The organism is Streptomyces sp. AV19, from assembly GCF_015999245.1.
Lineage (GTDB): Bacteria > Actinomycetota > Actinomycetes > Streptomycetales > Streptomycetaceae > Streptomyces.
Genome location: NZ_JAEAMR010000022.1, coordinates 225,024 through 281,828, shown reverse-complemented (window position 1 = coordinate 281,828; position 56,805 = coordinate 225,024). Strand labels below are relative to the sequence as shown.

Sequence of the window (56,805 nt, the reverse complement as noted above, 5' to 3'; positions counted from 1 at the left end):
GGCGTGGACTCCGTCGACCGCGGCCAGCGGGAGGCGGCGTACGCGCTGGGCCTGCACAAGTCGCAGGTCATGGTGCACGTGCTGGTGCCGCAGGCGGTGCGGGCGATGCTGCCGACGATCATCAGTCAGCTGGTCGTGGCGCTCAAGGACACGTCGCTGGGGTTCCTGATCACCTATGAGGAGTTCCTGCACGCGGGGAAGCTGATCGCGGGGAATCTGGACTACGGGTTGCCGTTCATTCCCGTCGTCATGATCATTTCTCCGGTGTACATCGGGATGTGCATGTTGCTGTCGTGGTTCGCGACGTGGGTGGCGAAGAGGGAGCGGCGGAGCCTGAAGACGCGGGCGGTGGAGGTGGCTCCGGCGGAGCCGGGGACGCTGTTGCCCGGGCCGGCGGGGCATCGGTAGGAGTTCTGCCCCGCCCCGCCCTTTCACCGTTTCTTCCGGAGCCCCGCAACCACCGCGCGGAGCCCCGCAACCACCGCGCTCCGCGCGGTGGTTGCGGGGCTCCGCCCCGGACCCCGTATCGCGGCTTCGCCGCTCGTCCTTGGGCGCCGGACGGGCTGAAGTGCGCGCCCGCGCCAGTTGTACAGCCCGGGTCGTACTCGGCCCGTCCGGCGCTCGAGGACCCTGCCGCCCCCTACTCCTCCGCCCCCAGCCACAGGTCCGGGCCGAACACCTCGTAGTGGATGTCCGCCGCCGCGACCCCCGCCGTCAGCAGCTGCTGTCGTGCCATCCGCATGAACGGCAACGGCCCGCACAGATACGCCACCGTCCCCGCGGGGACGTCCAGCGTGGACAGGTCCGCGTACCCGGTCCGTTCGGCCGGCCACGGGCCCGTCGGCCGCTCGTACCACACGTGCGCCTCCGCCCGTGCCAACTTCCCCACCAGCAACGGCAGATCGTCGCGGAACGCGTGGTCCGTCTCGCTGCGGTCGGCGTGCACGGCGATGACCCGCCGCTCGGACGCCGTCGCCACCAGGTGCGCGAGCATGCCCTGCATCGGCGTGCAGCCGATCCCGGCCGAGGCGAGGAGCAGCGGCGCGTCGCCGTCGTCCAGGACGACATCGCCGAACGGGACGCCGACCGTCAGCACGTCGTCCTGGCCGACGTGGTCGTGCAGGTGGCGGGAGACCTCCCCGTCGCGCTTGACGGAGAACTGGAGGGCGCCCTCGGGGTGGCCGGAGAGGCTGTACTGGCGGATCTGCCGGGTGCCGTCGGGGAGCGCGACCTGGACGGAGACGTACTGGCCCGGCCGGGCCTCCGGCGCCGGGCCGCCGTCGAGCGGACGGACGACGAACGTGGTGACGTCGGCGGTCTCCGCCCGGCGGGCGACGACGCGGCAGGGGGTGAAGACGTCCCCGGCCGGGACGCCGGCCCGTGCGTAGAGCCGGGTCTCCAGCTCGATCAGGGCGTTGGCCATCAGCCAGTAGACCTCGTCCCAGGCGGCCGCCACCTCGGGGGTGACCGCCTCGCCCAGCACCTCGGCTATCGCGGCGAAGAGGTGCCGGTGCACCAGTGGGTACTGGTCGGCGGTGATGCCGAGCGAGGCGTGCTTGTGCGCGATGCGCGAGAGCATCGTGACCGGATGGGCGTCCGGGTGCTCGACCAGGGACACCGCGAAGGCGGCGATCGCGCCCGCGAGCGCCCGCTGCTGGCTGCCGACGGCCTGGTTGCCGCGGTTGAACAGATCGCGCAGCAGCTCCGGCCGGTCGGCGAAGAGCTTCTCGTAGAAGAGCGGGGTGATCTCCCCGACGGCTCCGCCCACGGCGGGCAGCGTGGCACGGACGATCTCGGTCGACTTCGGGGACAGCATCGGCGGCTCCTTGCGGTCGTTCGCGGTTCACATCCCGGATGCCAAAATGCGCATCTGAGATTCGTATTTTCTGGTGTGCGTATGCCGCCCTCGCGGGCGGCGGTTCACAGTGGCCCGGTCAGCCCTCCGGGCGGCCGGTCAGGCTCAGCAGGACCGGTCCGGTCGGACGTCCGACCAGGTCCTGCACGGTCAGCGGATCGAGATGGGCGAAGAACGCCTCCTGCGCCTCGCGCAGCGCGCCGCGCAGCCGGCAGGCCGCCCGCAGCGGGCACGGCGGGTCGTCCTCGCAGCCGACGACGTCACCGGATCCCTCCAGCTCCCGCACCAGCCGGCCGAGCGAGCCTGTGAGTCCGGCGGTGGTGAGCGCGAGCCCGCCGCCCCGGCCCCGGCGGGCCTCGACGACGCCCAGGTGCGTCAGGCGGCTGACCACCTTGGCCGCGTGCGTGTACGGCACGCCCATCGCGGCCGCCACCTCGCGGGTGGTCGGCGCGGCCTCGGTGTCGTCCGCCACCGCCAGGCGCATGGCGATGCGCAGGGCGATGTCGGTGCTCTTGGTCAGTCGCACGGCACCAGCCTAACCAATTGGTATCTGAGACTCCAATTAACCCGGAGGGGTCTCGGGGCGCCGCCGAGATTGACAGGAGATAACCCGGTGGTCAGTCTGTCGGCAATCATCGGACGATCAAACGGAGGATCAGGTGGCGGCAGAGGCACGCGCGCACGGCGGGCGATACGGAAAGGCACTGGCCGCGGTCGGCGCGGCCACGGCCCTGGCGGCCGGTGCCGCCGCCCCCGCGACCGCGTCCGCCGGTCAGGGCGTCGGCGAGCGCTACGTCGCCCTCGGCGACTCGTACACCTCCGCGCCGGGCGTCCCGCGGCAGAGCGGCGGCGACTGCGCCCGCTCCAGCGTCAACTACCCGTCGCTGACGGCGAAGGCCCTGCACCAGAAGTCCTTCAAGGACGTCAGCTGCAGCGGTGCGAAGACCGACGACTTCTGGCGCGCGCAGGGTGCCAACCCGCCCCAGCTCGACGCCCTCGGCACGAACACCAAGCTGGTCACCATCGGCATCGGCGGCAACGACATCGGCTTCGGCGAGATCATCGGCGCCTGCGCCCAGCTCTCCGTCTCCGACCCGGCCGGCGCCCCCTGCCGCAAGCAGTACACCGGCGCCGACGGCGGCGACCTGCTCAACAAGCGCATCGCCGACACCGCACCCAAGATCGCCAAGGTGCTGAAGGCCGTGCACCGGAAGGCCCCGCACGCCCGCGTCGTGCTCGCCGGCTACCCGGCGATCATGCCGGACGACGGCGTGGGCTGCTTCCCCTCCGTGCCGATCGCCGCCGGGGACGTCCCCTACCTGCGCGACACCGAGAAGAAGCTCAACACGATGCTCCGGCAGCAGGCGCGCAAGGCCCACGTCCGGTACGCCGACACCTACCGCGCCACCGTCGGCCACGACGTCTGCAAGCCGGAGGCGGACCGCTGGATCGAGGGCGCGCAGCCCACGCGTCCGGCCGTGCCCTTCCACCCGAACGCCGACGGCGAGCGGGCCATGGCCCAGCCGGTCATCACCCAGGCGCGCGGTCGCTGAACCGGAGCCGTGTCGCGCCCTGTCGTATGAGCTGCCCGGCGAGTAGGGTCACGGGCCTCTTCGACGACAGGGAGGCACCATGGCAAGACCGCCAGGACCCCGCCGGCTGACCGTCCTCTGCGCGTCCGCCGCGCTGATGGCCGGGCTGGGGACCGTGCCGGCCGCCGCCCAGGGCGCGTCGGGCGCACCCGCGAAGTCACCGCTCGCCACCGGCCGCGGCGGCGCCGTGGCGAGCGTCGATGCCGATGCGTCGGCGGCCGGCATCGAGGTGCTCAGGGGCGGGGGCAACGCCGTGGACGCGGCGGTGGCCACCGCCGCCGCGCTCGGCGTCACCGAGCCGTACTCGGGCGGCATCGGCGGGGGCGGCTACCTCGTCCACTACCGCGCGAAGGACCACAAGGTCCTCACGATAGGCGGCCGCGAGCGCGCCCCCCTCAGCGCCGGCCGGAACCTCTTCGTCGAGAAGGGGCGGCCCATCCCCTTCGACGAGGCCGTCACCAGCGGCCGGAGCGTCGGCGTCCCCGGCGCGCCCGCCACCTGGGACGCGGCCCTGCGCTCCTGGGGCAGCAGACCGCTCGCCCAGGTGCTCCGGCCCGCCGAGCGGCTGGCCCGCAAGGGCTTCACCGTCGACGCCACCTTCCGGCAGATGACCGCCGACAACGAGAAGCGCTTCCGCGACTTCCCGGACTCCGCCCGGCTGTTCCTGCCCGGCGGCAGGCTCCCGGCCGTCGGCTCGACGCTCAGGAACCCCGACCTCGCCCGCACCTACGAACTCCTGGGCAGGAAGGGCGTCGGCGCGGTCTACCGGGGCGAGCTGGGGCGCGACATCGTCTCGACCGTCCGCAAACCCCCCGTCGCGCACGGCACTTCGCGCGTGGTGCGCTCCGGCGACCTGACCGGACGGGACCTGCGCGCGTACACGCTCGAACGGCCCGCGCCGACGCACACCACCTACCGCGGCCTCGACGTCTACGGGCCGGGCCCCTCGTCCTCCGGCGGCACGACCGTCGCCGAGGCGCTCAACGTCCTGGAGAAGAAGGGCGACCTGCGCCGGGTGGACAAGGCCACCTACCTGCACCGGTACCTGGAGGCCAGCCGCATCGCCTTCGCCGACCGCAACCGCTGGGTCGGCGACCCGGCCTTCGAGAAGGTGCCCACCGCCGCCCTGACGTCCAAGCGGTACGCCGCCTCGCGCGCCTGTCTCCTCAAGGACGACCGGGCGCTCACCAGCCCCCTCGCCCCCGGCGACCCCCGGCACCCCGCGCCCTGCGCGACGACGGGCCGGGCCGCGCCCACGCCGTACGAGGGGCAGCAGACCACCCACCTGACGACCGCGGACCGGTGGGGCAACGTCGTCGCCTACACCTTCACCCTCGAACAGTGGGGCGGCAGCGGCATCACCGTGCCCGGCCGCGGGTTCCTGCTCAACAACGAGCTGACCGACTTCTCCTTCACCCCGGTCACCCCCGGCGTCCACGACCCCAACCTGCCGGGGCCGGGCAAGCGGCCGCGCTCGTCCATCGCGCCGACGATCGTCCTCGACCACGGCCGGTTCGCCTTCGCGGTCGGCTCGCCCGGCGGCTCGACGATCATCACCACCGCCCTGCAGACCCTGCTCAACCACGTGGACCGCGGCATGCCGCTGGCCGACGCGATCGCCGCGCCGCGTGCCAGCCAGCGCAACGGCGCGACGACCGACCTGGAACAGGCCCTGTGGGACGGCACGGTGCGCCGGCAACTGGAGGCCAAGGGCCACGTCTTCAAGCTCAGCCCGGAGATCGGCGCGGCCACCGGCGTGCAGCGGCTGCCGGACGGGCGCTGGCTGGCCGCGGCCGAGAAGACGCGGCGCGGCGGCGGTTCGGCGATGGTGGTGCGGCCGGGGTAGCGGCCCTGGGGGTCAACGGTCCAGCAGCGCCAGGATGTTGGCCGTGGTGTCGGTCTCGCCCAGTACCGGGAAGACCTTCTCCACGGCCACGCGGTGCAGCTCCGCGTCCATGTCGGTGACCGCGTCGGTCGCCACCGTCACGTGGTAGCCGTGCTCGTGCGCGGCGCGGGCCGTGGACTCCACGCCGAAGGCGGTGGCGATCCCGCCGATCACGACCTGGGTGACGCCCCGGCGGCGCAGCCGCTCGTCCAGGTCCGTGCCGTGGAAGGCGCCCCAGGTGCGTTTGGTGACGAGGATGTCGTCCTCCCGGCGGCCGAGCTCGGGGCGCAGCTCGGCGAAGTCGGGCGGGTACTCCCCGCCGGGGCCGAGCGGTGCCTCGGTGCGGCCGGGCGCGCCGCCGGCGACGTTGACGAGGGCGACCGGCAGCCCCTTGGCGCGGAAGGCGGCGGCCAGCTCGGCCCCGCGGGCGACGATCCCGTCGGCCGGGTGGAGGGTGGGCAGGGCGGTGATGCCCTTCTGGAGATCGATGAGGATGAGCGCGGTGTTCGCGTCGAGTGTGGTGGCAGGCATGGCCCCACCCTAAGGAAGCGCAGGGAAACTTGCAAGGCTGCCTGTGTTTCTCTGTTCGGGGTGCCGGTCTTGCCCCGGCGGAGGGCGGGGCTTACGGTCGCATCCACACGCGGATCTTCACGTGCCGGCCCGCCCGAATCCCTCGCGGAGGAGCAGCTCATGGCCAACGTTGTGCGCGCCGCCCTGGTCCAGGCCTCCTGGACCGGTGACACCGAATCGATGATCGCCAAGCACGAGGAGCACGCCCGCGCCGCCGCCGCGCAGGGCGCCAAGGTCATCGGCTTCCAGGAAGTCTTCAACGCCCCCTACTTCTGCCAGGTCCAGGAGGACGAGCACTACCGCTGGGCCGAGCCCGTCCCCGATGGTCCGACGGTGACCCGGATGCGGCGGCTCGCGAGGGAGACGGGCCTCGTGATCGTCGTCCCCGTCTTCGAGGTCGAACAGCCCGGCCACTACTACAACACCGCCGCCGTCGTCGACGCCGACGGCAGCTACCTGGGCAAGTACCGCAAGCACCACATCCCCCAGGTCAAGGGTTTCTGGGAGAAGTACTACTTCAAACCCGGCAACCTCGGCTGGCCCGTCTTCGACACCGCCGCCGGCCGCGTCGGCGTCTACATCTGCTACGACCGGCACTTCCCCGAGGGCTGGCGCCAACTCGGCCTGGCCGGCGCCCAGCTGGTCTACAACCCCTCCGCCACCTCGCGCAGCCTCTCGTCCCACCTGTGGAAGCTGGAGCAGCCCGCGGCCGCGGTCGCCAACGAGTACTTCGTCGCCGCCATCAACCGCGTCGGCCGCGAGGAGTACGGGGACGACGACTTCTACGGCACGTCGTACTTCGTCGACCCGCGCGGCGAGTTCGTCGGCGACGTCGCCAGCGACAGCAAGGAGGAACTGGTCGTCCGGGACCTGGACTTCGGCCTCATCGACGAGGTCCGCCGGCAGTGGGCGTTCTACCGGGACCGGCGGCCCGACGCGTACGACGGGCTGGTCCGGCCGTGAGCGGCGCACGCGCGGCCGCCGGGCCGCGGACTGCGGCGATGCCCGCACCTCTGCGCCGCGCGGGCGGCGACGGGGGTACCGCCCAGGCCGTTCAGGCACTGGGGGAGAACGCCGTTCAGGCGCCGGGGGAGAACAAGGAGGCACAGTGAACGCGTCGTCCCTGCACGCCCGGCACCGGGCGGTCATGCCCTCCTGGCTCGCCCTCTACTACGACGAGCCCCTGGAGATCGTCCGCGGCGAGGGCCGCCACGTGTGGGACGCCGACGGCCGCCGCTACCTCGACTTCTTCGGCGGCATCCTCACCACCATGACCGCCCACGCCCTGCCCGAGGTCACCAAGGCCGTCGCCGAGCAGGCCGGGCGCGTCCTGCACACCTCCACGCTCTACCTCGACCGGCACGCGGTCGAACTCGCCGAGCGCGTCGCGGCCTTGAGCGGCATCCCCGACGCCCGCGTCTTCTTCACCAGCTCCGGCACCGAGGCCAACGACACCGCCCTGCTGCTGGCCACCGCGTACCGCCGCTCCAACCAGGTGCTGGCCATGCGCAACAGTTACCACGGCCGCTCCTTCTCCACCGTCGGCATCACCGGCAACTCCGCCTGGTCGCCCACCAGTCTCTCCCCGCTGCAGACCCTCTACGTGCACGGCGCCGTCCGCACGAGCGGCCCGTACGCCCACCTCGACGACGACGGCTTCATCGCCGCGAGCGTGCGCGATCTGGAGGACATGCTCGGCCAGGCGCACGGCACCGTCGCCGCGCTGATCGCCGAACCGGTGCAGGGCGTGGGCGGGTTCACCGCGCCGCCCGACGGCCTCCTCGCCGCCTTCCGCGAGGTCCTCGACCGGCACGGCATCCTCTGGATCAGCGACGAGGTGCAGACCGGCTGGGGCCGGACCGGCGACCACTTCTGGGGCTGGCAGGCCCACGCGGGCAGCGGGCCGCCGGACGTCCTCACCTTCGCCAAGGGCATCGGCAACGGCATGTCGCTCGGCGGCGTCGTCGCCCGCGCCGAGGTCATGAACTGCCTGGACGCCAACTCCATCTCGACCTTCGGCGGCAGCCCCGTCACCACGGCGGCCGGCCTCGCCAACCTGGAGTACCTCCTCGACCACGACCTCCAGGGCAACGCCCGCCGCGTCGGCGGCCTGCTGACCGAACGGCTGCGCGCCGTCGCCGCCGGACTCCCGGCCGTCCGCGAGGTGCGCGGCCGCGGCCTGATGATCGGCGTCGAGCTCGCCTCGCCGCGGACCGCCGCCCGGGCCCTCGAAGCCGCCCGGGAACAGGGCCTGTTGATCGGCCGCGGCGGCCGCGCGGGCGACGTGCTGCGCGTCGCCCCGCCGCTCTCGCTCACCGTCGCCGAGGCCGAGGAGGGCGCGGCGATGCTGGAAGAGGCGCTGCGGACCGCGGACTCGGGGGAGAGGTCATGAGCAGGACGCTGATCCGCGGCGGGCTGGTGATCACCGCCGCGGAGGAGACGTACGCCGACGTCCTGATCGAGGACGGCAAGGTGGCCGCCCTGGCCGCGCCCTCCTTCGCGCAGGGCTGGACGGCGGAGCGGGTCATCGACGCGACCGGGAAGTACGTCGTCCCGGGCGGCGTCGACGCCCACACCCACTTCGACTTCCCGTTCGGCGGGACGGCCTCCTCCGACGACTTCGAAACCGGGACGCGGGCCGCCGCCTGGGGCGGCACCACCACCGTCGTCGACTTCGCGGTGCAGCCGCGCGGGGGCGCCCTGCGCGAGGGTCTGGACACCTGGCACGCGAAGGCCGAGGGCAGATGCGCGATCGACTACGCCTTCCACATGATCGTCTCCGACGTGCACGAGGGCACGCTCAAGGAGATGGACCGGGTCGTCGGGGAGGGCGTGACCTCGTTCAAGCTGTTCATGGCCTACCCCGGGGTGTTCTACAGTGACGACGGCCAGATCCTGCGGGCCATGCAACGGGCCGCCGGCAACGGCGGGTTGATCATGATGCACGCCGAGAACGGCCCCGCCATCGACGTCCTCGTCGAGCAGGCGCTCGCCGCCGGCCGCACCGGCCCCCGCCACCACGGCGAGGTGCGCCGGGCGCTGCTGGAGGCCGAGGCCACCCACCGGGCGATCCGGCTGGCCCAGGTCGCCGGCAGCCCGCTCTACGTCGTGCACGTCTCGGCGCGGGAGGCCGTCGCCGAGCTGGCCCGGGCCCGGGACGAGGGGCTGCCGGTCTTCGGCGAGACCTGCCCGCAGTACCTCTACCTGTCCACCGACGACCTCGCCGGACCCGGCTTCGAGGGCGCCAAGTACGTCTGCTCCACGCCGCTGCGGCCCCGCGAGCACCAGGCGGCGCTGTGGCGCGCGCTGCGCACCGACGACCTCCAGGTCGTCTCCACCGACCACTGCCCGTTCTGCTTCGCCGGACAGAAGGAGCTCGGCCGGGGCGACTTCTCGAAGATCCCCAACGGGCTGCCCGGCGTGGAGAACCGGATGGACCTCCTCCACCAGGCGGTGGTGGACGGCCACCTCTCCCGCCGCCGCTGGATCGAGATCGCCTGCGCCGCCCCGGCGCGGATGTTCGGCCTCGCCCCGCGCAAGGGCACTCTCGCGCCGGGCGCCGACGCCGACGTCGTCGTCTACGACCCGCACGCCGAGCAGGTCATCTCGGCCGCGACCCACCACATGAACGTCGACTACTCGGCCTACGAGGGCAGGCGCGTCACCGGACAGGTGGAGACCGTCCTCTCGCGCGGCGAAGTGGTCATCGACCGGCGGCGGTTCACCGGACGCGCCGGGCACGGCCGCTTCGTCCCCCGTACCGCCTTCTCCCACGGTGCCTTCCCGGGGGACGACCCCTGGGCCCCCGGCCGGAACCACAGGCCCACGGGATGAGCCGGACCGGCGGCGCAAGGCAGCCTCGACACCTCGACACCTCGACAAGGAGCCATCCCTCTTGGACTTCGGCCTCGTCCTGCAGACCGACCCGCCCGCCTCCGCCGTCGTGGAGCTGATGCGCCGCGCCGAGCGGCGCGGCTTCCGCTACGGCTGGACCTTCGACTCCGCCGTGCTGTGGCAGGAGCCCTTCGTCATCCACAGCCGGATCCTGGAGCACACCGAGCGGCTCGTGGTCGGGCCCATGGTCACCAACCCCACCACCCGCACCCCGGAGGTCACCGCCTCCACCTTCGCCACGCTCAACGACATGTACGGCAACCGCACCGTGTGCGGCATCGGCCGCGGCGACTCCGCGATGCGCGTCGCCGGGCGCCGGCCCAACACCCTGGCCGCGCTGCGGGAGTCGGTGCGCGTCATCCGCGACCTCGCCGAGGGCCGGGAGGCGGACGTGGGCGGCAAGGCGCTGCGGATCCCCTGGGTGCGCGACGGCCGGCTGCCGGTCTGGGTGGCGGCGTACGGGCCGAAGGCGCTGGCCCTGGCCGGGCAGGAGGCGGACGGCTTCATCCTCCAGCTCGCGGACCCGTTCCTCACCGAGTGGATGGTCCGGGCCGTGCGGACGGCCGCCGCCGAGGCGGGCCGCGACCCGGCGTCGGTGACGATCTGCGTCGCCGCGCCGGCCTACGTCGGCGACGACCTGGCGCACGCGCGCGAGCAGTGCCGCTGGTTCGGCGGCATGGTCGGCAACCACGTCGCCGACCTGGTCGCCCGCTACGGCGAGCACTCCGCCGCCGTCCCCGGGGAGCTCACCGCGTACATCGAGAAGCGCCGCGGCTACGACTACAGCCACCACGGGCGGGCCGGGAACCCGTCCACGGACTTCGTCCCCGACGAGATCGTGGACCGCTTCTGCCTGTTGGGGCCGGTGGAGGCGCATGTCGAGAAGCTGGAGCGGTTGCGGGCGCTGGGGGTTGACCAGTTCGCGCTGTATGCGATGCATGATGCGAGGGAGGCGGTGATCGACGCGTATGGGGAGCGGGTGATTCCGGTGCTGGGGTGAGGGGTTTTCTCCCCGCCCCGCCCTTTCACCGTTTCTTCCGGGGCTGCGCCCCGGGGCCCGTAACGCGGCTTCGCCGCTGGATCGGTGCCCCGGGCTGGATCTCCGGCTCGGGCGAATAAACCGGCTTGGGCGAATAAACCGGCCCGGGCGCGCTGATCAGCCTGTCCGGCGCTTGAGGACGAGCGGCGGAGCCGCGAACTCAGCCCGTCCGGCGCTTGAGGACGAACGCGGCGCAGCCGCGTCGCGGGGTCCGGGGCAGAGCCCCGAAAGGGGGGGGTGCAGGGGGCGAAGCCCCCGCTCACCGCGCGCAGCGCGGAGCCGGGCCGAGGGGCGCAGCCCCGGGGGAAACGGTGAAAGGGCGGGGCGGGGAGCAGAACGCCCCACCCCCCCGTCACGCCGCCGCCCCCAGATCCGCGAGAATCCCCTCCCGCAAATCCCGCGGCGTCGTACCGCAACGCCGCAGCAGACCGACCGTCGGCGGATCGTCCAGCGTCGTGATGCCGAGCAGCACATGCTCGGTCAGGTGATCCCGAGCCGGGCCAGGGTGCCGGCGCCCGGCGCGTCCCCGCGCGTCGCGACGGCGAGGAGGAGGTGCTCGGCGCCGATCCGGGGGTGGTTCAGCAGGCGCGCCTCCTCCTGGGCGACGACCACGACGACGCGCGCCTCCTTGGTGAACCTCTCGAACATGCCTGTTACCTCCTGGCGTGCTTCTTGTGGACGGCCTGCCTGCTGACCCCGAGGGAGTTCCCGATGTCCTCCCAGGACCAGCCCTGGCGCCGGGCGTTGTCGACCTGGAGCGCCTCCAGGCGTTCGACCAGCCGCCGCAGCGCGGCGACGGCGCGCAGACCCACGCGGGGGTCGGTGTGCATGGCGGCCTCGGTGGTGCCGAGGGCGTCCTTCGCTTCGGTTCCGGCCATGGCGTCAACTTTGGATGACAGATGGAGAGGGTGTCAACCATCATTGACAGAGGCGGCCGCGACGTCGATGTCGGATTTCCGCGAGCCAAGGCCGCCGCCACGGCGGATCCTTGAGGACATGCACACCGACGTCGACCGCTGCGTACGGGCCGTGCGGTCCAAGGACTCCCGCTTCGACGGCTGGTTCTTCACCGCCGTCCGCACCACCCGCATCTACTGCCGCCCCAGTTGCCCGGCCGTTCCGCCCAAGGACCGGAACATGGCCTTCTACCCGAGCGCGGCCGCCGCCCAACAGGCCGGCTACCGGGCCTGCAAGCGCTGCCGGCCCGACGCGAGCCCGGGCTCGCCGCGCTGGAACGAGCGCGCCGACCTCGTCGCCCGCGCCATGCGCCTGATCGCCGACGGCATCGTGGACCGCGAGGGCGTCCCCGGCCTCGCCGCCCGGCTCGGCTACAGCGCCCGGCAGGTCGAGCGCCGGCTCCTGGCCGAACTCGGCGCCGGGCCGCTGGCCCTGGCCCGCGCCCAGCGCGCGCAGACTGCCCGGATCCTCATCGAGACCAGCGACCTGCCCATGGCGGACGTCGCCTTCGCCGCCGGTTTCTCCTCGGTCCGCGCCTTCAACGAGACCGTCCGCGAGGTCTTCGGCCTCGCCCCCACCGAGCTGCGCGTCCGCGCCGGGAACGGCCGCCCGCCCGCCACCCCCGGCACCCTGGCCCTGCGCCTGCCCTTCCGCGCGCCCTTCCAGCCCGGCAACCTCTTCGGCCACCTCGCCGCCACCGCCGTACCCGGCGTCGAGGAGTGGCGCGACGGCGCGTACCACCGCACCCTGCGCCTGCCCCACGGACACGGCACCGTCTCCCTCGCGCCCCGCCCCGGCCACATCGACTGCCGCCTCTCCCTCACCGACCAGCGCGACCTCGCCGGGGCCATCAGCCGGTGCCGCCGGCTCCTCGACCTGGACGCCGACCCCGAGGCGGTGGACGCGCTGCTGCGCACCGACGCGCACCTGGCGCCGCTGGTGGACCGCGCCCCGGGCCGCCGGGTCCCGCGCACCGTGGACGCCGGGGAGTTCGCCCTGCGGGCCGTCCTGGGCCAGCAGGTCTCGACGGCCGCCGCCCGTACCCTCGCCGCCCGCCTGGTGACCGCCCACGGCACCCCCGTCACCGCACCCGGCGGGCTCACCCACCTCTTCCCCACGGCCGAGGCCCTGGCCGCCCTCGACCCCGGCGACCTGGCCATGCCCGCCGTCCGCCGCGGCGCCCTGCTGCGCCTGGCCGAGGCCCTGGCCTCCGGCGAACTCGACCTCGGCACCGGGTGCGACTGGACGCGCGCCCGCGCCGTCCTCGACGGACTGCCCGGCACAGGCCCCTGGACGTCCGGGATCATCGCCATGCGCGCCCTCGGCGACCCGGACGCCTTCATCCCCACCGACCTGGGCGTGCGCCGCGCCGCCGCCCGCGCCGGACTGCCCGCCACCCCCGGCGCCCTGACCCGGCACGCCGTGGCCTGGCGGCCCTGGCGCGCCTACGCCGTCCAGTACCTTTGGGCCGCGGACGACCACCCGGCCGCCCGGATGCCCACCGACCCCTCCCCGCACCGGAGTTGACCGGAGAACGCCATGTCTGTACTTGACGCCGCCATAGTCCACGTCGTCCTGGAGAGCCCCTACGGCCCGCTCACGCTCGTCGCCACCGACGGCACGCTCTCCCACCTGTACATGACCGACCAGCGACACCGCCCGCCCGAGGAGGACTTCGGTGTGCCCGGGGACGTCCGGGACGCCCCCTTCGCCGAGGCGGCGCGGCAGCTGGCGGCCTACTTCGCGGGCGAGTCGACCCGTTTCGACCTGCGGCTCGACCTGCACGGCACGCCCTTCCAGCGGCGCGTGTGGGCCGGCCTGACCGAGATCCCGTACGGCACCACCGTCTCCTACGGGGAGCTCGCCGAGCACATCGGGGCACCGGGCGCCTCCCGGGCCGTCGGGCTCGCCAACGGCAGGAACCCGGTCGGGATCATCGTCCCCTGCCACCGGGTCGTCGGGGCCGACGGCAGCCTCACCGGCTACGGGGGCGGGCTCGACCGCAAGCGGCGGCTGCTGGCCTTCGAGCGCGGGGTGGCCGGGGCGGGGGAGCAGGAAGGGCTCTTCTGAAAGGACACGTCGACTCGGCTGTGAATCCCGGGAATTCACCGGACTCGGCCCGTCCTGCGCGGTGAGCGTGATGATCCGGGCCGCGCCCCGGGCCGCCGGCGAGCGGCGGCTCGCTCAAGCGGTGGCCGGCCCGGGCCGGTTCGGCCGGCGGCCGGTCCCGGTGGAGTCCGCCGCCGGCCGCGCGCAGGGCGGCGCGGAGCCCGGCATCCGCGGCCTCCTCCGAAAGGTGTTCGGCGAAGATGTGACGGTGAAGATGTGACGAGGGGGAATTCCGCTTTCGCGGCAAAGGCGCTCTTGCATGCACTGATGCGTATTCTTATAATTTCACGTGTTCGTCCGGGAATCCGGCCCGTCGCGGCGGCGACCCCTCCCACGGTGCGGGAATGATCCCCTTTCTCTTTCCGGCGACTTCCCGACTTCTCGCTTTGTTGACATGCTGTTCTGCTGACGTGCCGGCTCGGAGGAGATCGCCGGGAAGGGAAACCGGGCAGCGATGTGGGAACACCGCAACGGAGGAAAACCGCGCCTCGCCGGAATTCCGGCGCCCGCTCCGCCGCGCGAGACGGGCGGAAGTCTCCTGGACCATGTCCTGCGCGGCCGTCCGCGGGGGATTTCCTTCGACGACCCGTTGCACTGCCGGCTCACCAGGGGCCACCCCGTGGTGCCGCTCACCGAGCACGGGGCGGACGCCGGCACCCTGCGCGTCAACCTGACCTGGCAGGTACCCTCGGGCGAACCGCCGCCCGCCCGGCCGTCGTTGCTCCCGCTGCGGCCGCGCATCCCGGCGCTGTGGGAACAACCCCAGGGCCCGGTCATGGTGACCGTCGATCTCGACCTGGCCTGCCTGTACGAACTCGCCGACGGGAGCAGGGGCGTCGTACAGCCCCTCGGCGGCCTCGCGGGAGACCTGCACGGCCCGCCGTACGTGGCCCTCGGCGACGACAACCGCTTCGGCTCCGCGTCGGGCGAGACGCTCTTCGTCAACCTGGACCGGACCCGGGAGTTCCGGCGCCTGCTGGTCTTCGTCTACATCTACAGCGGGGCCCCCGCCTTCAGCCGGGTGCACGCGGCGGTCGGCTTCCACCCGCCCACCGGCCGAGGCTTCGTCGTCGAGCTCCACGAACGGGACCCGCACGCCCGCTCCTGCGCGGTCGCGCTCATCGAGAACCGGGACGGCCGCCTCGTCCTGCGCCGCGAGGCCCGCTACGTCTACGGCTACCAGGCCGACCTCGACCGGCTCTACGGGTGGGGCCTGCAATGGGTACGGGGGCGCAAGGCCACGGACTGAACCACGGCCCGGTGGAACGGCGTTCGCGCCCCCGGACGCTCAGTCCTCCGCGCCCTGCATGCCCTCGGGCAGGCTGTCCATGAACGAACTCACCGAGAACACCGCGCGCCCCGCCCCGGACGGCCCGTAACCGGGCGGCGACGTCAGCCCGAACTCCTCCATCGTGCCGCGGTAGGTCTCCAGCAGCCGGATGTGGTACTCCAGGGGCGCGCCCGCCGGGTTCTGCTTGCCCAGCGGGGTCGTCGGCTCCGGGCACCAGGTGGTGAACCGCGGGGTGATGCCGCGGGACATGAAGAACCGCAGCCCCTCCTCCGTCGAGGCGATGGCCTCGTCGACCGTGGTGAAGCCCGCCGGCGCCGCCATCTCCACGCCCGCGACGAAGTTGGGGATCACGTTGCGCGGCCCGAAGATCTCCGCCGAGTCCAGGATCCGGCGGTGCCACTCGTCGCGGCCGACGTAGCGCTCCTTGCCGGGGCAGTAGAGCTCGAAGAGACGGCGGTCCCACACCTCGTAGTTGGGGTGGTAGATGCGGATCCCGTAGTCGTGGAAGCGCTGGACGTCCTCCTTGGGCAGGGCCTGCGCGACCACCTTGCCGATCCAGCGGCCCGGGAAGCGCTCCTCGATCGCCTGCGCGTAACGCCCGTAGAAGTCCGCCTCGCCCAGCCCCTGGACCCGCGAGGTGATCGAACCGCCGGTCAGGGTGTAGGCGCGGGAGGCGCCCGCCGTGTCGTGCTTGTCGATGATCTCCAGCGCCTCCAGCACCTCCTCGACCGACTTCACCCCGGTGTAGGGGCGGCCGGCCGCCTTGTGCTGGCGCCAGTTGTGGTTGATGTCGCAGTACTGGCACTCCTCCTTCGCGCCGAAGTACTGGCAGACCCGGAAGACCGTCAGGTAGATGAGGTAGCCCCACTGGATCGTCGGGGCGACCTCCATCACCGACTTCCCGTTGGGGAGGGTGTGCCGGTAGTAGTCCGGCATCGGCGGCAGGCCCACGTCCGCGATGAGCCGCCCGTCGAGCATGAGGCCCAGCGAGCCGTCGGACGTGACGCCCACGCGGTAGGGCGAGTTCGGGTTGACCCGCACCGAGACGACGGTGCGCCGCAGCTCGTACGGGCCGCCGGTGAGGACGATCTCCTCCGGCGGGCGGCGCAGGGCGGCGGCGCCGAGCTCGGGGAGGGTCCCGTGGTCGAAGGAGAAGATGAAGTAGGACTTCGGTTTGACGTCGCCGCCCTCGTCGCCGGTCAGAGCCTCGTCGTCGAAGGCGATGCCGCCGCGCAGCAGGTCCTCCTTGATGACGGCTTCCCGCGGCACCCCGGGGAAGCGTGCCATCAGATCCTCGACCTCGTCCGTCCGGCTGCGTCCCATGACCGCTCCCTCGTGCGTGCGCGTGGTGTTCGCCCGGCCCGTGCCGGGCCAGGTGCCGCCCCGGCGCGGGCAACGACGCACAACGATGTGCGCCGGGACGGCACTTGCGTCCGCCGGGGAACGGAGGACGCGTTGCCGATGCTAACGTGCGGGGTTTCGCCGCAGGCGACCTAGGTCCACAGGCCGATGCGCCGCGGCCTCGTCACCACCGGGCGTGGAGCGCCCGCGCGGGCGGGCCGGGTGTGCGGTCGCCGGAGGGGGCGGGCGGCCGGAAGCCTGCCGCATGCCGATTTGTCGACTTAGTGCGGAGTCGATCCCGCCCGGCTGTCCTTTTGTATGCCCGGCGCGTCCCCCGGGCGAGTGGCGTCCCGGCTGCATTCGGGCGCACCGCCAGGTCCGTCTCACGGATGTCCCGTCTTCCCCGTGTTCCTGTGCCACTCCGAGGCCCGTGAAGGGTGAAAGGAGTGATATGTCGATTCTTAGGAAGAGTTTCGATGTCGTCGCGACGAGACGGCGGGCCGTCGCCGTGGGGCTGTTGTCGCTGTTCTGCGCCTCGTCGGGGACGGCGCTCGGCGCGATCGCGGGAGCGATGGGCGCGGATGACGGGGCGAGCCGGGTCGGCGGCGGTCCGGTGCCGGGCAAGGTGGTCGCCGGCGCCGGCCAGAACGTCCGCGGTGCTCCCAGCACCGGCGCACCGGTCATCGGTGTGTACGAACCGGGGGCCCGCGTTCTCATCGACTGCAAGGCCAACGGCGAGCGGGTGCAAGGGAACGCGCTCTGGTACCGGCTCGCGGACCGGCGGGGCTGGCTGAGCGCGCGCTACGTCCGGCCGTCGGGTGCCGTGCCCTTCTGCGGGCCGGAGGGGGGCGGGGATCCGGGGGTTCCGGGTCCTGCGGGGCCGCCCGGTCCGGTGGGACGACCCGGTCCGGGAGGGCCACCCGGACCGGCCGGGCCTCCAGGGCCTCCGGGGCCGGCCGGACCGAAGGGTGATCCGGTCGCCGGTCCGGCCGGGCCTCCCGGCCCGAAGGGGAATCCGGGGGTTCCCGGCCCGGCGGGGCCTCCCGGTCTTGTGGGTCCGAAGGGGGACAGGGGGGACCCCGGCCGTGGCGGACCTGCCGGGCCGCCTGGTCCGCCTGGTCCGCCTGGGCTGGTCGGGCCGGGTGGGCCTGCCGGGCCGGGTGGGAGGCCGGGGCCGGTGGGTCCGGCAGGGCCCACCGGTCCGATGGGCCCCATGGGCCCTGCGGGGCCCAAGGGCGAGAAGGGGGACAGGGGAGACAGGGGCGAGCAGGGTCTCGTCGGATCTGCCGGGGCTGCCGGGCCCGTTGGTCCTGCGGGTCCTGCGGGTCCGAAGGGCGACACGGTCACCGGTCCTGCCGGTCCTGTGGGGCCGAAAGGGGACAGGGGCGACCCCGGTCGTGTGGGACCTGCCGGACCGTCCGGCCCCGTGGGTCCGTCCGGACCGGCAGGACCGAAGGGCGGCCAGGGTCCTGTCGGGCCGATGGGACCGGGCGGGATGCCGGGCCCGGTGGGTCCGGCAGGTCCCGGCGGACCCGCGGGACCCATGGGGCCCGCCGGTCCAAAGGGCGATCAGGGTGATCCGGGTGGCCCCCCAGGACCTGTCGGTCCCATGGGACCCCCCGGACCCAAGGGGGATCCGGGCAATCCCGGTGGACCTCCGGGACCGACGGGGCCCATGGGTCCCATGGGGCCCAAGGGCGACCCGGGTCCAAGGGGTCCCATCGGCCCGGCCGGACCGATGGGACCGGCCGGGCCCAGTGGAGGGATCGGACCCACGGGCCCCAGTGGTCCCACCGGGCCCACAGGCCCGTCCGGACCGGCCGGAGCGACCGGCCCCGCGGGCCCTGCCGGGCCACCCGGCCCCATGGGCCCGCCCGGACCGGCGAGCAACCCCGGCCCCCTGGATCTGCGCACGGTCGAACGGGACTACACCGTCCCCGCCCTGGCGCGGTCGCAGTTGCTCAGCAGTCCCTCCTGCCCCGCCGGCACCCGGATCATCGGCGGCGGATACGCGCAGCCGGGCAACCGGGACCAGGGCGGAATCGAGAAGCTCGACGCCTACCCCAGCGGGCGCGACAACTTCTACCTCGTGTCGGTCAACAACACGAGCCCGACGGCCGTCGAGATGAAGGTTTTCGGCGTCTGCCTGACGGGCTGAGCCGGCCCGCCGTCCCACCCGGGCCCACCACCCAATCCGGGCCGGCCACCCCGCCCGGGCCGATCACCCCACCCGGCCTGACCCCTTCCCGGTCCCGAGGGTCAGGCCGGGTGCGCGCGCAGCCACTCCAGGACCTGCCCCGCGTGCTCGTTGGGCGGGAACACGGGGTAGAAGACGTGCTCGACGAGCCCGTCCCGCAGGACGAGCGTCAACCGCTTGAACAGCCGCTGCCCGCCCGCCTCGAAGGTCGGCAGCTTCAGCTCGTCGGCCAGCCGCAGGCCCGGGTCGGAGAGGATCGCGAACGGCAGGCGCAGCCGGTCGACCACCTCGCGCTGGTACGTGGTGTCCTGGCCGGAGAGCCCGAACACCCGCCCGGCACCGGCCTCGACGAGCTCCTCGTGGTGGTCGCGGAAGCCGCAGGACTCGGGGGTGCAGCCGCGGGCCCCGGGGATCGCGTCCCAGCCCTCCGGCAGGTCCCGGTCGGGCCGCCCGGTCAGCGGGTACAGGTAGACCACGGTACGCCCGGGCCCCGGCGCGTCGAGGCGTACCGTCCGGCCGTCCGTGGCCGCGAGTTCGAGGCGGGGGACGGCCAGGCCGGGCAGGTGGTCGCAGGCGCCGTCGTCCTCGGGGACGGGCAGTCCGGCGGGCAGGCTGGTGAAGTCGTGCATCGGTTCTCCTGGGGGGACGGTGCTGTTGCGGTGGGCGGCCTCGTGCAGCTGCCGGACCAACGCGGCCCGGCGGGCGGACAGTTCGCCGATCCGCCGGGTCAGGTCGTCGATCGCGTCCTGGTAGCCGGCCAGCGAGGCCGGACAGTCGTCGGCGTGCGGCCGGCCGGACTCGATGCAGTCGAGGAAGGGACGGGTGAGCTCGACGGGGATCCCCAGCCGGTTGAGCGTCCGGATCTCCCGGATGACCCGCACGTCGTGCTCGCCGTAGTCGCGGTAGCCGTTCCCCAGCCGGACGGGCGTGACCAGCCCCAGTGCCTCGTAGTAGCGCACCGCCTTGACCGTCGCGCCCGCCCGCCGGGCGGCATCGCCGATTCTCATCCCGCTCGCCTCCGCTGCCGTTCCCGCAGAAGCTAAACCCTGCCCCCGGGGGCAGGGTCAACAGGCCGTCGGCTCAGGACGGCCCGGGCCCGTCCTCCCCGTCGCCCCGCTCGCGCGCGCTCTCCGCGACGCGGCGCAGGCGGGGGTGGCGCACCGGGCCGTGTTCGGTGATCGCCTCGCCGATCATCGTGCGCATGGCGTCGCGCAGGCCGTGGAGCGCGTGGTGGCGGGCCGGGCCCGCGCCGGGGTCGGTGCGGAGCTCGGTCAGGAGCGACCAGCACAGGGCGAGCATGACCAGGACGAACGGGAGGGCGACGAGGATCGTCGCCGACTGCAGCGACTGCAGGCCGCCCGCCACCAGCAGGACGGCCGCCACCGCGGCCATGAGCACGCCCCAGGTGACGACCAGCCAGTCCTTCGGGTGCAGCGCCCCGCGGCTGGTGAGGGAGCCCATGACGAGGGACGCGGAGTCCGCGCTGGTGATGAAGTAGGTCATCACCAGGACCATCGCGATCCAGGAGACCAGGGTGGACAGCGGCAGGGTGTCGAGCAGGGCGAACAGCGAGGACTCCGCGCCCTGGGCGACGGTGCCGGCCATGTCGGCGGCGCCGGTCAGGTCCAGGCGCAGGGCACTGCCGCCCATGACGCAGAACCACAGGACCGTCGCCCCGCTGGGCACGAGCAGGACGCCGACGAGGAACTCGCGGATGGTGCGGCCGTGCGAGATGCGGGCGATGAACGTGCCGACGAACGGCGCCCAGGACAGCCACCAGGCCCAGTAGAAGACCGTCCAGGCGCCCAGCCACTTGGAGTCGGTGAAGGCGCCGGTGCGGGTCGCCAGGGTGAGCAGGTCCTGCAGGTACCCGCCGGCCGAGGCGGGCACGGCGTTGAGGATGAAGACCGTCGGCCCCAGCAGGAAGACGAAGAGCATCAGGCAGGCGGCCAGCGCGATGTTGAGCGTGCTGAGCCATTTGACGCCCTTGTGCAGGCCGGAGAAGGCGGAGAGCACGAACGCGGCCGACAGGGAACCGATGATGATCAGTTCCAGCGAGGTGGTGTCCTTGACGCCGGTGGTGATGTTCAGCCCCTTGGACACCTGGAGGGCGCCCAGCCCCAGGCTCGTCGCGGTGCCGAAGACCGTCGCGAAGACCGCGAGCAGGTCGATGATCCGGCCCGGCCAGCCGTCGGCGCGCTCCTCGCCCAGCAGCGGGACGAACGCCGAACTCAGCCGGTTTCCGCGGCCCTTGCGGAAGCCCGCGTAGGCGAGGGCGAGTCCGGACATGCCGTAGATCGCCCAAGGGTGCAGCGTCCAGTGGAAGAACGAGTACTCCAGCGCGGTGCGGGCGGCGGCCGGGGTGTTCGCCTCGACGCCGCTGCCCGGGGGCGGGACCACGAAGTGCTGGAGGGGTTCCCCCACGCCGTAGAACATCAGGCCGATGCCCATGCCGGCGCTGAACATCATGGCGATCCAGGCCAGGTTGCTGAACTCCGGCCGGGAGTCGTCCGCACCGAGCCGGATCCGTCCGTAGCGGCTGACGGCGATGACCGCGCACAGCACGAGGAACACGTCGGCCGCGATGACGAACAGCCAGGCGAAGTTGGACAGCACCCAGCCGAGGGCGTCCGTGACGACGCGGTGGAAGGACTTCTTGCCGATCGCCGCCCAGGCGACCACCGCCAGGACGGAGACGGCGCCGATGGCGACGAGGGGCATGTCCGGGCGTTCGTCCCGCGGCGGGGCGTACTCATCGGTCGTCTCGGTGCTCATGACGCCCCACTATGGCCGGGTTGGGGCGCAATGGGCGGCCTGGCACGCCGCGTCGGCGCCGGGCTACGGTCGGCGGATGGCGGACGCACGGGTGCTCATCGCGGCGGACAAGTTCAAGGGCTCGCTGACGGCCGTCGAGGTCGCGGCACATCTGGGCGCGGGACTGCGCCGGGCTTCGCGGGGCGTGCGCGTCACGGCGCTGCCCGTCGCGGACGGGGGAGACGGGACGGTGGACGCGGCGGTGGCCGTCGGCTTCGAGCGCCGCACCGCGCGGGTGACCGGGCCGCTCGGCGGGCCCGTCACCGCGGCGTGGGCCCTGCGGGGCGGCACGGCCGTGGTGGAGATGGCCGAGGCGTCTGGCCTGCGGCGGCTGCCGCCGGGCCGCTTCGCGCCGCTGACCGCCACCAGCTTCGGTACGGGGGAACTGCTGCGGGCCGCGCTGGACGCGGGGGTGCGGACGGTCGTCCTCGGCGTGGGCGGCAGCGCCTCGACGGACGCCGGGGCGGGCATGCTCGCCGCGCTCGGCGCGCGCTTCCTGGACGCGGAGGGACGGCCCGTCGGGCCGGGGGGCGCCGCCCTGGCCGCGCTGGCCCGCGCGGACCTGTCCGGGCTGGACGCGCGGCTGGCGGCGACGGACGTCGTCCTGGCGAGCGACGTCGACAACCCGCTGACCGGGGCGGCGGGGGCGGCCGCGGTCTACGGCCCGCAGAAGGGCGCCTCCCCCGAGGACGTCGCCGTCCTCGACGCCGCCCTCGCGCACGCGGCCCGGGTACTGGACCCGGCGTCGGCGTCCGCGCCCGGCGCGGGGGCCGCCGGGGGCGTGGGCTACGGGGCCCTGGTCGGGCTGGGCGCGGTCTTCCGCCCCGGGATCGAGGTGCTGCTGGAGTCGCTGGGCTTCGCGGCGGCGCTGGAGCGGACGGATCTGGTGATCACGGGGGAGGGGTCGCTGGACGGGCAGACGCTGCGGGGGAAGGCGGTGGCCGGGGTCGCCCGGGCGGCGCGGGAACGGGGCGTACGAGTGGTGGCCGTGTGCGGGCTCCTCGCACTGTCGCGCGGAGAGCTGGACGTGCTGGGCGTGGAGCGGGCGTACGCGCTCACGGAGCTGGAGCCGGACGCCTCGCGGTGCATCGCGGATGCGGGGCCGCTGCTGGAGCGGCTGGGGGAGCGGGTGGGGCGGGATCTCCTCGCCTGACGGCGGGGTCCCGCCCGGTGGGCGGATGCGTCGGCGGGCGGACGCACTGGCCGCGGCCGGGCGCCGTCGGCGTCCGCCCGCCGGCCGGTGGCGCACGCGCCTGCGGCGCGGTCCTGCCCCCACCCGCGCACCACCCGGCACCGCCCCCGCAGAGGCGGTCCGCAGCGCCGGGAAAGCTCGCCGAGCCGTACCGGCACCCGCTGCCGCCGACGGCGTCCGGCCACCCACCGGTGAGCCCCGCCCCTGCGGGCAAGGGCAACGGGCGGTGCGCGGGTGGGGCAAGGACCGCGCCGCAGGCGCGGAAAACACCGGGCAGCCCGCACCCGCCGATGGCGGCACCGGCCCCGCGCCGCAGGCGCGAAAAAGGCCCCGGGCGGAGCCCGGGGCCTTGGAGGAAGAGCCGCTACGGCAGCTGAGCCGCCCGCGCCTCACGACGGTTGTCGCGGAACGTGTTCACCCGCCGCGCCGTCGCGAAGAGCGGAATCACCGCCCCCAGCACGAGCTGGAGCGCACAGCCGGTCTGGAGCAGCAGCTCACCGCCCGGCGCGTCGAACGCCCACGCCGCCAGCAGACCCATGCTGAGCACGATCCAGCTGAGCATCGCCACCGCGAGGCGCCCCCGCGGCTTGGGGTACTCGACGCGGCTCACCATCAGCCACGCCACGCCCAAGATCGCCAGCAGCGTCGGGATGAACGGCAGCTCCAGCAGCACCACGGAGACGACCGTCAGGGCGCCGAAGGGGCTGGGCATCCCCTGGAAGATCCCGTCCCGCATCGGCACGCACGAGAAGCGCGCCAGCCGCAGGATCACCGCGAGCAGCACCACCACGGCGGCGACCGCCGAGACCTTCTGGTGCGCGCCCTGGGCGACGACGCCCCACACCACCACGAAGTACGCGGGGGCGAGGCCGAAGCTGATCAGGTCGGAGAGGTTGTCCAGCTCGGCACCCATCGCCGAGCTGCGCAGCTTGCGCGCCACCAGGCCGTCGAAGAGGTCGAAGACCGAGGCGAGCAGCATCAGCATCACCGCCGTGGCCGCGCTGTTGCGCGCCATGCCGCCGTCCTCACTGTCGGTGAGGTGGGGCATGAGGATGCCGGTGGTGGTGAAGTACACCGCCATGAAGCCGCAGATGGCGTTGCCCAGGGTGAGGGTGTCCGCTATCGACAGCCGCGTGGACAGCGGCATGTCGTCGACGTCGTCCTCGGGCTCCGCCTCCGGGACCCAGTCGACCTGTGTGTCGGGATCAATCACGGTCAAGGCGCGTCACTCCTGCCGTGGTGGCCTGGCCGACCTCGACGGCCGCCTCGACGCCCTCGGGGAGGTAGACGTCGACGCGCGAGCCGAAGCGGATCAGGCCGATGCGTTCGCCCTGCTCCACCTTGGTGCCCTGCGGAACGTAGGGGACGATGCGCCGGGCGACCGCGCCGGCGATCTGCACCATCTCGATGTCGCCGAGCTCGGTGTCGAAGTGCCAGACGACCCGCTCGTTGTTCTCGCTCTCCTTGTTGAAGGCCGGCACGAACCCACCGGGGACGTGCTCGACCGACGTCACGGTGCCGGCCATGGGGGCCCGGTTGACGTGGACGTTGAGCGGGCTCATGAAGATCGCGACGCGGGTGCGTCCGTCCTTCCACGGCATGATGCTCTGCACCACGCCGTCGGCGGGGGAGATGACCCGGCCCTGGGCGATCTCCCGCTCCGGGTCGCGGAAGAACCACAGCATGCCGGCCGCGAGAGCGGTCGACGGCACGGCCAGTGCGGCCCAGCGCCCGGAGCGGCGGGCGCGGGTGAGGCTGACCGCCGCGGTGGCGACGGTGGGGAGGAGCCACGGCGATGCTCCGCGCGCAAGGCGGACGACGCGGCCGCGTGGTGCAGAGGAAGAGCTGTGGGGCATGGATGACCTTCGTAGCGGAGGGTGCCGCATAACGATCGGGGGACGGCGGCTTTCCGGCGATGCTATCGGTTGCGAGCGACAACTGGCCAAGCGCCAGCGCCAGTCAATGGCCGGACATCGATGACAGTGTGTGATCTACATCTCGGCGAATCCTCCGCCAAATCCCCCCAATTCGGACAATTAACCCTGAATTCGGTACTCCTCGAGGAGGCGGCGACCGATGATCATTTTCTGGATCTCGGCCGTTCCCTCGCCGATCAGGAGCATCGGCGCCTCGCGGTAGAGCCGTTCGATCTCGTACTCCTTGGAGAAGCCGTAGCCGCCGTGGATGCGGAAGGCGTCCTCCACCACCTCCTTGCAGTACTCGGAGGCGAGGTACTTGGCCATTCCGGCTTCCAGGTCGTTGCGCCGGCCCGAGTCCTTCTTGCGTGCGGCACTCACCATCATCGCATGGGCGGTTTCGACTTTTGTACCCATTTCGGCAAGCTTGAACTGAATCGCCTGGTGCTGGGCGATGGGCTTGCCGAAGGTGTGGCGCTGCTGCGCGTAGGAGACGCCGAGTTCGAACGCACGCTGGGCGACGCCGCAGCCACGCGCCGCGACGTTGACGCGGCCCACCTCGACGCCGTCCATCATCTGGTAGAAGCCCCGGCCCGTGGCGCCGCCGAGGACCCGGCCGGCCGGAACACGCAGGCCGTCCATGATCAGTTCGGTGGTGTCGACGCCCTTGTACCCCATCTTGTCGATCTTTCCGGGGATGGTCAGCCCCGGCTTGACCTGGCCGAACCCGGGCTCCTTTTCCACCAGGAAGGTCGTCATCGACTTGTGCGGCGCCGTCCCCTCCGGATGTCCCTCGTCCGTGCGGCACAGCACCGCCACCAGCGTCGAGGAACCCCCGTTGGTCAGCCACATCTTCTGGCCGGTCAGCACGTAGTCGTCCCCGTCGCGCACGGCCTTGGACGTGATGGCCGACACATCCGAGCCCAGCCCCGGCTCGGACATCGAGAACGCGCCCCGCACCTCGCCCGTCGCCATCCGGGGCAGGAAGTGGTCCTTCTGCTCCTGCGTCCCGTGCTGCTTGATCATGTAGGCGACGATGAAATGGGTGTTGATGATGCCGGAGACGCTCATCCAGCCCCGGGCTATCTCCTCCACGCACAGCGCGTAGGTGAGCAGCGACTCCCCGAGACCGCCGTACTCCTCGGGGATCATCAGCCCGAAGACGCCGAGTTCCTTGAGGCCCTCGACGATCTGCGTCGGGTACTCGTCGCGGTGCTCCAGCTCCGTGGCGACCGGGATGATCTCCTTGTCCACGAAGCCGCGGACGGTGGCGAGGATCTCCTGCTGGACGTCGGTCAGTCCGTCGGTCTGTGCGAGGCGGCCCATGCTGCTCACTTCTCCTGGACGATCGGTTGGAATCCGGAGGGGTCGCCCCGAAGGGGCGTCGTTTGAGGGTGGTGGTGGGAGACGGGCGGGCGGCCGGGCTGCTCGCCGCCGCGCTCCTCGATGTACTGGGCGGTCGGGACCATCACCTTGCGCCGGAAGACGCAGACGAGGGTGCCGTCCTGCTTGTAGCCGCGGGTCTCGACGTGCACGATCCCGCGGTCGGACTTCGACTTCGAGGGCGTCTTGCCCAGGACGGTCGTCTCGCCGTAGATCGTGTCGCCGTGGAAGGTTGGCGCCACGTGCCGCAGCGACTCGACCTCCAGGTTGGCGATCGCCTTGCCCGAGACGTCCGGCACGGACATCCCCAGCAGCAGGGAGTAGACGTAGTTGCCGACGACCACGTTCCGCTTGAAGTCGGTGGTCCGCTCCGCGTAGTTGCTGTCCATGTGCAGCGGGTGATGGTTCATGGTGAGCAGACAGAACAGGTGGTCGTCGTACTCCGTCACCGTCTTGCCGGGCCAGTGCTTGTAGACGTCGCCGACGGTGAACTCTTCGTAGGTGCGGCCGAACTGCACGGTGCTACGCCTCCGGGATCTCGAACTTCGACGTACGGGTCATGCCGGCGGCCCGGCCCTTGCCGGCGATCACCAGCGCCATCTTCCGGCTGGCCTCGTCGATCATCTCGTCGCCGAGCATCGCCGACCCCTTCGCGCCGCCCTCCTCGGAGGTGCAGTACGCGTAGGCGTCGAGGATCAGCTCGGCGTGGTCGTAGTCCTCCTGGGACGGCGAGAACAGCTCGTTGGCGATCCCCACCTGGTCCGGGTGGAGCACCCACTTGCCGTCGAAGCCCAGCGCCGCCGCGCGCCCCGCGACCTCGCGGAAGCCGTCGGGGTTGCGGACCTGGAGGTAGGGGCCGTCGATCGCCTGGAGGTCGTGGGCGCGGGCGGCCATCAGGATGCGCATCAGGATGTAGTGGTAGGCGTCCGCGCCGTAGCCCGCCGGCTGCTCGCCGACGACCAGGGTCCTCATGTTGATGGACGCCATGAAGTCGGCCGGGCCGAAGACGATGGTCTCCAGCCGGGGCGAGGAGGCCGCGATGTCGTCCACGTTCACCAGGCCCTTGGCGTTCTCGATCTGCGCCTCGATGCCGATCCGCCCGACCTCGAAGCCCATCGTCTTCTCGATCTGGGTCAGCAGCAGGTCCAGGGCGACGACCTGCCGGGCGTCCTGCACCTTCGGCAGCATGACGCAGTCGAGGTTCGGGCCCGCGCCCTCGACGACGGTGATGACGTCCCGGTACGTCCAGTGCGTCGTCCAGTCGTTGACGCGCACGACGCGCGCCTTGCCCGACCAGTCGCCCTCGTTGAGCGCCTCCACGATCATGTGGCGGGCCTTCTCCTTGACGAGCGGTGCGCAGGCGTCCTCCAGATCGAGGAACACCTGGTCCGCCGGGAGGCCCTGGGCCTTCTCCAGGAAACGGGGGTTGCTGCCGGGCACCGCGAGGCAGGAGCGGCGGGGACGGAGCCGGTTCACGGGAGTCATGCGGAGACCTCCAGGGGGTCGAGCGCGTTCGCTGTACGGATCTCATCGACGATACGACCGATGATCTCGGTGATGCCGAAGTCCTTGGGGGTGAAGACGGCCGCGACGCCGGCCGCCCGCAGGGCGTCCGCGTCCGCGGCCGGGATGATGCCGCCGACGATCACGGGCAGCTCGCCCGCGCCCGCCGCGCGCAGCCGGGCCAGCACGTCGGGCACCAGCGCGGCGTGCGAGCCGGAGAGGATGGACAGCCCGACGCAGTGCACGTCCTCGGCCACGGCCGCCGAGACGATCTGCTCGGGGGTGAGCCGGATCCCCTGGTAGACCACCTCGAAACCGGCGTCACGGGCCCGGACGGCGATCTGCTCCGCGCCGTTGGAGTGCCCGTCCAGCCCGGGCTTGCCCACCAGCAGCCGCAGCCGGCCGCCGCCCAGTTCGGCGGCGGTCCGCGCCACCTTCGCCCGGACCGCGGCCATCGGCGTGCCCGCCTCCGCCGTGACGGCCAGTGGCGCGCCGCTGACGCCCGTCGGGGCGCGGAACTCGCCGAAGACGTCGCGCAGCGCCCAGGCCCACTCCCCGGTGGTCACCCCGGCGCGGACGCACTCCAGCGTCGCCGGCATCAGGTTCTCCGAGCCGGCCGCCGTCTTCTTCAGCACCGACAGGGCCTCCTGGGCCCGCACTTCGTCCCGGTCGTCGCGCCAGGAGTGCAGTGCCGCCACCACCCGCGCCTCGTTGGCCGGATCCACCGTCATGATGGCGGTGTCGAGGTCCGCGGTGAGCGGGTTGGGCTCGGTGGACTCGTAGCAGTTGACGCCGACGATCTTCTCCTCGCCGGACTCGATGCGCGCCCGGCGCGCGGCGTGCGAGGCGACCAGCTCCGCCTTGAGGTAGCCCGACTCGACGGCCGCCATCGCGCCGCCCATCTCCTGGATCCGGTCGATCTCGGCCAGGCACTCGGCCACCAGCCCGTCCACCTTCGCCTCGACGACGTGCGAGCCGGCGAAGATGTCCTCGTACTCCAGCAGGTCGCTCTCGTGCGCCAGCACCTGCTGGATGCGCAGCGACCACTGCTGGTCCCAGGGGCGGGGCAGCCCCAGCGCCTCGTTCCACGCCGGGAGTTGCACGGCACGGGCGCGGGCGTCCTTGGAGAGGGTGACGGCCAGCATCTCCAGGACGATGCGCTGGACGTTGTTCTCCGGCTGGGCCTCGGTCAGGCCGAGGGAGTTGACCTGGACGCCGTAGCGGAAGCGGCGGTGCCTGGGGTCCTCGATGCCGTACCGCTCGCGCGTGACCTTGTCCCAGATGCGGCCGAACGCCCGCATCTTGCACATCTCCTCGACGAACCGTACGCCCGCGTTCACGAAGAACGAGAGGCGCGCCACCACGTCGCCCCGGCGCTCCTCCGGAACCTGCCCGGAGGCGAACACCGAGTCGAGGACGGCGATGGCCGTGCTCATCGCGTACGCGATCTCCTGGACCGGGGTGGCGCCCGCCTCCTGCAGGTGGTAGCTGCAGATGTTGATCGGGTTCCACTTGGGGAGGTGGTGGACCGTGTACGCGATCATGTCGGTCGTCAGGCGGAGGCTCGGCCCGGGCGGGAAGACGTGCGTCCCGCGCGAGAGGTACTCCTTGACGATGTCGTTCTGCGTCGTCCCCTGGAGCAGGGCGATGTCCGCGCCCTGCTCCTCCGCGACCACCTGGTACATGGCCAGCAGCCACATCGCGGTGGCGTTGATGGTCATGGAGGTGTTCATCCGCTCCAGCGGGATGTCCTGGAACAGCCGTCGCATGTCACCGAGTTGGGAGACCGGCACGCCGACCCGGCCGACCTCGCCGCGGGCGAGGACGTGGTCGGGGTCGTAACCGGTCTGCGTCGGCAGGTCGAAGGCGACCGACAGGCCGGTCTGGCCCTTGGCGAGATTGCGCCGGTAGAGCTCGTTGGACGCCTCGGCGGTGGAGTGGCCGGCGTACGTCCGCATCAGCCAGGGGCGATCTTTTTGACGCCCCGTCATCAAAGGCTCCGGAAGCGGTTGATGGCGTCGATATGCTCGGCCCGCAGCTTCTCGTCCCGTACGCCCATGCCCTCCTCGGGGGCGAGCGCGAGCACGCCGACCTTGCCCTGGTGGAGGTTGCGGTGGACGTCGTACGCGGCCTGGCCGGTGTCCTCCAGCCGGTACGTCCTCGACAGCGTCGGATGGATCTTCCCCTGCGCGACCAGCCGGTTGGCCTCCCACGCCTCGCGGTAGTTGGCGAAGTGCGAGCCGACGATCCGCTTCAGCGACATCCACAGGTAGCGGTTGTCGTACTGGTGCTGGTAGCCGGAGGTGGAGGCGCAGGTGACGATCGTCCCGCCCTTGCGCGTGACGTAGACGGAGGCGCCGAAGGTCTCCCGGCCCGGGTGCTCGAAGACGATGTCCACGTCCTCGCCGCCGGTCAGTTCGCGGATGCGCTTGCCGAACCGCTTCCACTCGCGCGGGTCCTGCTCGTGCTCGTCCTTCCAGAACCGGTACCCCTCGGCGTTCCGGTCGATGACCGCCTCCGCGCCCATCCGCCGGCAGATCTCCGCCTTCTCCTCGCTGGAGACGACGCAGATGGGGTTGGCGCCGCCGTTGAGCGCGAACTGCGTGGCGTACGAGCCGAGTCCGCCGCTCGCGCCCCAGATCAGCACGTTGTCGCCCTGCTTCATGCCCGCGCCGTTACGCGAGACGAGCTGGCGGTAGGCGGTGGAGTTGACCAGGCCGGGGGCGGCGGCCTCCTCCCAGCTGAGGTGACGCGGCTTGGGCATCAGCTGGTTGGACTTGACGAGGGCGATCTCGGCGAGGCCGCCGAAGTTGGTCTCGAAGCCCCAGATGCGCTGCTCGGGGTCGAGCATGGTGTCGTTGTGCCCGTCGGCGGACTCCAGTTCGACGGAGAGGCAGTGCGCCACGACCTCGTCGCCGGGCCTCCAGGCGTTGACCCCGGGGCCCGTGCGCAGCACGACGCCGGCCAGGTCGGAGCCGATGACGTGGTACGGCAGGTCGTGCCGCTTGCCGAGCGGCGACAGCTTCCCGTAGCGCTCCAGGAACGCGAACGTCGGGACGGGCTCGAAGATCGACGTCCAGACGGAGTTGTAGTTGACCGAGCTGGCCATCACGGCCACCAGCGCCTCGCCGGGCCCGAGTTCGGGCACCGGCACCTCCTCGACGTGCAGCGACTTGCGAGGATCCTTCTCCCGGGAGCTGAGCCCGGCGAACATCTCCGCCTCGTCCTTGTGCACGGTCACCGCGCGGTACGACTCGGGGAGGGGCAGGGCGGCGAAGTCCTCGCTCCTGGTCTCGGGGCTGAGGATGGCGTCGAGTATCTGGTTCACGGTTGTGCCTCCGGCGAAGCGCGTTCAGAGGAAACGGGCTCGAGGGAACGTCGGGGGATGGTGCCGTCGGTTCGGGAGCGCGCGGGGGTGGTGCGCGCGGGAGGTGCGGGTGGCTCTTGCCTGGTGACGCAGGCGGTCCGGGCGCACAAGTGGTGCCTTGTGATGCCTTGTAGGGCCTTGTGGGGACAGCCGGCGCGCGACGTCGGTGTCTGCGGGCCGGCCGCCCGGACGGGATTCAAGTTATGGCACGGCGTGCCAGCCGACAAGACACTGGGTGCCAGGAATTTGAGACATCTGTCACCGGGGGGTGCACAGATGAGCGCGGCTGCCGCTCGGCGTGATCTGTATCGCTCTGTGTCGCGAATCGGCTGTTGACGGGTTTGAGCCGCCGCCCAGCGCGAAGACGAGCCGCGGAAACGAGCCCCGTCGAAAGGAAACCGAGTCGTGCCCGGAAACAGCAGCGCCGTGGCGGTCACGGTCACGGACGAACGGCTGGTCAGGCGTGCGGTGAAGGCGGCGGCGCTCGGCAACGCCATGGAGTGGTTCGACTTCGGCGTCTACAGCTACCTCGCCGTCGTCATCGGCGACGTGTTCTTCCCCTCCGGCGACGGCACCGTACGGCTGCTGTCGTCCCTGGCGACCTTCGCCGTGGCCTTCCTCGTACGGCCGCTCGGCGGGCTCTTCTTCGGCCCCCTCGGCGACCGCGTCGGCCGCAAACGCGTGCTCGCGCTGACCATGGTGCTGATGGCCGCCGGCACCTTCGCCATCGGACTGATCCCCTCGTACGCGGCCATCGGTTTCTGGGCCCCGGTCCTGCTGATCGGTTTCCGGATGCTCCAGGGCTTCTCGACCGGGGGCGAGTACGGCGGCGCGTCCACCTTCATCGCGGAGTACGCGCCCGACAAACGCCGCGGCTTCTACGGCAGTTTCCTCGAGTTCGGCACCCTCGGCGGCTACATCGGCGCCGCCGGCCTCGTCACCGTCATGAGCATGTGGCTCGGCGACGACGGGATGCGGGAGTGGGGGTGGCGCGTACCCTTCCTCGTCGCCGGGCCGCTCGGCTTCGTCGGCCTGTACCTGCGGCTGAGGCTGGAGGACACCCCGGCCTTCCGGCAGCTGGACCGGACCGAACGCCCCTCCGAAGCAGCCGGGTTGAAGGAGATCTTCCGCACCCAGTGGTCCCGGCTGGCACTGTGCGTCGTCCTGGCCGGAGCCTATGGCATCACCGACTACATGGTGCTCTCCTACCTGCCCACCTATCTCACCGACCGGTTGGGGTACGACGACGCGCACGGCATCGCCGTCCTGATCGTCACCATGGCCGTGCTGATGTGCGTCATCACCTTCGTGGGCCGGCTCAGCGACCGCGCGGGCCGCAAACCGCTGCTGATGGCGGGCATGGGCGGATTCGTCGCGCTGTCGGTACCCGCCTTCCTGCTGCTGAGGCAGGGCAGCCTCGTCGCCGTGTTCGGCGGCATGCTCCTGCTCGGCCTTCCCCTCGTCTGCCTGCTCGGCACGATGTCGGCCGCGCTCCCCGCGCTGTTCCCCACCCGCGTCCGCTACGGCTCACTGTCCATCGGTTGCAACCTCTCCACTTCCCTCTTCGGTGGCACCACCCCGCTGATCACCACCGGCCTGATCCACGCCACCGGCAGCGACCTGGCCCCCGCCTGGTACGCCGCGGGGGCGGCGCTGGTCGGCCTGGCCGCGGTGGCCTGCATGAAGGAGACGGCCGGGCAGCCGCTGGAGGGCTCGCCGCCGTCGGTGTCGACGGAGGAGGAGGCGCTGGAGATCACGGGCACGGGTTCCCGGGCGCGGCGGGGTGTGTGTCCTTCGTCTCGTCCGTGACGAGAGGGAACATCCGGGGCGGGTGGTTGCGTTGCGCAGGGTCTGTACGCCCTCCTTCCTTCCCTCCCTCCCCGGAAAGACCTCCCATGCCCCTGGCCCTGCTCGCCCTGGCGATCTCCGCTTTCGGTATCGGGACGACCGAGTTCGTGATGATGGGCCTGCTGCCCAATGTCGCCGACGACCTGGGCACCTCCGTGCCCACCGCCGGTCACCTCGTCTCCGCCTACGCACTCGGCGTCGTCGTCGGCGCCCCGCTGCTGGCCGCCCTGGGCGCCCGTGTCCCCCGTAAACGCATGCTCGTCCTGCTCATGGGACTGTTCACGATCGGGAACCTCGCCTCGGCCCTGGCCCCGACCTTCGGGACGCTTGTCGCCGGGCGTGTGCTCGCCGGGCTGCCGCACGGCGCGTTCTTCGGCGTAGGCGCCGTGGTCGCCACGCGTCTCGTCGCCGAGGGTCGGCAGGCCCGGGCCGTCGCGACCATGTTCCTCGGCCTGACCGTCGCCAACATCGTCGGCGTTCCCTCGGCCACCCTGCTCGGCCAGCACCTGGGCTGGCGGGCCACCTTCCTGGTCGTCGCCGGCGTCGGCCTCCTGGCCATGGCCGCGCTCGCCCTGCTCGTCCCGCGCGTCGCGGGCGAGACGCCCGGCAACCTCGCCCGCGAACTGCGAGCCCTCGGCAACCGCCAAGTCCTGCTCGGCCTGCTGACCGCCGTCTTCGGCTTCGCCGGGGTCTTCGCCGTCTACAGCTACCTGGCCTCCATGGTCACGGAGGTGACCGGCCTCTCCGAGACCTCGGTCACCCTGGTGCTCGCCCTCTTCGGCGTCGGCATGACCCTCGGCGCGCTCGCCGCCGGCCCGCTGACCGACCGCGCGCTGCGCCCCACGCTGTACGGCTCGCTGGCCGCACTGGCCGCCGTCCTCGTCCTCTTCGACTTCACCGTCCACGTGACGTGGGCGGCGCTGGCCACGGTCGTCGTACTCGGCGCGGTCGGCTTCCTCACCACAACTCCCTTGCAGATGCTGGTCATGCGCCATGCTCGGCATGCCCCGACGCTGGCGGCGGCCTCCAACCACTCCGCCTTCAACCTCGCGAATGCGGGCGGCGCGTGGCTCGGTGGCGTGGCCATCGCGGCGGGGTGGGGGTGGACGTCGCCGACGCTGGTGGGGGCGGGGCTGGCGGTGGTCGGCTTGGCGGTCGCGGTGGTTGCCGGTCACCTGGACCGCGGCGGTCACGAGCCCTCGGCGGTGGTCGCCCGTGCCGAAGGGCCTTCGGAGCACCAGCCGGTCGGTTGAGCCGGGGCCGGGCCCGTACCGTCGGTACGAGCCCGGCGCACGACCCTCGTCCAACTGCCGTTGGCGATGGCGGCAAACCCTGGGCCATGACGATGTGGCCGAGAGAAGCGCTTGCCGCTTGGGTCCAGGGTTCCGTAGCGTCGCATGCCGCACCTCAGGCTTTGCATGGGGAAAGGCCTGGACCAGGGTGCGCTGGATGCGCGCTCCCATCACCGCACGGGAAAGGAAACGGTTTCTCATGCGCTCTCGCAGGCTGCTCGTATATCTGACGACCTTCGTCTGCCTGGCACTGCCCTCCGGGGTGGCGGCTGCTGCCCCGCAGGTCGCCGCACGGACCCAGCCGGGGGTGGCTGCCTCCGATCCCACGCCCGACGAGATCAACTCCACGGTCAACCTCGCGCTGGACTACCCGTACGAGGACGTGCCCGGCTCCTACCTCTTCGTGAACGGGAAGGCGTACCCGTACCAAGAGGTCGGCAGAGACCCGATCATGGACAGTTCCATCACTTTCGAAGGCGAGGAAGTAGCCGTAAAGGACTTCCTCAACAAGCGGTTGTCCGAGATCGGTGGTCAGTTGCCGCCCGACACTTCCCAACGCACCCCGGTCATCGGCTATGGATCCAACAGGGCCCCCTCGGCGCTCGCACGGAAATTTGTATCCCCCGGCTTCACCCGCGGCTGGTCCGTGATTCCGGTCATCAAGGCCGACCTCAAGCATTTCGAAGTCACCCACGCCGCGAACTTCTTCCCCAACGGCAACCAACCGGCGACCATCCGGTACGCCGAGGAGGCATCGTCCGAGGTCTTCGTGACCTGGATGGACAAGGACGAGCTCGCGCGCATGCACTCCACCGAAGGACTGGACGACAAGTCCCCGCGCAGCTGGTATCAGTACGGCAAGCTGGACAACATCGAACTCCGCCCTAAGGGCGGCAATTCCCTCACCAGTGCCTACGTGTACGTGGACAATTACGGCTCCACGAAGGTGGGCGGCAAGACTTACAGCCTGAAGAAGGTCGGCGGCACGCCGGTCAGTGAGCGTGTCAGCCAAGAGGGGATCCTGAACAAATCAAAGTCGCTCAAGAAGGTGGGCTCCGTGCCCGTCCCGGAGAGCACACGGTGGACCTGCGGTGCCTACTTCCCCGACTCGGTCCGCAACTTCGTCTGCGCCACATACGTCGATCCCTGCGTACGCGCCGACCGCACTGAGCAACTCATGAAGTACAGCGAGCCCTTCAGCCTTCCGCGCTCGTCGGGTATGACCTACACAAAGAAAATGGGCTCCAGCACCGCCGGCAACCCGATTGTCTTCAAAGGCCCGCGCTGCCCCCACAATCCCGACATCGGCTGAGCCGAGCGGCGGTCTCCGGCCTCAAATGCTTGAGGCCGGAGCCTCCGTGATGACCGGAATCAACCACTCTGCCTTCAACCTCGCGAACGCGGGCGGGGCCGGGCTGGGCGGCTCCGCCATCGCGGCGGGGTGGGGCTGGACGTCGCCGACGCTGGCGGTGATCGGGCTGGCGATCGCGGTGACGGCGGGGCGGCTGGGCCGGGACGACCAGGCCGCCTCGGCGGTGGTCGCCCGCAGCGAGCGGGTGGCGTCGGACCAGCCTGTGGGCTGAGCCGGGGCCAGGCCCGTACCACAGCTGGTACGGGCCCGTGCCCTACAGAGGCGTGGCCTCGTGCGCCGCCGCGATGGCGTCGATCCGCCGCGCGAGGTCGAAGTCGGCGTCGGTGAGCCTGTGCCCGGCGTCGTGGGTGGTGATCGAGAAGCGGACGTGGTCCCAGCGGAGGTCGATATCGGCGTGGTGCCCGATGAGGCGCTCGACGTCCGCCACGTGCACGATGAGGGCCACGCCGCCGTGGTAGCGGATCTCGAAGGCCCTGGCGATCGAGTCCCCTTCCCGGCGCCAGCCGGGCGTGGAGCCCAGCCGGTCCTCGATGGCTTCTTCGGAGAGCCGTTCCTTGCCTTCGGCCATGTCATTCCTCTGTGTTCACGGGTGTCAGGACTTCTTCGAGCGACGTACCGGACCGCGTGTCCCGCCATGGCCGCATCGCCGACCGTAGGGCCGCCAGCTCCCGGCGCATACGGGCCGACCCTGTGTCCACAGCGATGGACACCGCTTGCTCCGCCAGTTCGGTGGCCTGGTCAGGTTCTCGGGCGAGCGCGGCCGCATGGGCGAAGCGTGCCAGATAAACTCCTCGGTCGCGGCGAGCGGTTGAGGGCACGTGCTTGAGTACTTCCGACCACAGCGCGACCGCTTCCTTCCCCAGGCCGAGGCGGCCGTAACAGGTCGCCCGTTGTACCTCCAGATAGCCCGGGGTTCTGCGGCAGGCGTTCCCCCAGGGGAGTTCGTCGTTCACGCGGGAGACCTGGGAGGTTGCCTGATCGAGGAGGCGGTCACAGCTTTTCCGGTCGTTGCGGAGGCTTGCGCCGTGAGCTTGTTGCTGTAGTGCCATGACTCGGATCTTCGGCGGGAGGTTGGGCCGATGGTTCAGCGCGGCCTCGCAGAGGTCGATGACCCCTGGGCCGTCCATGAGATCCGTACGTACCTGTGCCTGGTTCACCAGGGAATAGGAGATCAGGAGGGGGTCTTGCACACGCAAGGCGACCTCCTGCGCGACTCCGCGCCAAAACGTAGCTTCAGCCAGGTCACCGGCGTCTTGGTGCAACCAACCCACGAGGGCTGCGTATGCGGCACCGACCCGAAGCAGGCCCTGCCGGGTCTCGCCCGTCGCCACTCGTACCAGTCGGTCGATCAACGCGTACTGGGCGGAAACCGTGCCGATCAGGTCGTGCGGTCCCAGGAGCATGTCCGCTCTGTAGTGCCCCTCCAACTGCTCGGCGAAGTAGTCGATCAGCGACGGGTCGACATACCGCTGGGCGACGAGACCTGAGGTGACGGCGGCGGTCACGGAAGGTGCGAAGTGGCGTGGTCCGCCCGCTGTTTCGGCTCCGGTCACATTCTGGATCTCTGCGCGCACCCACCCGGGTGGAGTGTCGAAACCGAGATCCTCCGGCCAGCATCCGAACGCCGCGTACAACGCCCGTGCACAGTCGCCGCGTGGCCATCCCGGCCTTGCGGACTCCCACCGCCGCCAGGTGCGGGGCGAGACCTCGAAGGCGCGGTCGCCGAGTGCTTCCCTGCCTGCGGCGGTCACTGCCCGGGCAGCGGCTTCCCCCGACCGCCAACCGCGCTTGAGACGCGCCGCCCGCAGTGCACCGTTGCCTCCCGCCGGCGCCTCCTTCTCTGCCATCCACTCTCCATGCCTTGGCCGCGAAATGGCCGTGATACGGCCGCTCCGCGGCCTAGTGCGTCGTGATTCCGTCGGCATTACTTGATCTCGTGTGTCTCGTTGCTGCTGACATGGAGCTCTCCGAGGAACAGGCCGCCGAGCTGCGGGAGTTGGCGAGCAGTCGGGATGTGTCTGCGGATATGGCCACGCGGGCCCGGATCGTGCTGTGGTCGGGCGAGGGGCGCCGGCGCAAGGACATTGCCGGGCTGCTCGGGGTGTCGCTGCCGACCGTGGACCGCTGGAAGGCCCGGTATGCCCAGCGTGGGCTGGCCGGGCTGGAAGGTGACCGTCCCGGCGGGGCCCGCGAGCAAGTGCCGGCGCGGGTTCGGGCGCGGGTGATTGCGCTGACGCGCATGACGCCCCCGGCCGGCACCGGTCTTTCGCACTGGTCGACGCGCGAGTTGGCGAAGTACGTGAAGCGGACCGAGAACGTCTCCGTGTCCTGGCACTACATCGCGCGGGTCTGGCGCGAGGAGAACCTCAGGCCGCACCGCAACGGCACCTTCAAGATTTCGAAGGATCCCGCGTTCGCGGACAAGGTCGCCGACGTGGTCGGCCTCTACCTCGCCCCGCCGGGCGGCGCGGTCGTGCTCTCGGTTGACGAGAAGACGCAGATCCAGGCGCTGGACCGGACCCAGCCGGTGCTGCCCGTGACCTTCTCGGCCACCGAGAAACGCACTCACGACTACATCCGGCACGGCACCACGAACTTGTTCGCCGCCCTCAACGTCGGCACCGGCGAAGTGACCGGTGAGTGCAGGCCGAGCCGGAACGGCAAGAACTTCCTGGCCTTCCTGAAGAAGGCAGTGAAGCCGCACGCCGGGAAGGAGGTCCATGTCGTTCTGGACAACCTCTCCACCCACACCACACCGGAGGTGAAGGCATGGCTGGCCGGCCACCCGAACATCCACTTCCATTTCACTCCCGTCGGGTCTTCCTGGATAAATCAGATCGAGACCTGGTTCGGAATCCTGACCCGTCAGTCGATCCGCCGCGGCACCTTCGCCAGCGTCAACGTCCTGATCACGCAGATCCGCAACTACATCGACACATGGAACTCCGGGGCCAAACCGTTCACTTGGACCGCGACCGCCGAAGAGATCCTGGCGAAGGTCCGCCTCGTCCAGACCAACCTCAAGAATCTCGTTGCAAACAACTCAAAGTGACACGAACAGGATCACGCGACACTAAGGGTTGTCCCGTAAATGATCTACGAGTTGGTGGGTGACGAGTCGGCCTGGGTGGTGCCCGTTGGTCTATCCGGCGAGGGTGAGGTTGTGCAGGCGGGCGATGCCGAGGATGGCGTGGTGGACGCCGTCGCCTTTCAGGCGGCAGTCGCGCAGGATCTTGTAGTTCTTCATGCGGGCGAAGACGTGCTCGACGCGGGCGCGCACTTTCTTGTGCGAGCGGTTGTGTTCCTCCTTCCAGGTCGGCAGTTCCTCGTCCTTGCTCTTGCGGTAGTGCGGGATGACCAGGCCGGTGCCGGCCACACCAAGATCATCTCACCCGTGACCAGCAGTTACGGGACAACCCTTAGTTGACCAAGGGTGTATGCATCCATGCTCCCCGGTATGACCAGTGAGTACCAACGGAAGACCTTGAGCGCGACCCTTTCGGGCGGGAACCCCGGTGCCCGGATGTCGGCACGCGCGGGATTGTGGCTCGTGTCCCGCGAAGCCCGCCCCCGGGACGCCCGTGAGGCGTGGATGAGGGACGCCCCCGCCATGCTGCGGACGGGCCTGCACTTCGCGGCGGTCCGGCTGCCCGCAGAACTCCTGCGTGGGCTCGCGGGTGGCGACGACCGTGCCAGGACCGAGGAGGTCTTCCGGTCGTTCGGGGTGCCGGGTGCGGTGATCGCCGACCCGTCCCAGCGACGGTACTACGCGCTCGTGCGGCCCGAGGACGCCTGTGCCGGCACCTGGGACGGTCCGGCCGTCGAAGTCCTGGGCGAGGACTGCTATCTCGGTGTCCCCGCTCCGTACCGTGCCGACCCGCCGGGGGTTCATTGGCTCTTGTGCCCTCCGGAGGGGCAGGAAGATCTCTGCGATTCAGGAGCACTGCGGAAGCTGGTCGCTGCGGGACGTGCTCATGAGAATGACGCACGGGGTCGGGTGCGCTCCGTCAACTGGTCCCGACCTGTGCCGTCCCGGAGAGCCCGCGACTAACGCCCCTGGCAAAGGCCCAACGCTCAACTGCACACCTGGAATTGCGGGACTACTACATGCTCGATGATCCGGAGAGTACGACGTGACTTCTGGGTCTTCGACGGCAGAACGGCACTCTTTCACCACGCCCTGGCCTTGGATTGCTTGTGGGACGGCTTGCTGTTCGGTTGTAGTTCGTCGCTGGGTTACCGTCTGAGGTGATCCAAGGAGGGGCTGTGGCACTGGGGAAGAAGGGTTCGCGCCGTATTGTCGTGGACGGGGTGGCGTATCGGTGGCGGCTGCGCCGGCGGCCCACTTATAGCCAGGCGTTGTGCTGGTCACCGTGCACCTATGCCGTCGAGCAGGCGGATCGTCCGGGAACGACGCTGGTGGTCACCACGGACCGTCCGCATGGGAGCAATTGGGTCGGGAGACCGAGTGTTCCGGTGCTTCCCTCTGATGTGGCGGACCACATCCGCACCGCGCTGGGCCGGGGCTGGACCCCGGATCGCTCCGGCTCTCCCTTCCAACTGGACCTCCCCAGCTCAGATGATCCTTGCGGATTGTAGCGAGGCTCAAGACATCCTGCGGGACGTGCAGAACGCACTGAAGGAGAAGTAATGTCAACACCTCCGTGGTGGAATGAGCTCACCGAGGCAAGTACTGTGCTGGCGGCCAGCGATCGGGCCGAAGTCGACATGTGGCGAGGCGGGCCCGAAACCGACGAGTTCGGTCTCCCCATGGAATTCGACGAGGATGATGTTCCTCCGCTGACGGTACGTCTGGGCAGCCTCTCGAGGTCGTTCGCCGAGAACGCTTCCGCGATGAATTCGCAGGAGCGACGGCAGGTACTCGGTGTTCTGGAAAAGCTCCAGGCCACCGGAAGCGAGGAAGACAGCACGGCCGTGATCACACCGGATTCTTCGAGGCGCTACTCATAGCGGCGGACCGGGGGTTCGATCTGCGGTCCGTGTGGGACGACCTGGGCCCTGAGTCCCTGTCCGCCTGCCTCGGCCTCAACGAGTCTTGGGGAGTCGACTCACCTGCCTGGATGCGCTGATCCTGGCGGAAGGAAACCGCGCAAGCGATCGCGGGCTGAACCGTTCCCCCGTAGGCCCGATGTCATCCTGACCACGTGATCAGTCACGCTCAAGCGAATCGATGCCTGCCAGAGCCTCTTCGACAGCTTCTTTCAGCTGCGCGTCAGTCAGATCACCCGGTTCTCGGAGTTGGGGATCGAATTCGTAGTCCTCGATCGCATAGAAGACCCTGTCGAGCTCCCGCGCGAGCGGTTCCCGTAGACGTTCGGGGTGCTCCAAGGACCGCCGTCGGGCACGTAGCCACGCAGCGGCGAAGTCCACTGCGCTGACTTCATTGTTGGCAAAAGATGTCATCAGGGACAGCTGTTCTGCTGTGCCTGTCCCCTCGGCCACCTCACTCCTCCGCCCCCAGGCAAATTGACTCGGCTGAAGCTTTGCGGCGATTTTCGCTACATCCGGAAGATGCCGGCCAACACGTTTCGCGTATCGGTTGAAATTGATGATGGCTTGATCTGAGCCCTCCGGTACTCCATGTTTGAGGAACTCGTGTACCCCGCCCATCAGTGAATACCCGAGATCGGTCACAAGCAGCGCCCCGGAGAGATCCGGAACCGCAATGATGTAGTTCTCTCCGTGCCATGGAATCCGCCCGAGCCCCTCTTGAGTAGACGGGACTCGCATCACTGGTTCCTCCTCGCGCTCGACATCCAGGCGGCTGGCAAGAAAGAATGCGTGGCTGGCGTGCTGCGCGGCCGAGCTCAAGCGTCTGATCAGGTTTCGATCGAGGGTCGACTGCGCTGAAAAGGGCACTACTCCCTTGTCTTTCTCGGTAATCCAGGCAGAGCTGAAGAACCAAGGGTCGCGCGTGAGGATGCTTCGTAGGTGGCGACTCCGTGTGGACCCCCAGTCGGGGATGTTCATCGCAAGTACCCCTTGTCAACGATGCCCGAGAACTGCTTGTCTCCGAGTTTCCATGCGGACCAAAAGCTTCCGTCTGAGTGAAGCATGACCATCTTCATTGATTGTGAATCAATAAACCCTACGGCAGGCCCCTGGTTGCGGTGCTCGAATCGAAATACCTTGGTGTCTGGGGCGGCCATATGCTGACGCATCGCCTGTTCGAACGCCCGCAGATTGCTCCCATTGACATTTCCTGGGTTATCCAGAAAATCGTGCGCATGCTTGGCGTATTTCTTCCTCATTATTTTCTGGCTTGAGAAGTCGGCCTTTGCTTCCCACTTCCCCTTGGGGCAAGGAGCCAGACCGAAGGGGTCAGTCCACGTATGCGGGTTGTGGACGTAGGCTGACGGATTTGGGGACGGGCTGAGGCCCAGTGGGTCTGAGGCAGTGTAGCGAGCCGTCTCGGGGTCGTAGTGGCGATGGAAGTTGTAGTGGAGGCCGGTTTCCGGGTCGAAGTATTGGCCGGGGAAGCGGAGTGGGGTGTAGGCCGTGCTGTCCGTTGCCCACGCGGTAGTTCCCCAGAGGGTGGTGCGGGTGCGCCAGGCTGTGGTGCCTGTTTCGTCGATGAGTTCTGTGGGGGTGCCGACGAGGTCGGTGATGATGGCGAAGAACCGGCGGTCGATTTCGCGTTGGGACGCGTCGGCTGCCGATGTTCGTTCGGTCTGGGCGATGGGGTGGAAGCCGTCGTGGTCCCAGGTGAGGGTGACGGGGTTGGGGAGGGAGGAGGCGGTGGTGATTTGTTCGGTGAGGGTGGGGCCGTCCCAGGTGAAGTCCACCTGTTCGGCCACCTCGTCCGTATCCGTGAGGCGTTGCTTGGCTATTCGGCGGCCCAGGGGGTCGTAGAGGTAGCGCCAGCGGGTGCCGTCCGGGGTGACCACCGCGGTGAGTTGGTCTTCCGCGTTCCATTCGTAGCGCCAGGTGTCCGGCTTGCGGGACAGGCGGGTCTTCTGGCGGAGGATGACGCGGCCCTGCGCGTCGTGCTCGTAACGGACGTTGCCCGCACGGGTGATGCGGGTGGCGGTGTAGGTGCGGGAGCCCTGGGATTCCGCGCCCGGGTGATCGGTTGGCCAGGTTGCTTCCGTCTGGTTGCCTGCCGCGTCGTAGGCGTAGCGTTCGGTCCAGCCGTGGGCGTGGACGGCGGTTACCCGGCCCGCCGCGTCGAGGCCGAAGGTGCGGGTGCCGGTCGTGGTGTCTGTGATGCCGGTGAGGTGGCCGTCGGGGCGGTAGGCGTACGCGCGGTGGTGGAGGGACGTCGGGCCGTTGGTCAGGCTCTGTGATTGCAGGCGGCCGGCCGGATCCCAGTGGTGTGCGAGGGTCAGGTCTTCGCCGAAGTGGCGGGCGATCTCGCGGCCCGCAGCGTCGTGTTCCATGGCGAAGGTGTGACCGGAGGCGGTCAGCGACGTGCAGTTGCCCGCCGCGTCGTAAGTCCAGGTGGTCAGCGCTCCGGCCGGGGTGGTGCGGCGTACTCGGCGGCTCAGCAGGTCGTATGCGTACGTAAGGGTGCGGCCGTTGGTCGTCTCGGACTTGACCCTGCCCAGGCGGTCCCGGCTGTAGACCAGGGTCGCGTCCGGGCCGGTGGCCTGTAGCAGGTGGCCTGTCGCGTCGTGGGTGTAGGTGGTGACCGCGTCGCCTGCGGTTTTGGTCACCAGGTTGCCCAGCGCGTCGTACTCGTACGAGATCGTGTCGCCCAGGCCGTTCGTGCGGGAGATGAGCCGGCCCGCCGCATCGTGCGCGTAAGTGAGCGTGCGGCCGTCGAAGTCGGTCTCCGCCATGAGGCGGCCCGCCGGGTCGTAGGCGTAGTCCCAGGTCAGACCCTGGGGGTTGGTGACCCGGCGCAGGCGTAACGACGTGTCGTGGGTGAACTCGTAGCGGACGCCGTCCGGGCCGGTCTTCGCCGTCAACTGATCGAAGGGGCCGTACTCGTAGTGCGTCTCGGCGCCGAGGGCGTCGGTGTAGGCGGTGCAGTTGCCTTCGCCGTCGTAGGTCCAGTGTTCCTCCGCGCCGTCCGGGGCGATGCGGTGGGCCAGTTGGCCTTCCACGGTCCAGGCGAGGCGGGTCGTGTTGCCGAGCGGGTCGGTGACGGCGACGACGCGGCCGAAGGCGTCACGGTGGGAGGTCGTCACCCCGCCCAGAGGGTCGGTGGTCTCGATCGGCAGGCCGGCCGTGTCGCAGGTGACGCGGGTGGTGTTGCCCAGTGCGTCGGTGACGGATGTGAGGTGGCCCTCGGTGTCGTAGGCGTAGGACGTGGTCGCGCCGGTGGGATCGGTGGTGGAGGTGCGGTTGCCGGCCCCGTCGTAGGTGTGGCGCCATACGGTGCCGTCCGGGCCGGTTGTCGTCTCCGGGAGGCCGAGTTCGTCGAGGGTGGCCGCGAGGGTCAGGCCGTCGGGGCGGGTCACCGTTGTCAGGCGGCCGCCTGCGTCGTAGGCGTACTCCGTCGCGCGGCCCAAGGGGTCCGTCCGCGACAGCAAGAGGTCGTGGCGGTCCCAGGTGAAGAGCATCGTCGCGCCGGTCGGGTCTGTTTCGGCGACGATCTGGGAACGGTCGTTGACGGTGTAGGCGCTGGTGTTGCCGAGTGAGTCCGTGACGCGTGTGACGCGCAGGCCCGTTTCGGGGTCGCGGGCGCCGTATTCGAGGGCGCAGCGCATGTGCCCCTCGGTGCCCGACTCGAAGACGCAGCGGTCCTGGTCGTCGTAGACGTACTGGTAGTGGGTGTGGTCGCGGTCCGTCCAGGAGATGACCCGGCCGCGCTCGTCGTAGGCGAAACGGAGCGGTCGGCCGGAGGAGTTGTAGACCTCGGTCAGGTTGCCGTCGGTGTAGCCGTAGCGGACCAGCTCCGTGTCCGCCAGGTGCAGGGCCGTGATCCTGCCCGCGTGCGTGGTGATGCGGATGTGACGGCCGGAGTGGTGGGTGATGCCGGTCGGGGTGCCGTCGGTGGCGTAATCGAAGGTGATGCGGTGGCCGTTGCGGTCGGTGATCTCCTCGAGGAGGGCGATGTCCTCCGCTCCGTAGGAAGCGAAGTGCCGCGTGTGGCCCGCTTCGGGGATGTGGACGGTGTAGGTGCCGTCGGGAGACAGGTCCAGGGGCCATCGAGGGCCCTGCACAGGGAGGGTGGGGACGCCCGGGACCGGGTGGGGGTATTCCAGGAGCCGGCCGTGTTCGTCGACGAAGATGACGCCTTCGGTGTCGATCTCCAGGCGCTGGTCCACGGTGCTTGCCCAGGACGGACCGAACCATCTGCCGCACTGGTAGCCGGACTTCACATGACGGGAGAAGACCAGGGGGAGCGCGCCGGGCAGGGACACGTCCGTCTGCGGCAGGAACATGCGCCCCGTGACGACATCCACTGGGTCCGTACCGCCGGTCTCCACCTTCTCCGGGTGGGTCTTCGGCTCGTCCGCGAAGTCCTTGGCAGCCTTGCGGGCCGCGCTCTCGGCAGCTCCTTCGGCCGCGTCCTCCATCCCCTTCCTCGCCGCGTTCATCGCCATCCGGCGGGCCGCGGCGCCGCCCGCGCTCGTTCCGCCCGTCGCCATGGCGGTCAGCGCGTCGAAGCCCAGGCGGCCGGCGGCCTCGGACGGGTCCTTGCCCCAGCCGGTGCCGAGGAGCGTGGACGGGATCTGGTCCGGGTGGTTGGCCAGGGTGACGAAGCCCGCGCCGAGGTTCGTCATGTGGTCCAGATAGAGGGCCGGGTGCGTGACGTTGTACGGGTCGATCGGGATGATCGTGCGGGCAAACTTGACCGTGTCCGCGGCGCCCTTCGCGAAACCGCCCGCGAAATGGGTGACTTCGACGGCTCCGGCTTGCTGAAGGTCGTCGAGGTTCATCCCCATCCGGTCGGTGAACTCCGGCTTCTTCGGGGCGTTGCGCAGCGCGTTGCGGAGGGCTGAGGCGGCCGTTTCGGCGGCGGAGTTGCGCTGTTTGCGGGCCTCGGTGAGCATTTCCTGGGCTGCTTGGATTTTGTCCGCGCCGACGTTGGGGCAGGATCCGGGCGGGGTGGGGCGGGTGCCGGGATTCTCGCCTTTCTCCAGCTTCGCGTTGTACGTCTCGGCGGCGTCGTTGAAGGCGTCCACTTGGGCCTTGTAGGCGTCGAAGGCCTTCTTCTGGGCTTCCTTGCCCGCCTTGTAGGTGGCGATGGCCTCCCTGGCCTTGCCCTGGGCCCAGCGCACGGTGTGCTCGTACGCCTTGAGGGCCTTGGCCGCCTCCTCGCACGCCTGCTGGGACTGGAGCCATTGCTTGGGGTGCATCGCGAACTTCTCGCGGAAGGCGTCGGCGCCCTTGCCCTTCCAGTGGTCGGAGTCCAGGTTCGACATGCCTTGACCGACGCGTCCGAACGCGCCGGCGAAATCGGTGAGGTGGGAGGCGGCGGACTGGATCCGGCTCGTGCTTCCGTGGATGAGGTCCTTGGGGTCCTCGGTCTCGCCGAGTTGCTTTTCGTTGACGTGGGCGCCGAGGCGGTTGGCAACGTGGTCGCCGAGGTCGTCCACGGTCTCGGCCATGTCGTGCAGGCCGACCTTGTCCAGGCCGTCGCCGATCTCATGGGCGGCGTAGTTGACGCCCTTGCCGACCTGTTTCTTGCCCTCGTCCCACAGGTCTTCGGCTTTGTCGCCGAGCTTGTCGACGCCGCGCTTGAGGCCGCCGAGTGAGAAGTCCATCAGCGCTCACCCGCGCGCCGGATGACGTTCAGTTCGTCGCGGTGGGACTCGTAGGTGTCCTTGGCGATGTTCTTGTTCGTCTCGACCATGTGGTCGAAGGAGCGGTCGAAGGACTTACCGCTGTAATCGATGTGCGCGAAGTTCCCGTGATCCGCGATCTCGTCCATCGACATCTTCTCGACCTGCTCGTCGGAGAGCGTCGGATCGGCGGCGAAAGCGGCCACACCGACCTTCAACGTTCCCTTGATGTACTGGTCGTTCTCGTAATAGGCCCCCGCCGAGAGCCCGACCCGACGGGCGAACTGATTGCCGTCGCGGACCAGGGAGCGCACGCCCCACTCCCAGCGGTCGCAGAACTCCTTCAGCGCGTCCTTGAGTCCGTCGTGTCCGGTCTCCAGCCCGTTCAGCGCGAGTTCGGAGAAACCGCGGCCGGCCTGGGACTCGCCGATCATCCCGAGCTCCTTCAGCTCGGACAGCGCACCCGTGATGCCCTTCGCGATCTGTCCCAGCGCCTCGGGATCCGCCTTGAGGTCCTCGCTCATGACGCCGCACCCTCCCCGGTGTCGACCACTGCTCCGTCCGGCACGACGCCCGCCACCGGCGGCAGGAAGAAAGGGGTGTCGCTGCCCACGTCCAGGGCCACACCCGTGGGCTCACCGACGGCCGGAACGACCACGTCCAGCAACCGCGCACCCAGGACGGTGACGAACTCCCAATCGGCGCCCGCCCTTTCCGGGCGATGCGCCGCGAACCGCGCCAGCGCGGACTCGTCCGAGAACGCATGGATCCACCACAGCCCGCCGTACGCGGACGTCCACAACCCGCCACGCTCGTCAAGCGGCACGAGCACCGCTGAACGCCGGAACTCGCCGACGACGGCGGTCGGCTTCCCCCGCAACGCGTATAAAGCGGCCTTCTCCTGGCTCAACGTCACCACATTCACCTCGCCGCACAGATTAGCGAACACCCTATGCCTGGGGCGTGCCTACGGTGGGTGACGGATTCCTTTTCACGGATCAGCCCTCGGCGCTGCATAGAGCCCCGCAGTCTTGCCGGGGCCGGGCCACCGCCGCCGGGACGGCAGCCCGTTCACCGCCTTCGGCGGCCCTCGCCCCGTCAGCCCTCGCCCGCCCCCGGCCGCAGCACCTTGCGGCAAGCGGAATCCTCCGGCAGTCCTGGCGCAGCAGGTTGGCGCATCTGAGCCTGGCCGCCCCACCATCGTCGTGGGGAGAGTGGAAGCGAGGAGAACGAAGCCGGGGCCCGCAGTCGCGGGCCCTCCCCGTCCGCCCGAGGGGGCATTGTGATCCACATCAGTGAGACCCTGGCCATCCAGACGGTCGAGGAGTTCCTGACCGCCGAGGAGCTCGCTCAACTCGTCAAGATCATGGACGCGGAGCTGCGTGCCACCGGCTGGCGGCCCCGTACCCAGGCGGAGACCCTCCCGGCACCGGCAGCGGCCGACGAGATCCTGCGGCACGCCACGGCCCGTGCCCTGCCCGCCATGCGGCGCGGCATGCCGTCGGTGACGGCCGACGCGCCGTGGAAGTACATCGAACTGGCGGCGGGCGAGGAAGTGCCGCGGCACCTGGACGGGATCCCGGAACCGGACGTCCGGCCCAGGCGGCTCGGGCGGATCGGGGTAACCATCACGGCTGCCGAGGAGGGCGGGCAGTTCTACGTGGAGACCTCGTCGAGCCCGCTGCCATGGACGGGGAAGGTACTGGGCGAAGCCGAGGGCTACCATCCGGGGACGTCCCTCAGCCGCTCCCTGCCGCACGAGAGCCTCATCGCAGGCCACCACTACGCCGAACCGGACTGGCTCGCGGACGCCCCGACCACGCGCTGGATCACCCCTGCTGGGGCGGGCGTGGCCCTGGTCTACGGGGCGCAGGTCATCCACGGGGTCACCCCGGTCACGCGCGGTCAGGCGCGTAGGTTCGTCACCGACCTCACTGACGGAACGCCCTGACAGCACCGGCACCCGCCCAGAACGACCGGCCCAACTCGGCAGCCGGCCCGGCCTGGCGCTGCGCGGGCGAACGTTGTCAGGTGACGATCGCGGCGGGGCGGTGCAGCCGCTGGGCCACTCGTCGTCCTGCCTGGGGCAGTGCCTGCGGATCGGGGCCGGGAGGCGGGGGCGTTCCGGGCCTCGAACGGTGTGCTCCAGGAGCCAGGAGTCACAGTGGCACGACGAGACAGCTGACGTGGCACGGCAGGCGAGCCGCGGGCCGGCTACGCGAACGCGCCCGCGTCCGTGGCGAGAAGGGCATCCGCTGGGCGGACGCCCCCTCGCCGCCACGATTTGACCACAACCCGGCGACCAATACGGTCACTTGGTGAGGGACGAGCTGTCCGTCCGATACCTGGCCCATCGAGCAGCGGCATCGCGGAGCCCGAGTGTCCATTCGTTGGGGTGATCGTCGGCCGTGCGCTTCCAGTACTGGGCGTGGGCGGTGGAGAACACGTCGAGGGCGCGGTCAGGGGCGGTGGACCACACGGGCACCTTGGCAGCCCACTGTTCGGCCTCGTGAGGGGTGTGCCCGGAGAAGACGAGCCAGACGATCCAGCACGCCGGGTCGATCCAACCGGCACCTCGAGTGGCCCAGGGCCAGTCGAGGTGCCGCGCGGTGTCCGGGGCGGTGATGAGTACGTTGCTGGGGTTCCAGTCGGTGTGCAAGAGCGCGGTACCGGCGAACAGTTCCGCATCAGCGGGATCGTCGAGGTGGACACCCCACCGCTTCCCCGCGTCCTCCAACTCCACATCGGGACAGCCGAGGTGCCCCAGGGCCGTCAGAGCTTCGACGACGACGGGAAGATCCGCGGACCCCGGGCTGTAGTCGGCGCTGCGGCCGACGAGGTGCTCGAAGCCGAGCAGGTCCCAGCCGCCTGCGCCTGTGCGCCACAAGACCCTCGGCCCGAGGGGAACGACGTAGGGGTTGACTGCCTCCTCGCGCTGCTGCGTCCATGTCTCCGCGTGATCCTGCCGCATCCCTTTCACGAAGACGCGGCCGCGCGCGGTATCCAGCTTGACGGCGATCTTGCTGCTGAACCCGGAGTTCACGGGCTCAGCCCGGTCAATGGTGCCGGTGTGCTCGCGCACTGCCGCGAGAACGTCGTCGGGGAGGTCGTCCCAGTTCAGTCTTCTCGACACGGGGGAAGGCTATCGGGGCCCCGGCCGGCCCGGTCTCCGGTCCCGGAGACGAGCAGCGAGCCGGCGAACGCTCGTGGTCACGGCCCTGGTCATGAGAAGGCTCGGCCCACGACCGTCAGCGGCCGTGGGCTCACGGATCAGCCCTCGCCCGCCCCCGGCCTCAGCACCTTCTCGATCGCCGCCATCACGTCCGCCAGCGGTGTGTCCGTGCGGGCGACCGTTACCAGGACCTCGCCCTCGGCGTGCGCCGAGGCGGACGGGAGAGGTTCGCGGCCCGCGCCGATTCCCCGGCCCACCGTTTCGCGGACGATCGCGAACGCGTGGTCGAGCTGGGCCTCCAGGTCGCCCTCGCCGCCGGCGCGGAGCCAGCGGCGGAGGACGTGGTTGTGGGCCGTGACGACGGCGGAGGCGGCGACCTCCGCCAACAACGGGTCGTCGTCGTGGTGCGTGCCCTCCTCGAAGTGGACGAGGAGGTAGCGGGTGAAGAGACGTTCGTAGCGGGCGACCGAGGCGATCTCGCGCTCGCGCAGGGTGGGGACCTCGCGGGTGAGGCGGTAGCGCTCGACGGACACGGCCGGCGAGGCCGCGTACATCCGCATGACCTCCTTGATGCCGCGGCAGATCGTGTCGATCGGGTTCTCGTGCGCGGGCGCGGCGTCGAGGACCGCGGCCGCGCGGACGAGGGTGTCGTCGTGGTCGGGGAAGATCGCCTCTTCCTTGGAGCGGAAGTGGCGGAAGAAGGTCCGGCGGGCGACCCCCGCCGCGGCGGCGATCTCGTCGACGGTGGTCGCCTCGTAGCCCTTGGTGGCGAACAACTCCATCGCCGCGGCGGCGAGTTTGCGGCGCATGGTGAGGCGCTGGGCGGCGGCGCGGCGGCCGCCCGCGCTCTCCGGCTCGGACGGGCCGGATCCCCTGGTGGCGGCCCCGCGCGGCGGGCGGGCTGACTTGGCGGGCTGGGACATGTGGGGAACGTAACACGCCGTCGTGTGGGTGTGCGGGGACGGACCGTGGGGCGGCTCGAGGAGGCCGCCCCAGCCCGCGTCAGGGTCGCGCATACTCGCGGAAGCCGCGCCCCGTCTTGCGTCCGAGGCAGCCCGCCGCCACCAGGTGCTCCAGCAGTGGCGCGGGGGCCAGGCCCGGATCGCGGAACTCCCGGTGCAGCACGCGCTCGATGGCCAGGGAGACGTCCAGGCCGACGACGTCGAGGAGTTCGAAGGGGCCCATCGGATAGCCGCCGCCGAGCTTCATCGCGGCGTCGATGTCGTCGGGGGTGGCGTAGTGCTCCTGCACCATCTTGACCGCGTTGTTGAGGTAGGGGAAGAGAAGGGCGTTGACGATGAAGCCCGCGCGGTCGCCGCAGTCCACGGGGTGCTTGCGGATCGCGGCGCAGACGGAACGGACCGTGGCGTGGGCCTCGTCGGAGGTGAGGACGGTGCGGACGATCTCGACGAGCTTCATCGCGGGCGCCGGGTTGAAGAAGTGCATGCCGACGACGTCCCGGGGGCGGGTGGTCGCGCGGGCGCAGGCGATGACGGGGAGGGAGGACGTGGTGGTGGCGAGGACGGCGCCGGGCTTGCAGGTCTTGTCGAGGGTGGCGAACAGTTCGCCTTTGACGTCGAGGTCTTCCGCGACCGCCTCGACGGCCAGGTCGACGTCCGCGAAGGAGTCGAGGGTGCCGGACGGGGTGATGGCCGCGAGGGCGGTTTCCCGTTCGGCCTCGGTGAGGCGGCCCTTGGTCACCGAGCGGGCCAGTGACGCCGCGATCCGGGCCTTGGCCGCCTCGGCCTTCTCCGGCGAGCGGGCGGCGAGCACGACGGGGAAGCCCGCCTTGGCGAAGACCTCGGCGATGCCGCTCGCCATCGTCCCCGAGCCGGCGACGCCGACCGAGCGCACGGGGAGGGCGGCCGCGGCGGCGGAGGCCGCGCCCGGCGTCTCCGCGTCGGGGACGACCGTCGCCGAGCCCGGCTCCTCGTACGTGTAGAAGCCGCGGCCCGCCTTGCGGCCGGTCAGCCCGGCGGCGGCGAGCTGGCCCAGGACCGGCGCGGGCGCGTGCAGCCGGTCGTGCGAGGCGGCGTACATCGCCTCCAGGACGGTGCGCGCGGTGTCGACGCCGATCAGGTCCAGGAGGGCCAGCGGGCCCATCGGCAGCCCGCAGCCGAGCTTCATCGCGGCGTCGATGTCCTCGCGGCTCGCGTAGCGCGACTCGTACATCGCCGCCGCCTGGTTGAGGTAGCCGAACAGCAGCCCGTCGGCGACGAATCCGGGACGGTCGCCGACCGCGACCGGCTCCTTGCCCAGTTCCAGGGCGAGTTCGGTGACCGCGGCGACGGCGGCGGGCGCGGTGAGCACGGACGAGACGATCTCGACCAGCTTCATCGCGGGCGCGGGGTTGAAGAAGTGCAGCCCCAGGACGCGTTCGGGGCGGGCCGAGTCGGCGGCGAGCCGGGTCACGGACAGGGCGTTGGTGCCGGTGGCCAGGACGGTGTCGGGGCGCACGACGGCGTCCAGGGCGGTGAACACCTGCTGCTTGAGGGCGTAGTCCTCCGGCACGACCTCGATGACCAGGTCGGCGCCGGCCGCGTCGGCCACGTCGGCCGAGGTGCGGAACCGGGCCAGCGCGGCGCGGCGTTCGTCCTCGGTGATGCGGCCGCGCGCGGCCGCGCGGGCGGTGGCGGACGCCAGCGCTCCGGTGGCGCGGCGGATGGCGGCCTGGCTGACGTCGATGCCGACGACCTCGCGGCCGGCCCGGACGAGCACTTCGGCGATGCCGGTGCCCATCGTGCCGAGACCGACCACGGCGACGGTGGAGAGCGGGCTGGGGGACGGAGGGGTGGACTGACGGTCCATCGCGGGACTCCAGAGGGTGTTACCCGGGCACGGGTGATGGGCGCCGCGCGTCCCGTTGCGGGCGCGGCGACTTAATGACGGCCGCGGACGGGTAAAGGGCGTCCACGGGGGAGGAGTTGTGAGGTCGGCCGGCCCTGTCCCGGGGCCGTGCCGTACTGGAGTGCCGAACCGGCGGACCGGCACCGGGCGTCGAGGATGCCGGGTGCCGAAGGCGGCTGCGTCACCAGACCGCCCGAGCGAGGGTGCTGCTCGTGTCGGGAGGTTAACTCACCGGTAACCCAGAGCGCCAGGGTGCGTACCCGCGACTTACGATGTGGTACAGGCCACTCGGGAGGAGAGCAGCAATGGAAGAAGAATTCCGGGTACTGCTGAAACGGGTACGGGCCGAACTGGTCTCCCCGGCCGAGTTCACGGCGTACGAGCGGCTCGTCGCCCTGGTGCGCACGGACGGCCGGGCCGCGCGGGACGCGCTCGCCGACGTCCTGGTCGCTCCCGAACGGCCGCTGTGGGCACGGGAGATCGCCGCTTTCGCGCTCGGTGTGCGGGGGGACCGGCGGGCCTTCGAGACGCTGGTCCTCCTCCTCAACTACCGGGAACCGGTGCGGTGTGCGACGGCCGCGCACGTGCTCGCCCGGCTGCGGGATCCGCGCACGGCGCGGGCGGCGGCGGCGCTCGCGACGAACCCGCTGCGCACGGCGTATGCGCTGCATCCGGTCCGGCTGCTCAGCGAGTTGCGCGCTCCCGAGTCCGTACCGGCCCTGCTCGCCACGCTGGAGCGGCTGCTGGCGGCCCGGGACCACTGCTGGCCGGTCGCCCGCGCCTGCGTCGAGGGGCTCGGCACGCTCGGCGACCGGCGGGCGGAGGCGACGCTGGTCGCGGCGCGCGAGCACGAACGGCTGCGTCCGGCGGCGGTGCTGGCGCTGGCGCGGCTGAACGGGCGGGCGGGGGTCCGGCGGGTGCGGGACGTTCCGCGGAGGTAGGGCGCTGGGTGATGGGGCTCAGTGCGGCCCGGCGCGCCGTCGGTCATGCGCGGGGCGCGCTCCGTTGCGGATGGTCGTGCGCCCGGCGTGTGGGGGGTGCGATGCGCGCGGGGGCGCTCGCAGTTGAGAGTCCCCGCCCCGCCCTTTCGCCGTTTCCGCAGCAGCACGCTGCGCGCTCCCCCAGAGGGGGCACCCCCAGTCCTCCGCAGCCGCGTTGCACCCCGCGCGGAGCGCGCGAGAAACGGTGAAAGGGCGGGGCAGGGGCAGCCCCCCCCGCACGCGAGCCGCACGTTAGCGGCCCGCCACCGTCCGCAGAGAGAAACCTATGTATGTACGCAAAACGAGCGCACTCGGATTTGGGCCCCCGCGATGTTGGTGATTGGCTGTGCCCGCGGCCGCAGGGAGCGGCGCGCACTGCACCGAACGTCCCGGAGGACACGTCATGGGCCAGGTCGAGGCCACCACGGAGCGGATCATCGCGGCGGACCCGGAGGAGGTCTTCGACGCGCTGGCCGACTACAGCGGCACCCGCGCCAAGCTGCTGACCGAGCACTACAGCGAGTACGAGGTGCGCGAGGGCGGCGACGGCGAGGGCACCCTCGTGCACTGGAAGCTCCAGGCCACCAGCAAGCGCGTCCGCGACTGCCTGCTGGAGGTCTCCGAGCCCTCCACCGGGCAGCTGGTGGAGAAGGACCGCAACTCCACCATGGTGACCACCTGGACCGTCACCCCCGCCGGCGAGGGCCGCGCCAAGGCCGCCGTCACCACCACCTGGACGGGCGCCACCGGCATCGGCGGATTCTTCGAGCGGACCTTCGCGCCCAAGGGCCTGGCCCGTATCCACGACGCCGTCCTCGCCCGCCTCGCGGCCGAGACGGAGAAGAGCTGAGCGGCGGGAGACGGGCTGACCTGATCGTCACCTGATCGAGTGGTTTTCCCGGCCCCACGCCGGACCGCCGCAACGCCTCCGACCGGCGGAAAGCCACCTGGGCCCAACGCCCGGGTAAATCGTCGCGCTTGCTCCCCGTTGTCGCGTAATGCGAGAAAAGGTCGGCCGGGACAGGCGCGACGACGGGAGCAGACACGTGGGCGGGTCCACCTCCGAGGCCACCTTGGCGAAGGGCGGCCATCTCGCCCTGCCCGCCCCCGAACCACCACTGCCGCCCGGCCGGGAGGACGCCCGGCCGGGCGCGGGCCGCGTACGGTTCGTCTTCGCCGGGCTCGTCCTCACCCTGCTCCTCGCGGCGCTGGACCAGACCGTCGTCGCCACCGGCCTGCCGAAGATCGTCGGTGAACTGCACGGCCTGGACCGGATGTCCTGGGCCGTCACGTCCTACCTGCTCACCTCCACCGTCGCCCTGCCGCTCTACGGCAAGCTCGGCGACCTCCTCGGGCGCAAGGCGGTCTTCGTCTTCGCCATCGTCGTCTTCGTCCTGGGCTCGGGACTGGCCGGCTGGTCGCGCACCATGGACCAGCTCATCGCCTTCCGCGCGCTCCAAGGGGTCGGCGCCGGCGGCCTGTTGATCGGCGTCCAGGCGATCATCGCCGACATCGTCCCGCCCCGCGAGCGCGGCCGCTACATGGGCGTCATCAGCGCCGCCTACGGGCTCGCCTCGGTCGCGGGTCCGCTGCTGGGCGGGTTCTTCACCGACCACGCCTCCTGGCGCTGGTGCTTCTACGTCAACGTCCCCTTCGGACTGGTCACCCTGCTCGTCGTCCTCAAGGCGCTGGACCTGCCCCGGCCGGTCTCCCGCGGCCGCTTCGACGTGCTGGGCGCGCTGCTGCTGACCACCACCTCCACCTGCCTGGTGCTGCTGACGGCCTGGGGCGGCACGGAGTACGCGTGGACCTCGCGGGTCACCATCGGACTGGCCGCCGGCGCACTCGGAACGGCCCTGCTGTTCGTCGTCGTCGAGCAGTACGCGGCCGAACCGATCATCCCGCCGCACCTGTTCCGCGACCCGGTCTTCACCGTCTCCGGACTCGTCGGCGCGGTCGTCGGCGTAGGGCTCTTCGGCACCGCCAGCTACCTGCCCACCTTCCTGCAGATGGTGGACGGCGCGGACGCCACCGGCTCCGGGCTGCTGATGCTGCCGATGATGGGCGGCATCGTCGCCGCCTCGCTCGTCGCGGGACAGGTCGTCAGCCGCACCGGCCACTACAAGCTGATGCCCATCCTGGGCTGCGCCCTGTCCGCCGAGGGCATGTACCTCCTGTCCCACCTGGAGGCGGGCACCGAGCGACTGGTCTACAGCCTCTGGATGGCGGTCCTCGGCATCGGCATCGGGCTCGCGCTGCCCGTCCTCGTCCTCGTCGTGCAGAACTCCGCGCAGCCCGCCGACCTCGGGACGGCCACCAGCGCCAACAACTACTTCCGGCAGATCGGCGGTTCGGTCGGGGCCGCCGTCTTCGGCACCCTCCTCACCCACCGGCTGGCCGGCCGGCTCGCCGACGAACTGCCGCCCAGGGCAGGGCTCCCGGACGCCGACTCCCTCACCCCGGAGCTGGTGCACGCGCTCCCGGCGTCGCTGCGGGACGGCTATGTCCGGGCGTACGCGGAGGCCATGCCGCGGATCTTCCTCTACCTCGTTCCGGTGTTCGTCCTCGGCTTCCTGATCGCCTTCCTGCTGAAAGAGAAACCGCTGGTGTCCCACAACGCCCCCGAAGCGCCGCCCGTCGTCCCTCCCGCGCGGAGCGAGCCCCCGCCGCCGCCCCCGCTGATCACCGAGCCGGCCCCCTTCGCGGCCGAACCAGTCACCGCCTTCGTCCACTTGGGCGCGGGGATCCCCGTCACCGGCGCGGTCCAGCACCACGACGGGACCACCGTGCCGCGGGCCGCGCTCACCCTGATCGACGTCCAGGGACGGCAGATCGGCCGCGGGGCCAGCGGCGAGGACGGCCGCTACGCGCTGAGCACGCCCGGGACCGGCTCCTACGTCCTCATCGCCGCGGCCGGCGGCCACCAGCCGCAGGCGGTCACCGTCACGGTCGGGGAGCGGCCGGTCGAACTCGACGTCGTCCTCGGCGGTGCCGGGCGGCTGGCCGGCACCGTGCGGACGGCGGACGGGACGCCGGTGTGCGAGGCGCTGGTGACCCTGACGAACGTGCAGGGCGAGGTCGTCTCGTCCACGCGCACCGGCCACGACGGGGGATACGTCATCGACGAACTCGTCGCAGGTGAGTACACGTTGGCGGCGAGCGCGCCGGCGTTCCGCCCCGCGGCCTTCCCCGTGACCGTCCAGTCGGCCCGCGAGACGCGCCAGGACGTCGAACTCGCGGGCGGCGCGGTGCTGCGCGGCACGGTACGGGCCGGGGCGGGGCGCCCCGTGGAGGACGCGCGCGTGACCCTGCTGGACGCGGCCGGCAACGTCGTCGACTCCGCGATCACGGGCACGGACGGGACGTTCCGCTTCGTGGACCTGGCGGCGGGGGAGTACACGGTGGTGGCGGCCGGGTATCCGCCGGTGGCGACGGTGTTGCGGGTGGCGGGGGGTGGGCGGACGGAGAGGGATTTGCAGCTGGGCCATGCGGATTAGGGGGTGGGGGTGGTTTTGCTGCTTGCCTGGGGTGCGCCTTGGGGCTCCCCAGGCTCCTGGGGTCGGTGTGTCACCGGGGGCGTGCCCGGTTGGTCCTGGGCTGGGGGAAGCCGCCCCCGCCCCGCCCTTTCACCGTTTCTCCCGGGGCTGCGCCCCTCGGCCCGGCTCCGCGCTGCGCGCGGTGAGCGGGGGCTT

At 71.0% G+C, this 56,805-nt stretch carries 48 protein-coding genes and 2 pseudogenes (1 of these 50 cut by a window edge); 25 read left to right on the top strand and 25 right to left on the bottom strand.

All coding sequences use genetic code 11. From position 1 onward, the window contains the following. On the top strand, positions 1-408 hold the end of the coding sequence (locus I5Q34_RS29410; protein WP_199895487.1) for an amino acid ABC transporter permease. The gene continues 456 nt to the left of window position 1, outside the view; 408 of the gene's 864 nt are visible here — the last part of the coding sequence; its start codon lies beyond the left edge, outside the window; the stop codon is at positions 406-408. 232 nt (positions 409-640) lie between these two features. Here I5Q34_RS29410 and I5Q34_RS29405 read toward each other — a convergent pair whose 3' ends face one another. Beyond that, positions 641-1,816: a globin domain-containing protein gene (locus tag I5Q34_RS29405; protein ID WP_199895486.1), complete on the bottom strand. Its 1,176-nt coding sequence runs from the start codon at positions 1,814-1,816 to the stop codon at positions 641-643. Positions 1,817-1,934: 118 nt separating this feature from the next. Further along, positions 1,935-2,381 carry an Rrf2 family transcriptional regulator gene (locus I5Q34_RS29400; protein ID WP_199895485.1) on the bottom strand — a complete coding sequence of 149 codons (447 nt, stop codon included), beginning with the start codon at positions 2,379-2,381 and terminating at the stop codon, positions 1,935-1,937. 133 nt (positions 2,382-2,514) lie between these two features. Between I5Q34_RS29400 and I5Q34_RS29395 the strand changes: the two genes are divergently transcribed. Both I5Q34_RS29395 and ggt read left to right on the top strand, forming a co-directional pair. Then, on the top strand, positions 2,515-3,408 hold the full coding sequence (locus tag I5Q34_RS29395; RefSeq protein ID WP_199895484.1) for an SGNH/GDSL hydrolase family protein: 894 nt from the start codon (positions 2,515-2,517) through the stop codon (positions 3,406-3,408). Between the two features lie 79 nt (positions 3,409-3,487). Then, positions 3,488-5,293, top strand: a complete 1,806-nt coding sequence (gene ggt, locus I5Q34_RS29390; protein WP_199895483.1) for a gamma-glutamyltransferase — start codon at positions 3,488-3,490, stop codon at positions 5,291-5,293. Between the two features lie 12 nt (positions 5,294-5,305). Here the strand turns inward: ggt and I5Q34_RS29385 are convergent, their stop codons facing one another. Beyond that, positions 5,306-5,863, bottom strand: coding sequence for an isochorismatase family protein (locus tag I5Q34_RS29385; RefSeq protein ID WP_199895482.1), 558 nt, complete (start codon positions 5,861-5,863; stop codon positions 5,306-5,308). Positions 5,864-6,022: 159 nt separating this feature from the next. Between I5Q34_RS29385 and I5Q34_RS29380 the strand changes: the two genes are divergently transcribed. From I5Q34_RS29380 to I5Q34_RS29365, 4 genes are all read left to right on the top strand, one after another. Further along, on the top strand, positions 6,023-6,865 hold the full coding sequence (locus I5Q34_RS29380) for a nitrilase-related carbon-nitrogen hydrolase (protein ID WP_199895481.1): 843 nt from the start codon (positions 6,023-6,025) through the stop codon (positions 6,863-6,865). 184 nt (positions 6,866-7,049) lie between these two features. Continuing rightward, positions 7,050-8,294: an aspartate aminotransferase family protein gene (locus I5Q34_RS29375; RefSeq protein ID WP_199896037.1), complete on the top strand. Its 1,245-nt coding sequence runs from the start codon at positions 7,050-7,052 to the stop codon at positions 8,292-8,294. Then, the gene (gene hydA, locus I5Q34_RS29370) at positions 8,291-9,736 is read left to right on the top strand and encodes a dihydropyrimidinase (protein ID WP_199895480.1); all 1,446 of its coding nucleotides are present in this window, start codon (positions 8,291-8,293) and stop codon (positions 9,734-9,736) included. The genes I5Q34_RS29375 and hydA overlap by 4 nt, the downstream gene beginning before the upstream one ends. Positions 9,737-9,797: 61 nt before the next feature. Then, positions 9,798-10,796 carry a TIGR03842 family LLM class F420-dependent oxidoreductase gene (locus I5Q34_RS29365; RefSeq protein ID WP_199895479.1) on the top strand — a complete coding sequence of 333 codons (999 nt, stop codon included), beginning with the start codon at positions 9,798-9,800 and terminating at the stop codon, positions 10,794-10,796. Between the two features lie 519 nt (positions 10,797-11,315). Here the strand turns inward: I5Q34_RS29365 and I5Q34_RS29360 are convergent. Both I5Q34_RS29360 and I5Q34_RS29355 read right to left on the bottom strand, forming a co-directional pair. Beyond that, positions 11,316-11,483: a Clp protease N-terminal domain-containing protein gene (locus tag I5Q34_RS29360; protein ID WP_199895478.1), complete on the bottom strand. Its 168-nt coding sequence runs from the start codon at positions 11,481-11,483 to the stop codon at positions 11,316-11,318. 5 nt (positions 11,484-11,488) lie between these two features. Beyond that, the gene (locus tag I5Q34_RS29355) at positions 11,489-11,713 is read right to left on the bottom strand and encodes a hypothetical protein (protein ID WP_199895477.1); all 225 of its coding nucleotides are present in this window, start codon (positions 11,711-11,713) and stop codon (positions 11,489-11,491) included. Between the two features lie 118 nt (positions 11,714-11,831). Between I5Q34_RS29355 and I5Q34_RS29350 the strand changes: the two genes are divergently transcribed. From I5Q34_RS29350 to I5Q34_RS29335, 4 genes are all read left to right on the top strand, one after another. After that, positions 11,832-13,319: an AlkA N-terminal domain-containing protein gene (locus tag I5Q34_RS29350; protein ID WP_199895476.1), complete on the top strand. Its 1,488-nt coding sequence runs from the start codon at positions 11,832-11,834 to the stop codon at positions 13,317-13,319. A gap of 12 nt (positions 13,320-13,331) precedes the next feature. After that, the gene (locus tag I5Q34_RS29345; RefSeq protein ID WP_234429692.1) at positions 13,332-13,862 is read left to right on the top strand and encodes a methylated-DNA--[protein]-cysteine S-methyltransferase; all 531 of its coding nucleotides are present in this window, start codon (positions 13,332-13,334) and stop codon (positions 13,860-13,862) included. Positions 13,863-13,923: 61 nt separating this feature from the next. Then, a complete protein-coding gene (locus I5Q34_RS29340; protein WP_199895475.1) occupies positions 13,924-14,121 on the top strand; it encodes a hypothetical protein in 198 nt (65 codons plus the stop codon). A 234-nt stretch (positions 14,122-14,355) separates the two neighbouring features. Next, the gene (locus tag I5Q34_RS29335; RefSeq protein WP_199895474.1) at positions 14,356-15,150 is read left to right on the top strand and encodes a Tellurium resistance; all 795 of its coding nucleotides are present in this window, start codon (positions 14,356-14,358) and stop codon (positions 15,148-15,150) included. A gap of 39 nt (positions 15,151-15,189) precedes the next feature. Here I5Q34_RS29335 and I5Q34_RS29330 read toward each other — a convergent pair whose 3' ends face one another. Beyond that, positions 15,190-16,515, bottom strand: a complete 1,326-nt coding sequence (locus tag I5Q34_RS29330) for a radical SAM protein (protein ID WP_199895473.1) — start codon at positions 16,513-16,515, stop codon at positions 15,190-15,192. A 1,882-nt stretch (positions 16,516-18,397) separates the two neighbouring features. Between I5Q34_RS29330 and I5Q34_RS35185 the strand changes: the two genes are divergently transcribed. Continuing rightward, complete coding sequence (locus I5Q34_RS35185; RefSeq protein WP_234429878.1) at positions 18,398-18,691, top strand: hypothetical protein; 294 nt, start codon at positions 18,398-18,400, stop codon at positions 18,689-18,691. A 101-nt stretch (positions 18,692-18,792) separates the two neighbouring features. Here the strand turns inward: I5Q34_RS35185 and I5Q34_RS29320 are convergent, their stop codons facing one another. Then, a complete protein-coding gene (locus I5Q34_RS29320) occupies positions 18,793-19,737 on the bottom strand; it encodes a MerR family transcriptional regulator (RefSeq protein ID WP_199895471.1) in 945 nt (314 codons plus the stop codon). Positions 19,738-19,810: 73 nt separating this feature from the next. Then, entirely contained in the window at positions 19,811-21,505 is a 1,695-nt protein-coding gene (locus I5Q34_RS29315; RefSeq protein WP_199895470.1) for a BCCT family transporter, read from the bottom strand. A gap of 76 nt (positions 21,506-21,581) precedes the next feature. Between I5Q34_RS29315 and I5Q34_RS29310 the strand changes: the two genes are divergently transcribed. Next, on the top strand, positions 21,582-22,697 hold the full coding sequence (locus tag I5Q34_RS29310) for a glycerate kinase (RefSeq protein WP_199895469.1): 1,116 nt from the start codon (positions 21,582-21,584) through the stop codon (positions 22,695-22,697). 403 nt (positions 22,698-23,100) lie between these two features. On the opposite strand, the gene pssA is transcribed toward I5Q34_RS29310, so the two are convergent. The 7 genes from pssA to ccrA all read right to left on the bottom strand — a co-directional run bounded on the left by pssA (position 23,101) and on the right by ccrA (position 30,866). Further along, positions 23,101-23,955, bottom strand: a complete 855-nt coding sequence (pssA, locus tag I5Q34_RS29305) for a CDP-diacylglycerol--serine O-phosphatidyltransferase (RefSeq protein ID WP_199895468.1) — start codon at positions 23,953-23,955, stop codon at positions 23,101-23,103. Beyond that, positions 23,942-24,592: a phosphatidylserine decarboxylase gene (locus I5Q34_RS29300; protein ID WP_199895467.1), complete on the bottom strand. Its 651-nt coding sequence runs from the start codon at positions 24,590-24,592 to the stop codon at positions 23,942-23,944. The genes pssA and I5Q34_RS29300 overlap by 14 nt, the downstream gene beginning before the upstream one ends. Before the next feature lie 180 nt (positions 24,593-24,772). Continuing rightward, on the bottom strand, positions 24,773-25,978 hold the full coding sequence (locus I5Q34_RS29295) for an acyl-CoA dehydrogenase family protein (RefSeq protein WP_199895466.1): 1,206 nt from the start codon (positions 25,976-25,978) through the stop codon (positions 24,773-24,775). A gap of 5 nt (positions 25,979-25,983) precedes the next feature. After that, on the bottom strand, positions 25,984-26,553 hold the full coding sequence (locus I5Q34_RS29290) for a MaoC family dehydratase (RefSeq protein ID WP_199895465.1): 570 nt from the start codon (positions 26,551-26,553) through the stop codon (positions 25,984-25,986). A 4-nt stretch (positions 26,554-26,557) separates the two neighbouring features. Further along, positions 26,558-27,520, bottom strand: a complete 963-nt coding sequence (locus I5Q34_RS29285) for a CoA ester lyase (protein ID WP_199895464.1) — start codon at positions 27,518-27,520, stop codon at positions 26,558-26,560. Next, the gene (locus I5Q34_RS29280; protein WP_199895463.1) at positions 27,517-29,529 is read right to left on the bottom strand and encodes a protein meaA; all 2,013 of its coding nucleotides are present in this window, start codon (positions 29,527-29,529) and stop codon (positions 27,517-27,519) included. The genes I5Q34_RS29285 and I5Q34_RS29280 overlap by 4 nt, the downstream gene beginning before the upstream one ends. Next, positions 29,529-30,866 carry a crotonyl-CoA carboxylase/reductase gene (gene ccrA / locus I5Q34_RS29275; RefSeq protein ID WP_199895462.1) on the bottom strand — a complete coding sequence of 446 codons (1,338 nt, stop codon included), beginning with the start codon at positions 30,864-30,866 and terminating at the stop codon, positions 29,529-29,531. Before ccrA ends, I5Q34_RS29280 begins: the two co-directional genes overlap by 1 nt. Before the next feature lie 444 nt (positions 30,867-31,310). Here ccrA and I5Q34_RS29270 point away from each other — a divergent pair, with 444 nt between their 5' ends. From I5Q34_RS29270 to I5Q34_RS29255, 4 genes and pseudogenes are all read left to right on the top strand, one after another. Then, on the top strand, positions 31,311-32,714 hold the full coding sequence (locus I5Q34_RS29270; RefSeq protein ID WP_277965576.1) for an MFS transporter: 1,404 nt from the start codon (positions 31,311-31,313) through the stop codon (positions 32,712-32,714). Between the two features lie 86 nt (positions 32,715-32,800). Then, the gene (locus I5Q34_RS29265; RefSeq protein WP_199895461.1) at positions 32,801-34,006 is read left to right on the top strand and encodes an MFS transporter; all 1,206 of its coding nucleotides are present in this window, start codon (positions 32,801-32,803) and stop codon (positions 34,004-34,006) included. Between the two features lie 238 nt (positions 34,007-34,244). Continuing rightward, complete coding sequence (locus I5Q34_RS29260) at positions 34,245-35,357, top strand: hypothetical protein (protein WP_199895460.1); 1,113 nt, start codon at positions 34,245-34,247, stop codon at positions 35,355-35,357. A gap of 61 nt (positions 35,358-35,418) precedes the next feature. Continuing rightward, positions 35,419-35,628: pseudogene (locus I5Q34_RS29255) on the top strand (MFS transporter); the annotation flags it as partial. 42 nt (positions 35,629-35,670) lie between these two features. Here the strand turns inward: I5Q34_RS29255 and I5Q34_RS29250 are convergent. Together I5Q34_RS29250 and I5Q34_RS29245 are read right to left on the bottom strand one after the other, a co-directional pair. Continuing rightward, positions 35,671-35,985, bottom strand: a complete 315-nt coding sequence (locus tag I5Q34_RS29250; protein ID WP_199895459.1) for a 4a-hydroxytetrahydrobiopterin dehydratase — start codon at positions 35,983-35,985, stop codon at positions 35,671-35,673. A gap of 1 nt (position 35,986) precedes the next feature. Beyond that, a complete protein-coding gene (locus I5Q34_RS29245; RefSeq protein WP_199895458.1) occupies positions 35,987-37,264 on the bottom strand; it encodes a Twin-arginine translocation pathway signal in 1,278 nt (425 codons plus the stop codon). Positions 37,265-37,374: 110 nt separating this feature from the next. Here I5Q34_RS29245 and I5Q34_RS29240 point away from each other — a divergent pair, with 110 nt between their 5' ends. Beyond that, positions 37,375-38,469 carry an IS630 family transposase gene (locus tag I5Q34_RS29240; protein ID WP_234429691.1) on the top strand — a complete coding sequence of 365 codons (1,095 nt, stop codon included), beginning with the start codon at positions 37,375-37,377 and terminating at the stop codon, positions 38,467-38,469. 90 nt (positions 38,470-38,559) lie between these two features. Here the strand turns inward: I5Q34_RS29240 and I5Q34_RS29235 are convergent. Then, positions 38,560-38,802: pseudogene (locus I5Q34_RS29235) on the bottom strand (transposase); the annotation flags it as partial. Positions 38,803-38,967: 165 nt separating this feature from the next. Here I5Q34_RS29235 and I5Q34_RS29230 point away from each other — a divergent pair. The 3 genes from I5Q34_RS29230 to I5Q34_RS29225 all read left to right on the top strand — a co-directional run bounded on the left by I5Q34_RS29230 (position 38,968) and on the right by I5Q34_RS29225 (position 40,388). Then, on the top strand, positions 38,968-39,468 hold the full coding sequence (locus I5Q34_RS29230; RefSeq protein WP_199895457.1) for a hypothetical protein: 501 nt from the start codon (positions 38,968-38,970) through the stop codon (positions 39,466-39,468). A gap of 215 nt (positions 39,469-39,683) precedes the next feature. Then, on the top strand, positions 39,684-40,016 hold the full coding sequence (locus tag I5Q34_RS35180; RefSeq protein ID WP_277965575.1) for a hypothetical protein: 333 nt from the start codon (positions 39,684-39,686) through the stop codon (positions 40,014-40,016). A 51-nt stretch (positions 40,017-40,067) separates the two neighbouring features. Next, positions 40,068-40,388, top strand: coding sequence for a hypothetical protein (locus I5Q34_RS29225; RefSeq protein WP_199895456.1), 321 nt, complete (start codon positions 40,068-40,070; stop codon positions 40,386-40,388). A 198-nt stretch (positions 40,389-40,586) separates the two neighbouring features. Here I5Q34_RS29225 and I5Q34_RS29220 read toward each other — a convergent pair whose 3' ends face one another. The 4 genes from I5Q34_RS29220 to I5Q34_RS29205 are packed head-to-tail and all read right to left on the bottom strand — an operon-like array spanning position 40,587 to position 47,030. Then, entirely contained in the window at positions 40,587-41,408 is an 822-nt protein-coding gene (locus tag I5Q34_RS29220; RefSeq protein WP_199895455.1) for a colicin immunity domain-containing protein, read from the bottom strand. Further along, entirely contained in the window at positions 41,405-46,096 is a 4,692-nt protein-coding gene (locus I5Q34_RS29215; protein ID WP_199895454.1) for a putative T7SS-secreted protein, read from the bottom strand. The genes I5Q34_RS29220 and I5Q34_RS29215 overlap by 4 nt, the downstream gene beginning before the upstream one ends. Next, positions 46,096-46,638, bottom strand: a complete 543-nt coding sequence (locus I5Q34_RS29210; RefSeq protein WP_199895453.1) for a hypothetical protein — start codon at positions 46,636-46,638, stop codon at positions 46,096-46,098. The genes I5Q34_RS29215 and I5Q34_RS29210 overlap by 1 nt, the downstream gene beginning before the upstream one ends. Beyond that, positions 46,635-47,030 carry an SseB family protein gene (locus I5Q34_RS29205; protein ID WP_199895452.1) on the bottom strand — a complete coding sequence of 132 codons (396 nt, stop codon included), beginning with the start codon at positions 47,028-47,030 and terminating at the stop codon, positions 46,635-46,637. Before I5Q34_RS29205 ends, I5Q34_RS29210 begins: the two co-directional genes overlap by 4 nt. A gap of 366 nt (positions 47,031-47,396) precedes the next feature. Here I5Q34_RS29205 and I5Q34_RS29200 point away from each other — a divergent pair, with 366 nt between their 5' ends. Further along, positions 47,397-48,065, top strand: coding sequence for a hypothetical protein (locus I5Q34_RS29200; RefSeq protein WP_199895451.1), 669 nt, complete (start codon positions 47,397-47,399; stop codon positions 48,063-48,065). A gap of 360 nt (positions 48,066-48,425) precedes the next feature. On the opposite strand, the gene I5Q34_RS29195 is transcribed toward I5Q34_RS29200, so the two are convergent. The 3 genes from I5Q34_RS29195 to I5Q34_RS29185 form a co-directional block, all read right to left on the bottom strand. Next, positions 48,426-49,247 carry an aminoglycoside phosphotransferase gene (locus tag I5Q34_RS29195; RefSeq protein WP_199895450.1) on the bottom strand — a complete coding sequence of 274 codons (822 nt, stop codon included), beginning with the start codon at positions 49,245-49,247 and terminating at the stop codon, positions 48,426-48,428. 137 nt (positions 49,248-49,384) lie between these two features. Then, on the bottom strand, positions 49,385-50,209 hold the full coding sequence (locus I5Q34_RS29190; protein ID WP_199895449.1) for a TetR family transcriptional regulator: 825 nt from the start codon (positions 50,207-50,209) through the stop codon (positions 49,385-49,387). A 79-nt stretch (positions 50,210-50,288) separates the two neighbouring features. Next, positions 50,289-52,094, bottom strand: a complete 1,806-nt coding sequence (locus I5Q34_RS29185; RefSeq protein ID WP_199895448.1) for a 3-hydroxyacyl-CoA dehydrogenase family protein — start codon at positions 52,092-52,094, stop codon at positions 50,289-50,291. Positions 52,095-52,438: 344 nt separating this feature from the next. Between I5Q34_RS29185 and I5Q34_RS29180 the strand changes: the two genes are divergently transcribed. From I5Q34_RS29180 to I5Q34_RS29170, 3 genes are all read left to right on the top strand, one after another. Beyond that, positions 52,439-53,074 carry a HEAT repeat domain-containing protein gene (locus tag I5Q34_RS29180; RefSeq protein ID WP_199895447.1) on the top strand — a complete coding sequence of 212 codons (636 nt, stop codon included), beginning with the start codon at positions 52,439-52,441 and terminating at the stop codon, positions 53,072-53,074. Positions 53,075-53,516: 442 nt separating this feature from the next. Further along, on the top strand, positions 53,517-53,963 hold the full coding sequence (locus tag I5Q34_RS29175) for an SRPBCC family protein (protein WP_199895446.1): 447 nt from the start codon (positions 53,517-53,519) through the stop codon (positions 53,961-53,963). A 196-nt stretch (positions 53,964-54,159) separates the two neighbouring features. Next, positions 54,160-56,610, top strand: coding sequence for an MFS transporter (locus I5Q34_RS29170; protein ID WP_277965574.1), 2,451 nt, complete (start codon positions 54,160-54,162; stop codon positions 56,608-56,610). Positions 56,611-56,805: the final 195 nt, after the last annotated feature.

Excerpts from the sequence above, each read along its gene's own strand:
- I5Q34_RS29315 (WP_199895470.1), bottom strand. The coding sequence starts at position 21,505 with ATGAGCACCGAGACGACCGATGAGTACGCCCCGCCGCGGGACGAACGC.
- I5Q34_RS29300 (WP_199895467.1), bottom strand. The coding sequence starts at position 24,592 with ATGCCCCACAGCTCTTCCTCTGCACCACGCGGCCGCGTCGTCCGCCTT.
- I5Q34_RS29210 (WP_199895453.1), bottom strand. The coding sequence starts at position 46,638 with ATGAGCGAGGACCTCAAGGCGGATCCCGAGGCGCTGGGACAGATCGCG.
- I5Q34_RS29215 (WP_199895454.1), bottom strand. The coding sequence starts at position 46,096 with ATGGACTTCTCACTCGGCGGCCTCAAGCGCGGCGTCGACAAGCTCGGC.
- ggt (WP_199895483.1), top strand. The coding sequence starts at position 3,488 with ATGGCAAGACCGCCAGGACCCCGCCGGCTGACCGTCCTCTGCGCGTCC.
- I5Q34_RS29285 (WP_199895464.1), bottom strand. The coding sequence starts at position 27,520 with ATGACTCCCGTGAACCGGCTCCGTCCCCGCCGCTCCTGCCTCGCGGTG.
- I5Q34_RS29260 (WP_199895460.1), top strand. The coding sequence starts at position 34,245 with ATGCGCTCTCGCAGGCTGCTCGTATATCTGACGACCTTCGTCTGCCTG.
- I5Q34_RS29180 (WP_199895447.1), top strand. The coding sequence starts at position 52,439 with ATGGAAGAAGAATTCCGGGTACTGCTGAAACGGGTACGGGCCGAACTG.
- I5Q34_RS29320 (WP_199895471.1), bottom strand. The coding sequence starts at position 19,737 with ATGAGAATCGGCGATGCCGCCCGGCGGGCGGGCGCGACGGTCAAGGCG.
- I5Q34_RS29280 (WP_199895463.1), bottom strand. The coding sequence starts at position 29,529 with ATGACGGGGCGTCAAAAAGATCGCCCCTGGCTGATGCGGACGTACGCC.
- I5Q34_RS29380 (WP_199895481.1), top strand. The coding sequence starts at position 6,023 with ATGGCCAACGTTGTGCGCGCCGCCCTGGTCCAGGCCTCCTGGACCGGT.
- I5Q34_RS29190 (WP_199895449.1), bottom strand. The coding sequence starts at position 50,209 with ATGTCCCAGCCCGCCAAGTCAGCCCGCCCGCCGCGCGGGGCCGCCACC.
- I5Q34_RS29375 (WP_199896037.1), top strand. The coding sequence starts at position 7,050 with ATGCCCTCCTGGCTCGCCCTCTACTACGACGAGCCCCTGGAGATCGTC.
- I5Q34_RS35185 (WP_234429878.1), top strand. The coding sequence starts at position 18,398 with ATGGGCCCGCCCGGACCGGCGAGCAACCCCGGCCCCCTGGATCTGCGC.
- I5Q34_RS29250 (WP_199895459.1), bottom strand. The coding sequence starts at position 35,985 with ATGGCCGAAGGCAAGGAACGGCTCTCCGAAGAAGCCATCGAGGACCGG.
- I5Q34_RS29225 (WP_199895456.1), top strand. The coding sequence starts at position 40,068 with ATGTCAACACCTCCGTGGTGGAATGAGCTCACCGAGGCAAGTACTGTG.
- I5Q34_RS29265 (WP_199895461.1), top strand. The coding sequence starts at position 32,801 with ATGCCCCTGGCCCTGCTCGCCCTGGCGATCTCCGCTTTCGGTATCGGG.
- hydA (WP_199895480.1), top strand. The coding sequence starts at position 8,291 with ATGAGCAGGACGCTGATCCGCGGCGGGCTGGTGATCACCGCCGCGGAG.
- I5Q34_RS29220 (WP_199895455.1), bottom strand. The coding sequence starts at position 41,408 with ATGAACATCCCCGACTGGGGGTCCACACGGAGTCGCCACCTACGAAGC.
- I5Q34_RS29175 (WP_199895446.1), top strand. The coding sequence starts at position 53,517 with ATGGGCCAGGTCGAGGCCACCACGGAGCGGATCATCGCGGCGGACCCG.
- I5Q34_RS29185 (WP_199895448.1), bottom strand. The coding sequence starts at position 52,094 with ATGGACCGTCAGTCCACCCCTCCGTCCCCCAGCCCGCTCTCCACCGTC.
- I5Q34_RS29385 (WP_199895482.1), bottom strand. The coding sequence starts at position 5,863 with ATGCCTGCCACCACACTCGACGCGAACACCGCGCTCATCCTCATCGAT.
- I5Q34_RS29310 (WP_199895469.1), top strand. The coding sequence starts at position 21,582 with ATGGCGGACGCACGGGTGCTCATCGCGGCGGACAAGTTCAAGGGCTCG.
- I5Q34_RS29405 (WP_199895486.1), bottom strand. The coding sequence starts at position 1,816 with ATGCTGTCCCCGAAGTCGACCGAGATCGTCCGTGCCACGCTGCCCGCC.
- I5Q34_RS29245 (WP_199895458.1), bottom strand. The coding sequence starts at position 37,264 with ATGGCAGAGAAGGAGGCGCCGGCGGGAGGCAACGGTGCACTGCGGGCG.
- I5Q34_RS29350 (WP_199895476.1), top strand. The coding sequence starts at position 11,832 with ATGCACACCGACGTCGACCGCTGCGTACGGGCCGTGCGGTCCAAGGAC.
- I5Q34_RS29335 (WP_199895474.1), top strand. The coding sequence starts at position 14,356 with ATGTGGGAACACCGCAACGGAGGAAAACCGCGCCTCGCCGGAATTCCG.
- I5Q34_RS29360 (WP_199895478.1), bottom strand. The coding sequence starts at position 11,483 with ATGTTCGAGAGGTTCACCAAGGAGGCGCGCGTCGTCGTGGTCGTCGCC.
- I5Q34_RS29240 (WP_234429691.1), top strand. The coding sequence starts at position 37,375 with ATGGAGCTCTCCGAGGAACAGGCCGCCGAGCTGCGGGAGTTGGCGAGC.
- I5Q34_RS29345 (WP_234429692.1), top strand. The coding sequence starts at position 13,332 with ATGTCTGTACTTGACGCCGCCATAGTCCACGTCGTCCTGGAGAGCCCC.
- I5Q34_RS29330 (WP_199895473.1), bottom strand. The coding sequence starts at position 16,515 with ATGGGACGCAGCCGGACGGACGAGGTCGAGGATCTGATGGCACGCTTC.
- I5Q34_RS29355 (WP_199895477.1), bottom strand. The coding sequence starts at position 11,713 with ATGGCCGGAACCGAAGCGAAGGACGCCCTCGGCACCACCGAGGCCGCC.
- I5Q34_RS29295 (WP_199895466.1), bottom strand. The coding sequence starts at position 25,978 with ATGGGCCGCCTCGCACAGACCGACGGACTGACCGACGTCCAGCAGGAG.